Source organism: Micromonospora purpureochromogenes (genome assembly GCF_900091515.1).
In the GTDB taxonomy this organism is placed as follows: domain Bacteria; phylum Actinomycetota; class Actinomycetes; order Mycobacteriales; family Micromonosporaceae; genus Micromonospora; species Micromonospora purpureochromogenes.
Genome location: NZ_LT607410.1, coordinates 4234014 through 4291684, shown reverse-complemented (window position 1 = coordinate 4291684; position 57671 = coordinate 4234014). Strand labels below are relative to the sequence as shown.

General features: G+C 75.2%; 43 protein-coding genes and 1 pseudogene (1 of these 44 only partly in view). 31 read left to right on the top strand and 13 right to left on the bottom strand.

The annotated features are described in order from the left end of the window. The first annotated feature begins 168 nt into the window (after nucleotides 1-168). The 9 genes from GA0074696_RS19860 to GA0074696_RS19820 are packed head-to-tail and all read left to right on the top strand — an operon-like array spanning nucleotide 169 to nucleotide 27935. The gene (locus tag GA0074696_RS19860) at nucleotides 169-3654 is read left to right on the top strand and encodes an AMP-binding protein (protein WP_231925087.1); all 3486 of its coding nucleotides are present in this window, start codon (nucleotides 169-171) and stop codon (nucleotides 3652-3654) included. Beyond that, the gene (locus tag GA0074696_RS19855; protein WP_088962483.1) at nucleotides 3651-6803 is read left to right on the top strand and encodes a thioesterase domain-containing protein; all 3153 of its coding nucleotides are present in this window, start codon (nucleotides 3651-3653) and stop codon (nucleotides 6801-6803) included. The genes GA0074696_RS19860 and GA0074696_RS19855 overlap by 4 nt, the downstream gene beginning before the upstream one ends. Beyond that, a complete protein-coding gene (locus GA0074696_RS19850) occupies nucleotides 6800-9103 on the top strand; it encodes a lantibiotic dehydratase (protein ID WP_088962482.1) in 2304 nt (767 codons plus the stop codon). Before GA0074696_RS19855 ends, GA0074696_RS19850 begins: the two co-directional genes overlap by 4 nt. Then, complete coding sequence (locus GA0074696_RS19845; RefSeq protein WP_088962481.1) at nucleotides 9100-12615, top strand: non-ribosomal peptide synthetase; 3516 nt, start codon at nucleotides 9100-9102, stop codon at nucleotides 12613-12615. The genes GA0074696_RS19850 and GA0074696_RS19845 overlap by 4 nt, the downstream gene beginning before the upstream one ends. A gap of 11 nt (nucleotides 12616-12626) precedes the next feature. After that, nucleotides 12627-18101, top strand: coding sequence for a type I polyketide synthase (locus GA0074696_RS19840; RefSeq protein ID WP_231925086.1), 5475 nt, complete (start codon nucleotides 12627-12629; stop codon nucleotides 18099-18101). A 27-nt stretch (nucleotides 18102-18128) separates the two neighbouring features. Beyond that, on the top strand, nucleotides 18129-19082 hold the full coding sequence (locus tag GA0074696_RS19835; RefSeq protein WP_088962480.1) for a TauD/TfdA family dioxygenase: 954 nt from the start codon (nucleotides 18129-18131) through the stop codon (nucleotides 19080-19082). Beyond that, a complete protein-coding gene (locus tag GA0074696_RS19830; protein WP_088962479.1) occupies nucleotides 19082-19270 on the top strand; it encodes an MbtH family protein in 189 nt (62 codons plus the stop codon). The genes GA0074696_RS19835 and GA0074696_RS19830 overlap by 1 nt, the downstream gene beginning before the upstream one ends. Then, a complete protein-coding gene (locus GA0074696_RS19825; protein ID WP_088962478.1) occupies nucleotides 19267-22386 on the top strand; it encodes a non-ribosomal peptide synthetase in 3120 nt (1039 codons plus the stop codon). The genes GA0074696_RS19830 and GA0074696_RS19825 overlap by 4 nt, the downstream gene beginning before the upstream one ends. After that, a complete protein-coding gene (locus GA0074696_RS19820) occupies nucleotides 22383-27935 on the top strand; it encodes a non-ribosomal peptide synthetase/MFS transporter (protein ID WP_088962477.1) in 5553 nt (1850 codons plus the stop codon). Before GA0074696_RS19825 ends, GA0074696_RS19820 begins: the two co-directional genes overlap by 4 nt. A gap of 60 nt (nucleotides 27936-27995) precedes the next feature. Here GA0074696_RS19820 and GA0074696_RS19815 read toward each other — a convergent pair whose 3' ends face one another. The 3 genes and pseudogenes from GA0074696_RS19815 to GA0074696_RS19805 all read right to left on the bottom strand — a co-directional run bounded on the left by GA0074696_RS19815 (nucleotide 27996) and on the right by GA0074696_RS19805 (nucleotide 30432). Continuing rightward, complete coding sequence (locus GA0074696_RS19815; RefSeq protein ID WP_088962476.1) at nucleotides 27996-29231, bottom strand: hypothetical protein; 1236 nt, start codon at nucleotides 29229-29231, stop codon at nucleotides 27996-27998. Between the two features lie 41 nt (nucleotides 29232-29272). Beyond that, entirely contained in the window at nucleotides 29273-29788 is a 516-nt protein-coding gene (locus GA0074696_RS19810; protein WP_172894349.1) for an NUDIX hydrolase, read from the bottom strand. Between the two features lie 73 nt (nucleotides 29789-29861). Further along, nucleotides 29862-30432, bottom strand: a pseudogene (locus tag GA0074696_RS19805) (DUF4291 domain-containing protein). Between the two features lie 70 nt (nucleotides 30433-30502). Here GA0074696_RS19805 and GA0074696_RS19800 point away from each other — a divergent pair. From GA0074696_RS19800 to GA0074696_RS19790, 3 genes are all read left to right on the top strand, one after another. Further along, entirely contained in the window at nucleotides 30503-30997 is a 495-nt protein-coding gene (locus GA0074696_RS19800) for a type II toxin-antitoxin system PemK/MazF family toxin (RefSeq protein WP_088964686.1), read from the top strand. Nucleotides 30998-31099: 102 nt separating this feature from the next. Next, a complete protein-coding gene (locus GA0074696_RS19795; protein ID WP_172894347.1) occupies nucleotides 31100-31447 on the top strand; it encodes an ArsR/SmtB family transcription factor in 348 nt (115 codons plus the stop codon). Further along, nucleotides 31431-31904 carry an SRPBCC family protein gene (locus tag GA0074696_RS19790; RefSeq protein WP_088962474.1) on the top strand — a complete coding sequence of 158 codons (474 nt, stop codon included), beginning with the start codon at nucleotides 31431-31433 and terminating at the stop codon, nucleotides 31902-31904. The genes GA0074696_RS19795 and GA0074696_RS19790 overlap by 17 nt, the downstream gene beginning before the upstream one ends. A gap of 28 nt (nucleotides 31905-31932) precedes the next feature. On the opposite strand, the gene GA0074696_RS19785 is transcribed toward GA0074696_RS19790, so the two are convergent. Next, nucleotides 31933-32583 (bottom strand): GGDEF domain-containing protein, encoded by a 651-nt coding sequence (locus tag GA0074696_RS19785; RefSeq protein ID WP_088962473.1) that lies wholly within the window; start codon nucleotides 32581-32583, stop codon nucleotides 31933-31935. Between the two features lie 273 nt (nucleotides 32584-32856). Between GA0074696_RS19785 and GA0074696_RS19780 the strand changes: the two genes are divergently transcribed. The 6 genes from GA0074696_RS19780 to GA0074696_RS19755 all read left to right on the top strand — a co-directional run bounded on the left by GA0074696_RS19780 (nucleotide 32857) and on the right by GA0074696_RS19755 (nucleotide 38025). After that, nucleotides 32857-33099: a DUF397 domain-containing protein gene (locus GA0074696_RS19780; RefSeq protein ID WP_088962472.1), complete on the top strand. Its 243-nt coding sequence runs from the start codon at nucleotides 32857-32859 to the stop codon at nucleotides 33097-33099. Nucleotides 33100-33225: 126 nt separating this feature from the next. Continuing rightward, entirely contained in the window at nucleotides 33226-34113 is an 888-nt protein-coding gene (locus GA0074696_RS19775; protein ID WP_172894688.1) for a helix-turn-helix domain-containing protein, read from the top strand. Nucleotides 34114-34210: 97 nt separating this feature from the next. Then, the gene (locus GA0074696_RS19770; protein WP_172894345.1) at nucleotides 34211-35071 is read left to right on the top strand and encodes an SAM-dependent methyltransferase; all 861 of its coding nucleotides are present in this window, start codon (nucleotides 34211-34213) and stop codon (nucleotides 35069-35071) included. Nucleotides 35072-35208: 137 nt separating this feature from the next. Next, entirely contained in the window at nucleotides 35209-36246 is a 1038-nt protein-coding gene (locus GA0074696_RS19765; protein ID WP_088962470.1) for a LacI family DNA-binding transcriptional regulator, read from the top strand. 2 nt (nucleotides 36247-36248) lie between these two features. Next, the gene (locus GA0074696_RS19760; protein ID WP_088962469.1) at nucleotides 36249-36452 is read left to right on the top strand and encodes a hypothetical protein; all 204 of its coding nucleotides are present in this window, start codon (nucleotides 36249-36251) and stop codon (nucleotides 36450-36452) included. A gap of 121 nt (nucleotides 36453-36573) precedes the next feature. Continuing rightward, nucleotides 36574-38025, top strand: coding sequence for a serine/threonine-protein kinase (locus GA0074696_RS19755; protein ID WP_088962468.1), 1452 nt, complete (start codon nucleotides 36574-36576; stop codon nucleotides 38023-38025). A 6-nt stretch (nucleotides 38026-38031) separates the two neighbouring features. On the opposite strand, the gene GA0074696_RS19750 is transcribed toward GA0074696_RS19755, so the two are convergent. The 3 genes from GA0074696_RS19750 to GA0074696_RS19740 form a co-directional block, all read right to left on the bottom strand. Then, nucleotides 38032-38841: an MOSC domain-containing protein gene (locus GA0074696_RS19750; RefSeq protein WP_088962467.1), complete on the bottom strand. Its 810-nt coding sequence runs from the start codon at nucleotides 38839-38841 to the stop codon at nucleotides 38032-38034. Then, nucleotides 38838-39482, bottom strand: coding sequence for a phosphotransferase (locus tag GA0074696_RS19745; protein ID WP_088962466.1), 645 nt, complete (start codon nucleotides 39480-39482; stop codon nucleotides 38838-38840). The genes GA0074696_RS19750 and GA0074696_RS19745 overlap by 4 nt, the downstream gene beginning before the upstream one ends. 79 nt (nucleotides 39483-39561) lie before the next feature. Continuing rightward, nucleotides 39562-40266, bottom strand: coding sequence for a carbon-nitrogen hydrolase family protein (locus GA0074696_RS19740; RefSeq protein ID WP_088962465.1), 705 nt, complete (start codon nucleotides 40264-40266; stop codon nucleotides 39562-39564). 80 nt (nucleotides 40267-40346) lie between these two features. Between GA0074696_RS19740 and GA0074696_RS19735 the strand changes: the two genes are divergently transcribed. The 6 genes from GA0074696_RS19735 (at nucleotide 40347) to GA0074696_RS19700 (ending at nucleotide 46592) form a co-directional block, all read left to right on the top strand. After that, nucleotides 40347-41141 (top strand): DedA family protein, encoded by a 795-nt coding sequence (locus GA0074696_RS19735; protein WP_088962464.1) that lies wholly within the window; start codon nucleotides 40347-40349, stop codon nucleotides 41139-41141. Nucleotides 41142-41517: 376 nt separating this feature from the next. Beyond that, nucleotides 41518-42249, top strand: coding sequence for an alpha/beta hydrolase family protein (locus tag GA0074696_RS19725; protein ID WP_088962462.1), 732 nt, complete (start codon nucleotides 41518-41520; stop codon nucleotides 42247-42249). A gap of 683 nt (nucleotides 42250-42932) precedes the next feature. Then, nucleotides 42933-43523, top strand: coding sequence for a hypothetical protein (locus GA0074696_RS19720; protein WP_088962461.1), 591 nt, complete (start codon nucleotides 42933-42935; stop codon nucleotides 43521-43523). Nucleotides 43524-43750: 227 nt separating this feature from the next. After that, nucleotides 43751-44734 carry a hypothetical protein gene (locus GA0074696_RS31205; RefSeq protein WP_172894343.1) on the top strand — a complete coding sequence of 328 codons (984 nt, stop codon included), beginning with the start codon at nucleotides 43751-43753 and terminating at the stop codon, nucleotides 44732-44734. 185 nt (nucleotides 44735-44919) lie between these two features. Further along, complete coding sequence (locus tag GA0074696_RS19705) at nucleotides 44920-45891, top strand: pirin family protein (protein ID WP_088962459.1); 972 nt, start codon at nucleotides 44920-44922, stop codon at nucleotides 45889-45891. Between the two features lie 41 nt (nucleotides 45892-45932). Then, entirely contained in the window at nucleotides 45933-46592 is a 660-nt protein-coding gene (locus GA0074696_RS19700) for a hypothetical protein (RefSeq protein WP_231925085.1), read from the top strand. Between the two features lie 231 nt (nucleotides 46593-46823). Here GA0074696_RS19700 and GA0074696_RS19695 read toward each other — a convergent pair whose 3' ends face one another. Together GA0074696_RS19695 and GA0074696_RS19690 are read right to left on the bottom strand one after the other, a co-directional pair. After that, the gene (locus GA0074696_RS19695) at nucleotides 46824-47477 is read right to left on the bottom strand and encodes a DUF1345 domain-containing protein (RefSeq protein ID WP_197700758.1); all 654 of its coding nucleotides are present in this window, start codon (nucleotides 47475-47477) and stop codon (nucleotides 46824-46826) included. Nucleotides 47478-47526: 49 nt separating this feature from the next. Further along, nucleotides 47527-47796 (bottom strand): DUF2795 domain-containing protein, encoded by a 270-nt coding sequence (locus GA0074696_RS19690; protein WP_088962457.1) that lies wholly within the window; start codon nucleotides 47794-47796, stop codon nucleotides 47527-47529. 155 nt (nucleotides 47797-47951) lie between these two features. Here GA0074696_RS19690 and GA0074696_RS19685 point away from each other — a divergent pair, with 155 nt between their 5' ends. Further along, on the top strand, nucleotides 47952-48365 hold the full coding sequence (locus tag GA0074696_RS19685) for a DUF2267 domain-containing protein (protein ID WP_088962456.1): 414 nt from the start codon (nucleotides 47952-47954) through the stop codon (nucleotides 48363-48365). 18 nt (nucleotides 48366-48383) lie between these two features. Here GA0074696_RS19685 and GA0074696_RS19680 read toward each other — a convergent pair whose 3' ends face one another. After that, nucleotides 48384-49550 (bottom strand): CaiB/BaiF CoA transferase family protein, encoded by a 1167-nt coding sequence (locus GA0074696_RS19680; protein WP_088962455.1) that lies wholly within the window; start codon nucleotides 49548-49550, stop codon nucleotides 48384-48386. 258 nt (nucleotides 49551-49808) lie between these two features. On the opposite strand from GA0074696_RS19680, the gene GA0074696_RS19675 reads away from it, so the two are divergent. The 4 genes from GA0074696_RS19675 to GA0074696_RS19660 all read left to right on the top strand — a co-directional run bounded on the left by GA0074696_RS19675 (nucleotide 49809) and on the right by GA0074696_RS19660 (nucleotide 52529). Further along, complete coding sequence (locus GA0074696_RS19675; protein WP_088962454.1) at nucleotides 49809-50828, top strand: TerC/Alx family metal homeostasis membrane protein; 1020 nt, start codon at nucleotides 49809-49811, stop codon at nucleotides 50826-50828. A 69-nt stretch (nucleotides 50829-50897) separates the two neighbouring features. Next, nucleotides 50898-51488 carry a sulfite oxidase-like oxidoreductase gene (locus GA0074696_RS19670; protein ID WP_172894685.1) on the top strand — a complete coding sequence of 197 codons (591 nt, stop codon included), beginning with the start codon at nucleotides 50898-50900 and terminating at the stop codon, nucleotides 51486-51488. Continuing rightward, nucleotides 51485-52219, top strand: a complete 735-nt coding sequence (locus tag GA0074696_RS19665) for a ferredoxin reductase (protein WP_197700757.1) — start codon at nucleotides 51485-51487, stop codon at nucleotides 52217-52219. The genes GA0074696_RS19670 and GA0074696_RS19665 overlap by 4 nt, the downstream gene beginning before the upstream one ends. Nucleotides 52220-52235: 16 nt before the next feature. Continuing rightward, the gene (locus tag GA0074696_RS19660; protein ID WP_088962451.1) at nucleotides 52236-52529 is read left to right on the top strand and encodes a DUF6510 family protein; all 294 of its coding nucleotides are present in this window, start codon (nucleotides 52236-52238) and stop codon (nucleotides 52527-52529) included. A 70-nt stretch (nucleotides 52530-52599) separates the two neighbouring features. Here the strand turns inward: GA0074696_RS19660 and GA0074696_RS19655 are convergent, their stop codons facing one another. Further along, entirely contained in the window at nucleotides 52600-53820 is a 1221-nt protein-coding gene (locus GA0074696_RS19655; protein WP_088962450.1) for an MFS transporter, read from the bottom strand. Between the two features lie 371 nt (nucleotides 53821-54191). Between GA0074696_RS19655 and GA0074696_RS19650 the strand changes: the two genes are divergently transcribed. Beyond that, the gene (locus GA0074696_RS19650) at nucleotides 54192-54713 is read left to right on the top strand and encodes a GNAT family N-acetyltransferase (RefSeq protein ID WP_088962449.1); all 522 of its coding nucleotides are present in this window, start codon (nucleotides 54192-54194) and stop codon (nucleotides 54711-54713) included. Nucleotides 54714-54752: 39 nt separating this feature from the next. On the opposite strand, the gene GA0074696_RS19645 is transcribed toward GA0074696_RS19650, so the two are convergent. After that, on the bottom strand, nucleotides 54753-55838 hold the full coding sequence (locus GA0074696_RS19645) for a hypothetical protein (protein WP_088962448.1): 1086 nt from the start codon (nucleotides 55836-55838) through the stop codon (nucleotides 54753-54755). A 174-nt stretch (nucleotides 55839-56012) separates the two neighbouring features. Next, on the bottom strand, nucleotides 56013-57458 hold the full coding sequence (locus GA0074696_RS19640) for a M20/M25/M40 family metallo-hydrolase (RefSeq protein WP_088962447.1): 1446 nt from the start codon (nucleotides 57456-57458) through the stop codon (nucleotides 56013-56015). A gap of 114 nt (nucleotides 57459-57572) precedes the next feature. Between GA0074696_RS19640 and GA0074696_RS19635 the strand changes: the two genes are divergently transcribed. Continuing rightward, nucleotides 57573-57671, top strand: the beginning of a protein-coding gene (locus GA0074696_RS19635) for an amylo-alpha-1,6-glucosidase (RefSeq protein WP_088962446.1). 2049 nt of this gene lie beyond the right edge of the window; only the first 99 of its 2148 coding nucleotides appear in the window; the start codon lies at nucleotides 57573-57575; its stop codon lies off the right edge, out of view.

Below are 57671 nucleotides of genomic sequence, written 5' to 3'. Positions count from 1 at the left end.
GCGCCGTGGCCCCTTCGGGCTGACTCCGATCAATGGCCTGTTCCAGGAGGCATCGAGGCCTATTCTGGCTCCATTGTGAAGTCCTGGGGGGGATCATGATCACAATTGTCGATGCCTGCGCGCCTGTCCACAGTGGAGTCGAGCCGACTCGCTGAGATGGCGCAACCAATGATCATCCAGCGTTTCGTGGACGTCGCTGCCGCCCATCCCGACCGGCCGGCGATCCTGGGCGAGACCCACGAGGTCGACTACGCCGAGCTGGCCGGCAGCGCCGGTGGCCACGCCGCGGCGCTCACCGCCGCGGGCCTGCGCGCCGGCGACCGGGTCGCCCTGCTCACCGGGCACGGCGCGCCCACCGTCGCCGCCGTCCTCGGCGCCCTCGCCACCGGCTGCGCGTACGTGCCGTTGGACCCGGGGTTCCCGGACGCGCGGCTGTGCCACCTGCTCGCCGCCGCCGACGTGCGCGCCGTCGCCTGCGCCGCCGCGCACCGGGAACTGGCCGAGCGGCTGTGCGCCGACCGGCCCGGCACGCCCGTGATCGTGCTCGACGGGATCGGGCCCGCCCCGCTGCGTCCCGTGCCGGTCGACCCGGACGCGCCGGCGTACGTGCTGTTCACCTCGGGCTCCACCGGCACGCCCAAGGCCGTCGCGCAGACCCACCGAAACCTGGCGCACGTCGTGGACAACCAGATCCGCGACCTCGCCCTCGGCCCGGACGACCGGCTCAGCCTGCTCGCCTCGTTCAGCTTCGACGCCGCCATCCCCGACCTGTATCCGGCCCTGCTCACCGGCGCCGCCGTCGTCCCGGTGGACCTGCGCCGGCACGGGCTGGCCCACGCCGCCGACCAGCTGCTCCGGCGTCGGGTGACCGTCTACCACTCCACCCCGACGGTCTACCGGTTCCTGCTCGACACCCTCGGCGCGCGCCGGCTCGACTCCGTGCGGGTGGTGCTGCTCGGCGGCGAGCAGGCCACCCACGCCGACGCCGCGCGCGGTCGGGACCGGTTCGCGCCGGACTGCGTCCTGGTCAACGGTTACGGCGCCACCGAGATGACCTTCGCCGCCCGGCACCCGCTGCCGTTCGCCCAGGCCGACCCGAGCGCCACCGGGCCGCTGCCGATCGGCACCCCGCTGCCCGGGTACGAGCTGTCGCTGGACCGGGACACCGGCGAGATCGTGGTACGCAGCCGGTACCTCGCCCCGGGCTACCTGGGGCAGGACAGCGACCGGTTCAGCCTCGAGGACGACGGCGTCACCCGGGCGTACCGCACCGGGGACCTCGGCGCGCGGCTGCCCGGCGGCGAGCTGGTCTGCCTCGGCCGGCTCGACCGGCAGGTCAAGGTGCGCGGGTTCCGGGTCGAGCTGACCGAGATCGAGGCAATCCTCGCCGCCCAGCCCGGCGTCGCCGCCGTCCGGGCCATCGCCCGCGACGGCGAGCTGCTGGCGTACGCGACACCCGCCGGCGGGCCCCTCGACCCGGCGGCCCTGCGCGCCGCCCTCGCCCGACGGCTGCCGGAGTACGCCCTGCCCCGCGCGGTGGTCGCGCTCGACGCCTTCCCGCTCACCGTCACCGGCAAGGTCGACGAGCGGGCGCTGCCCGACCCGCCCCGGGACGTCCCGGCCGGGCAGGGCCCGCGGACCGAGACCGAGCGGGCGGTGCACGACATCTGGTGCGCGGTGCTCGGCCGCGAGGCGGTCGCCCGGCAGGAGAGCTTCTTCGACGCGGGCGGCCAGTCCCTCCTGCTCGGCCAGGTGCAGCAGCGCCTCGCCGAGCGGTTCGGGGTGGCGCTGCCGATGGTGCGGCTCTTCGCGCACCCCACCGTGGCGGCGCAGGCCCGGCTGCTCGACGCGGCGGCCACCGGTGACCGGCCGGCCGCACCCGCCCCCGCGCCGAGCCTGCCCACCCCGGCCGCGCCGACCGTCGCCGCCCGCGAGTACACCGGCGACGAGATCGCCGTGGTCGGGCTCGCCGGGCGGTTCCCGGGCGGCCCCGACCTGGCCACCTTCTGGTGGAACCTCTGCGCCGGGGTCGACTCGATCCACGACCACAGCGACGGCGAGCTGGCCGCCCTGGGCATCGGGCCCGGCCTGCGGGCCGACCCCCGGCACGTCCGGGCCGCCGGCCGGCTCGACGGCGTCGCGGACTTCGACGCCGAGTTCTTCGCCATGGGCGAGCAGGAGGCCGCCCGCACCGACCCGCAGCACCGGCTCTTCCTGGAGACCGCGTGGGAGGCGCTGGAGGACACCGGGCACGACCCGACCCGGTTCCCCGGGCTGGTCGGGGTCTACTCGGCCACCTCGGCCAACCGGTACTTCCTGTTCCACCTGCTGGACAACCCGGCGGTGGTGGGCGACGTGGACCCGGACGACTGGGAGGCCCGGCTGATCGGGCGGCAGTTCACCGACCACCTGCCCGGCCAGGTGGCGTACCGGCTGGGACTGACCGGGCCGGCGGTCGCCGTGCAGAGCGCCTGCTCCAGCTCGCTGGTCGCGGTCTGCCTCGCCGCGCAGAGCCTCGCCGACTACCAGTGCGACCTCGCCCTCGCCGGCGGCGTCAACGTCACCTGGCCCCGATACCGGCACACCCCGGGCGGCCTCGCCTCACCCGACGGCCGCTGCCGCGCCTTCGACGAGGCCGCCGACGGGGCCGGGTTCGGCTCCGGCGTCGGGGTCGTCGCGCTGCGCCGCCTCGCCGACGCCCAGGCCGACGGCGACCGGATCTACGCGGTGCTGCCCGGCTGGGCGGTCACCAACGACGGGCCCGACCGGGCCGGCTTCGCCGTCCCCGGCCCCGCCGGGCAGGCCGCCGCCGTCGCGAACGCCCTCGCCGCCGCCGAGGTCGCGCCCGGCGAGGTCCGCTTCATCGAGGCCCACGGCAGCGGTACGCCGCTCGGCGACGCCATCGAGGTCGCCGCGCTGCACGAGGTGTACGGCGGGGCCGCCCCCGCCGAGTCCTGCGCGCTCGGCTCGGTCAAGACCAACATCGGTCACCTCGACGCCGGAGCCGGCGTGGCCGGGCTGATCAAGACCGTGCTCGCCGTGCAGCACGGGGTGATCCCGCCGAACCTGCACTTCACCCGGCCGCACCCGGAGATCGACCTGGCCGGCGGCCCGTTCTACGTGCCGACCAAGGCGCGCGACTGGCCGCCGGGCCCGCGCCGGGTCGCCGGGGTCAGCTCGTTCGGCCTCGGCGGCACCAACGCGCACGTGGTGGTCGAGCAGCCCCCGCCGGTCGAGCCGGTCGAGGCGCCCGAGGGGGTCGCGTACCTGCTGCCGGTCTCGGCGCGTACCCCCGGGGCGTTGCGCGCGGCGCTCACCCGGCTGCGGGCCCACCTGGCCGGCGCGGCACCGGTGCTGTCCGAGGTGGCCGCCACCCTGGCGCTGGGCCGGCGGGCCTTCGACTGCCGGGCGGCGGTGGTCGCCACCGCCCCGGCCGGCGCGATCGCCGCGCTGGACGAGCTGCTGCACGCCGACACCCGGATCGCCGGCCCGGCCGGCCGGCTGCGAGACCTCGCCGCCGACTGGGTCGCCGGCCGCGACGTCGACTGGGCCGCGCTGCACCCCGACGAGGGCGTCCGCCGCACCGGACTGCCCGGCTACCCGTTCCAGCGCCGGCGGTACTGGATCGACCCCCCTCAGAAAGGCGCGCGGTGAACTGGTTCGTCTCGCCCGGAAGCCGACCCCAGGCGCCGGTGCAACTGTTCTGCCTGCCCTACGCCGGGGCCGGCGCGAGCGCCTTCCGGCGCTGGCAGGAGGGGATCGGACCGGACGTCGAGGTGCTCGCGGTGCAGCTGCCCGGCCGGGAGAACCGGATCAGCGAGGACCCCCGGTTCACCGTGCCCGACGTCGCCGCCGCCATCGCCGGTCGGGCCGATCGCCCGTACGCGATCTACGGCCACTCGATGGGCGGCCGGGTCGGCTTCGAGGTGGTCCGCGAGCTGCGCCGCACCGGCCGCCCGCTGCCGCTGCGGCTCTACGTCGGCGGCGCGCGGGCACCGCACGTCACCGCCCCCAGCCTCTTCGACGGGCTGTCCCGGGTGGACGACGACGAGCTGCTGCGCCGCCTCGGCGCCGGCGGCGGGCTCCCCGCCGAGCTGCTGGAACACCCCGAGCTGGTGCAGCTGCTGCTGCCGCTGCTGCGCGCCGACTTCGGCCGGGTGGACAGCTACCGGTACGTCCCCGGCGAGCCGCTGCCGGTGCCGCTCGTCGCGTTCAGCGGCCGGCACGACCGGGCGGTCAGCCGGGAGCAGAGCGCCGCGTGGGCCGCGCACACCGCCGCCGGGTTCACCCTGCACGAGATCGACGGCGGGCACTTCTTCCTCACCGACCGGCTGCCCGAGCTGCTCGCCGCGATCCGCGCCGACCTGGCCGGTGCTGTCGCCGCGCCGGCCGCCGCCGCTTCGGCCGCCGCCGGGTCCGGTACTGCCGCGTCCGGCGTTGCCGCAGGCGGCGCTGCCGGTGCGGAGGGTGCGGAGGGTGCCGGGTCGACCGGGGCGCACCGGGTGCCGCTGGGCGAGACCGGCTGGTCGGTGTGGCGGGACGCGGTCCTGCGCACCACCGGCTTCCCCGCCGACGGGCTGACCATGTTCGCCGCGCCGTCGGCCGCCGCGGCCGCCGACGAGCTGATCGCCACCGGCACCGGCGAGGAACGCTTCGACAAGGAGTTCGCGGAGGCCACCTCGGCCGCCGCCCGGCGGCTCGCCGAGCTGGCCGCCGACCCGCTGCTGCGCGAGGCGGTCACCTGGCAGAACCGGGGCGCCCTGGTCATCCTCGACGCGCTGGTCGCCGGCGGCCCCGAGCCGCGGCGCAACAACAAGCACCGGGACCGGGAACGGGCCCTGCTGAAGTACTGGCAGCGCTACTGCGGCAAGAACGAGACCGTGGGCTTCTTCGGCCCCGGCTGCTGGGTGACCGTGGACCCGACGCGAGCCGAGATGGCCGACGTCCGTCCCGGGCCCGACCTGACCCGCCGCCGCTGGGTGCCGTTCGAGTCCTGGGCGCTGGCCGCGTACGCCGACCGGCTCGCCGGGGACCTGGCCGTCCGCCGGTGGTGGCCGCCGCTGCTCGCCCCGCACCTGAGCCTGCGCGGCCGGACCGTGCTGCGCCCCGGCCGCCCACCGGTCACCCTCACCCCGGTGGAGGCGGCCCTGCTCGCCGCCGCCGACGGCCGCCCCGCCCACCAGCTGGTCCGCGACCCGGCCGCCGGGCTGCGCCGCCCCGAAGACGGCTACGCGCTGCTCGACCGGCTGGTCGAGCGGGAGCTGATCAGCTGGGACGCCGCCCTGCCGGTCAGCCCGGACGCCGAACGGGTGCTGGCCGAGCGGATCGACGCGATCGGCGACGAGGCCGTACGGGCCGGCGCCCGGGCCGGGCTGGACCGGCTCGTCGCCGCCCGGGACGCGGTCGCCGCGGCCGCCGGTGAGCCGGGGCGGCTACGGGCCGCCCTGGACGCGCTCGACGCCACCTTCACCGGGCTGACCGGGCAGGCCGCGCGGCGCCGCGACGGCCAGATGTACGCCGGCCGGACCCTCTGCTACGAGGACACCAGCCGGGACCTCGACGTGATCTTCGGCCGGCCGCTGCTGGACGGGATCGCCGCCCCGCTCGACGTGCTGCTGCGCGCCGCCCGCTGGCTGGTCGGCGCGCTGGAGCAGGCGTACGCGGCGGTGTTCCGCGAGCTCTACGACGACCTGCGCGGCGGGCCGGGCGACGCCCCGGTGTCCCTGGCCGACCTGTGGTTCCTGGCCCAGGGGCTGTTCTGGGGCGACGGGGAGCGGCCGGTGGACCGGGTCGCCGCCGACTTCGCCGCCCGCTGGGCCGGGCTGTTCGGGCTGGACGCCCTGTCCGCCGACACCACCGAGGTGAGGGTCGCGGTCGCCGACCTGGTCGACCGGGTCGACGCCGCCTTCCCGCCGCCCGGCCCCTCGGACTGGCCGCTGGCCCGGCTGCACAGCCCCGACCTGCAGATCTGCGCCACCGACAGCGCCGCGCTGGCCCGTGGCGACTACACCGTGGTGCTCGGCGAGCTGCACGCCGCCTGGGCGTCCTTCGACACCGCACCGCTGGTCACCGGCCATCCGGACGCCGAGCGGCTGCGCGCGGCGCTCGCCGCCGACGTCGGCGGGCGGCGGCTGCGACTGCTCTACCCGGCCGACTGGCCCCGCCGGACCAGCCGGGTCGCCGAGGCCCTCGCCGCGCCGACCGACCGGCAGTTGGCGTTCGGCGCGGCGCCCGGCGCCGACCGGGCGCGGGTGCTGCCCACGGTGGACCTCACCGTCACCGCCGACGGCGACCGGCTGGTGGCCACCGGCCCCGACGGGCAGCGCTGGTCGCTGACCGAGGTCTTCGCCGAGCTGCTCAGCGCGCACGCGGTGGACGGGTTCAAGCTGGTCGCCGCAGCCCCGTACACGCCCCGGATCACCATCGACCGGCTGGTGGTGGCCCGGCGCACCTGGCGCACCACCGTCGGGGAGAGCGGGCTGGGGCCGGCCACCGGGGAACGCGACCGGTTCCTCGCCGTCCGCCGCTGGCGCGCCCGCCTCGGCCTGCCCGAACAGGTCTACGTCAAGCTCGGCAGCGAGACGAAGCCCTGCTTCGTGGACCTGGCCAGTCCCGGGTACGCCAACATGCTCTGCGCAATGGTCCGCTCGGCGGCCATGACCCACGGCGACGGCGTACCGCTGGTGGTGGGCGAGATGCTGCCCGGCCCCGACGACGCCTGGGTGCCCGACGCCGCCGGCCGCCGGTACCTCAGCGAGCTGCGACTGCACATCGTCGACACCACCGGGGAGCCTCGCCGATGAGCCACCGCATCCCCCTCGGCGACACCGGCTGGTCGGTCTGGCGCGACCTGGTGCTGCGTACCGCCGGCTTCCCCGCCGCCGGCCTGGACCGCTTCGCGGCGCCCGACGCGGCCGCCGCCGCCGACGCGCTGCTCGCCGGGGAGGTCGCCCCGGAGGTCGTCGACAAGGCGCTGCGCGAGGCGTTCGCCGACTCCTCGGCGGTGGCCGGTGACCTGGCCGCCGACCCGCTGCTGCGCGAGGCGGTCACCTGGCAGAACCCGGACATGCTGATCGCGCTGGACGGGCTGCTGCGCACCGACCCGGCGGTACGCAACGTGCGTCGCCGCAAGCGTGAGCTGAGCATGCTGCGCTACTGGCAGCGCTACTGCGGCAAGGCCGAGACAATCGGCTTCTTCGGCCCGGTCTGCTGGGGCACCTTCGACCCGGACGAGCCGCGTACCCGGCTGACGCCCGGACCCGGGCTGGTCACCCGCCGGCACGTCGGGTTCGAGGCCTGGGCACTGATCGCGTACGCCGACCGGCTCGCCGACGACCTGGCGGTCCGCCGCTGGTGGGCCCCGGCGCTGCAACCGCACCTGAGTGTCCAGGGCCGGCAGCTGCGCTGGCCGCTGCACCCGCCGATCCCGCTGTCCGCGGTGGAGGCCCGGCTGCTGGCGTCCTGCGACGGGCGCACCGCCGCCGTCGAGCTGGCCGAGCGGGCCCGCGCCGACGGCGATGTCCGCACCGTCGACGACGGGTACCTGCTGCTGGACCGGTTCGTCGAACGCGGCCAGCTGACCTGGGACGCGAACCTGCCGAACAGCCCGGACGCGGAACGGGTGCTGGCCGAGCGGATCGCGGCGATCGGCGAGGAGGCCGTGCGGGCGGCGGTGGCCGCCGACTTCGACCGGCTCCGCGCCGCCCGGGACGCGGTCGCGGCCGCCGCCGGCGACCCGGACCGGCTGGGCGCCGCGCTGGCCGCGCTCAACAACGGGTTCACCGCGGTCACCGGCCGCCCCGCCACCCGGCAGAGCGGCCAGATGTACGCCGGGCGCACCGTCTGCTACGAGGAGACCGCCCGCGACCTCGACGTCACCGTCGGCGCCACCGTGCTGGACGCGCTGGCCGCCCCGCTCGCCGTGGTCCTCCAGGCGGCCCGCTGGCTCACCGCCGAGATCGGCGCCGGCTGCGAGGAGATCCTCGCCGACCTGCACGACGAGCTCGCCGCCGACGGTCCGGTACGGCTGGCCGACATCTGGTCGCTGGCCCAGGGGATGCTGATCGCCCCGGACGGCCCCGTCGCCCGCGCCGGGGCCGGCTTCACCGACCGGTGGGCCCAGCTGTTCGGGCTGCGGCACCTGCCGGCCCGCACCGTGGAGCTGCGGCTGCGCGCCGAGGACCTGGCCGGCCCGGTCCGCGCGCTCTTCCCCGCCGAGCGGCCCGGCTGGCCGTCCGCCCGGATCCACAACCCCGACCTCCAGGTCAGCGCCGTCTCCGCCGAGGCGATCGACCGGGGCGAGTTCCTGCTCGTCCTCGGCGAGCTGCACCCGGCCACCGTCGCCTACGACAGCGCGGTGCTCACCCCGTTCCACCCCGACCCGGCGGCGCTGCGGGCGGCGCTCGACGCCGACCTGGGACCGGCCCGGCTCCGGGTGCTCTACCCGGCGAGCTGGCCCCGGCTGACCACCCGCACCACGTACGCCCTCACCGGCCCCGCGGACCGCCAGCTCGGCATCGACACCGCCCGCGGCGGCGACGTCGACCGGCTGGTCCCGGCCACCGCCGTCACCGTGGTCCGCGACGGCGACGCGCTGACCGCGGTCTTCCCCGACGGGTCCCGCTGGCCGGTGATGGAGATCTTCGCCAACCTGCTCGGCTCGCTGCTGGTGGACACCTTCAAGCTGCTCGACCCGGCCCCGCACACGCCCCGGATCACCATCGACCGGCTGGTGGTGGCCCGGCGCACCTGGCGGACCACCGTGGCCGACAGCGGGCTGGCCGGGCACGGCGACGAGACCGCGCGCTACCTCGCGGCGCGCCGCTTCCGGACGGCCCTCGGCCTGCCCGAACGGGTGTTCGTCAAGGTCGGCACCGAGGTCAAGCCCTGCTACGTCGACCTGACCGGCCCGCTGTACGCCCAGTCGCTGTGCGCCATGGCCGACGCCGCCGCGAAGACCGGCTCCGACGTGGCGGTGGTGGTCACCGAGCTGCTGCCCACGCCGGCGGACGCCTGGGTGCCGGACGCCGCCGGGCGCGGACACGTCAGCGAGCTGCGCCTGCAGATCACCGATCCAGCCACCTACCGGGGAGAGCACGGGTGACCGACATCCTGTCCATCAGCGCCGTCGCCGGGCCGCAGCTGCCCTGGCCGGACGGGACGCTGGCCGACCTGATCGCCGCCCGGGCCGCGCGCTGCCCCGACGCGGTCGCGGTCCGCCAGTGGGACGACCGGCTCACCTACCGGGAACTCATCGGCCGGGCGGCCGGGGTGGCCGCCGCGCTGCGGGCCCACGGCGTGGGCCGGCAGACCCGGGTCGGGGTCTGCGGCCGGCGCCGGCCCCGGCTGGTCGTGGACGTGCTCGGGGTGCTCCTGGCCGGTGGCTGCTACGTGCCGCTGGAGCCGGACGGCCCCCGCGAGCGGCAACGCGAGATCGTCGCCGACGCCGGGGTGTCGCTGCTGGTGGGTGACGCGGCGGCCGAGCTGGCCGACCTGCCGGGCGTCGAGGTGGTCGAGTCGGCCGGCCCGGCCCCGCTGGCGCCCTGCCCGGCCCGGTCCGGCGACCCGGCGTACGTGCTGTTCACCTCCGGCTCCACCGGCCGCCCGAAGGGGGTGCTGACCACTCACCGCAACGTGGTCGAGTTCGTCACCGGGTGCGCCACGGTCAGCGGCGCCGACGCCGGGGTGCGCAGCCTCGGCATCGCCTCGCTCGGCTTCGACGCGGCCACCATGGACCTCTTCCTGCCGTTGCTGCTGGGCGGGGCGGTGCAACTGCTCGGCGCCGAGGACCGCGCCGACCCGGCCCGGCTCGCCCGGTTCATCGCCGCGCACGAGGTGAACTGGGGCTTCATCACCCCGACCGTGCTGTCCATGCTGGACCCGGCCGACGTGCCGGGCTGGCGTACCGTGCTCTGCGGCGGCGAGGCGGTCCCCGCCGAGCTGGCCGCCCGCTGGGCGCCGGGGCGGCGTTTCCTCAACGGCTACGGCCCCACCGAGACCACCGTGCTCGCGGTCACCGGCGAGCTGAGCGGCGCCGAGAGCGATCCGGTGCCGATCGGCCTGCCGCTGCCCAACCACCGGGCATACGTCGTCGACGCCGAGCTGCGGGCGGTGCCGCCGGGGGAGACCGGCGAGCTGCTGATCGGTGGCCCCGGACTGGCCGACGGCTACCTCGACCGGCCGGGGCTGACCGCCGACCGGTTCGTCCCCGACCCGTTCTCCGGGCTGCCCGGCGAGCGGCTGTACCGCACCGGTGACCTGGTCCGCCAGGCGGCCGACGGGCGGATCGTCTACCTCGGACGCACCGACCGGCAGGTGAAGATCCGGGGCCAGCGCATCGAGCTGGGCGAGGTCGAGGCGGTGCTGGCCGAGGCCCCCGGCGTCGACCGGGTCGCCGTCGAGGCGGTGCCCGGGCCGGCCGGTACCGAGCTGGTCGCGGTCCTCACCCCGGCCGGCGCACCCGGCGACGACACGGTCCGGGCGTACGCCCGGGCGCGGCTGACCGCCGCGATGCTGCCGGCCCGGCTGCTGCGCCGCGACGACCTGCCGGTCAGCCCCGTCACCGGCAAGCTGGACCGGCCGGCGTTGCGCGCCCTGGCCGTGGCCGCGCTGACCGCCGGACCCACCGCCGAGGAGCCGGCCGGTGCGGCCGACCCGGTGACGGGGACGGTGACCCGGATCTGGGCCCGGCTGCTCGGTGCGACTCCCGGCCCGGACACCGACTTCCTCGCCGCCGGCGGCAACTCGATCGCCGCGATGCGCCTGGTCGCCGCGCTCCGCGCCGAGCTGGGCCGGCACGTCGAGATCCGGGACGTGCTCGCCGGACGCACCCTCGGCGGCCTGGTCGCCCGGCTGCGTGCCGCCGACCCGGCCGACATCGAGCCGCTGACCACCGGCAACCCGCCCACCCTGTCCCCACCGCAGCGCCGGCTCTGGTTCGTCGACCAGCTCGCCCCCTCCAGCGCCCCGTACAACATCGCCGTCGCGCACCGGCTGCGCGGCCCGCTGGACATCGCCGCCCTCGGTGCGGCGCTGCGGGCCGTCGCCGAGCGGCACGACGTGCTGCGCTGGCGGATCCCGCAGACCGCCGGGGTGCCGTACGCGGTCTGCGCGGAACCCACCGACGTGGCCGTGCCGGTGGTCGACCTGACCGGCAGCGCCGACGCCGAGGGGGAGCTGGCCGGGATGCTCGCCGCCGGCGCCGCGCACGCCTTCGACCTGGCCACCGGGCCGCCCTGGCAGGTGACCGTCTACCGGCTCGGCACCGACGCGCACGTGCTGGCGATGACGATGCACCACGCGGTCTTCGACGGCTGGTCCGAGGCGGTCCTCTACGACGACCTCGCCGCCGCGTACACCCAGGCCGTCACCGGGGCGACCCCGACGTTGCCGCCGCCGGCCGCCACGTACGCCGACTACGCGGTCTGGCGGGCCGGGCGTGACGCCCGCCGGGGCGCGGCGGACCTCACCTGGTGGGCCGAGCACCTGCGCGGCGTGCCCACCGTGCTGGAGCTGCCCCGCGACCGGCCCCGCCCGGCGGTGCAGACCTACGCCGGCGCCGAGGCCGCGGTGCGCCTTCCGGAGCCCGCCGACCGCGCGGTCCGCGCCCTGGCCGCCCGGCGCGGCACCACGGTCGCCGCGGTGCTGCTCGCCGGCTTCGGCGAGCTGCTGCGCCGGCTCACCGGCGGCGACGACCACGTGGTCGGGGCGATCGTCGCCGACCGCCGGCTGGCCGCCTTCGACGACGTGGTGGGCTTCTTCATCGACACCGTGCCGGTGCGGCTGCGTACCGGCGGGGCCACCTTCGCCGAGCTGGTCGACCGGTGCGCCGCCGAGCTGCACGAGGTCACCGCCCACCCGGGCGCGCCGTTGGAACGCCTCGTCGAGGCCCTCGGCGTCGGCCGGGACACCTCCCGCGCGCCGCTGGTGCAGGTGCTGTTCAACGTGCTCAACTTCGACCCGCCCCGGCTGGCGCTGACCGGGCTGACCGCCGTGCCGGTACCGGTGCCCAAGCCCGGCTCGCCCTTCGACATCACCGTCTACGTGGTGGAGTCCGACGGCCGCTTCGGCGTCGAGGTGGTCCACAACCCGGACCTGTTCGACACCGACCGGATCGACGCGCTCCTGACCGACCTGGCCGAGCTGGTCGGCGCGCTCGCCGCCGACCCGCACGCGCCGGCCGACGCGGTCGCCGCCGCGCTGCCCCGGCCCACCGTGCGCACGCCGCAGCTCGGCGCGATGACCGTGGCGGCCGCCGAGGCGCCCCGCACCCCGATGCCGGCCGGCCCGGGCGGGCTGACCGACACCGAGGAGCTGATCGCCGGCATCTGGCGGGAGGTGCTCGACACCGACCGGGTCGGGGTCAGCGACAACTTCTTCGACATCGGCGGGCACTCCCTCGCCCTGGCCGCGGTGCACGCCCGGCTCACCGCCGCCACCGGCCGCTCGATCACCATGCTCGACCTGTTCCGCCACCCCACCGTCCGGGCGCTCGCCGCCAGCCTCGACGGCGCCGCCGACCGGCCGGAACTCGCCCGCGCCGCGCTGCGGGCCGCCGCCCGCCGCAGCCGCACCCGCCGCAACCCACCCCGCCGCCCCGGCGGCACCGCGCAATGAAGGACACGCAGATGGACAACCCGATGGCATCCGACCTCCCCGCCGACGACGGCATCGAGCCGATCGCGATCGTCGGGCTCGCCGCCCGGCTGCCCGGCGCGGCCGACGTCCGCCAGTTCTGGCGCAACCTGGTCGACGGCGTCGAGTCGGTCACCGAGCTGAGCCGGGAGGAGCAGCTGGCGCGGGGCGCCACGGTGGAGGAGGTCGACGACCCGGGGTGGGTCAACCGGGCGCCGCTGGTCGACGGGTACGACGAGTTCGACGCCGGGCTGTTCGGGATGACCGCCCGGGAGGCGGAGATCACCGACCCGCAGCACCGGCTGTTCCTGGAGAGCTGCTACACCGCGTTGCAGGACGCCGGCTACGACCCGGCCCGCTACGACGGCGCGGTCGGCGTGTACGCCGGCACCGGCGGCAACACCTACCTGCACCGGTACGTCATCCGCAACAAGCGCGTCGGCGGCAGCCCGCACGGGGCGGTCTCCATCGCCACCGGCAACTCGCCGAACTACGTGGCCACCAACGTGTCGTACCGGCTGGACCTGCGCGGGCCGAGCCTGACCGTGCACACCGCCTGCTCCACCTCGCTGGTCGCGTTCCACCTGGCCTGCGAGGCGTTGCGCAACGGCGAGTGCGACATGGCGCTCGCCGGCGGGGTCAACATCGAGCTGCCGCACGTCGGCTACCTGGGCATGGAGGGCTTCACCTCGCCGGACGGGCGGTGCCGGCCGTTCGACGCCGCCGCCAACGGCACGGTCTGGGGCAGCGGCGTCGGCGTCACCCTGCTCAAGCGCCTCTCCGACGCGATCGCCGACGGCGACGCCATCCGGGCCGTGGTGCTCGGCAACGCCGTCAACAACGACGGCGCCGGCAAGGTCGGCTTCACCGCTCCCAGCATCGACGGGCAGATGGAGGCGATCGCCCAGGCCGTCGGGATGGCCGGGATCGACCCGCGCAGCATCAGCTACGTCGAGGCGCACGGCACCGGCACCGCGATGGGCGACCCGATCGAGGTCGCCGCCCTCTCCGCCGTCTACACCCGGGACACCGACGACCGGGGCTGGTGCGGCATCGGCTCGGTGAAGTCCAACATCGGCCACCTCAGCCAGCCCTCCGGGATCGTCAGCGTGATCAAGACGGTGCTCGCGATGGAGCACGGACTGATCCCGCCGAGCATCAACTTCGAGCAGCCGAACCCGGCGATCGACTTCGCCGACACCCCGTTCTACGTGGCGAACACGTTGACCAAGTGGGACACCGACGGCGGGCCGCGCCGGGCCGGGGTCAGCTCCTTCGGCATCGGCGGCACGAACGCCCACGTGGTGCTCCAGGAGGCGCCGGCGGCGTACCGGGCCGACCGGGCGGTCCGCCCGGCGCAGCTGCTGCACGTGTCGGCGAAGACCGCCACCGCCCTGGACACCGCCGTGCTGCGCCTCGCCGAGCACCTGGAGGGCGGCACCGACGGCGGGCCGCAGCTGCTCGCCGACGTGGCGCACACCCTGCGGGTGGGCCGGCAGGAGTACCCGCACCGGGTCGCCGTGGTCGCCGCCGACCTGCCGGACGCGGTGACCGCGCTGCGCACCGCGCGCCGCCGCCAGTCCGGCGTCGTCGACGGCCCCGCGCCCCGCGTGGGCCTGCTGTTCTCCGGGCAGGGCTCCCAGTACGCCGGGATGGGCGCGCAGCTCTACGCCGAGGAGCCCGCCTTCGCCGCCATCGTGGACGAGTGCGCCGAGCTGCTCCGCCCCGAGCTGGGGCTGGACGTCCGCGACCTGATCCTCGGCCGCGACCCGGAGGCGGGGGAGAAGCTCACCGAGACCCGCTACACCCAGCCGGCCCTCTTCGTCGTCGAGTACGCCCTCGCCACCGTCTGGCTGCGGGCCGGGGCGCGCCCGGCCGCGATGATCGGTCACTCGATCGGCGAGTACGTCGCCGCCACCGTCGCCGGGGTGCTGAGCCTGCCGGACGCGCTGCGGGTGGTCGCCGCGCGGGGCCGGCTGATGCAGTCCCTGCCGGCCGGCTCGATGCTCGCCGTGGCGCTGGACGAGTCGGTGGTCGCGCAGCGCCTGCCCGAGGGGCTGGCCATCGCCACCGTCAACGGCCCGGGCACCTGCGTGGTGGCCGGCGAGAGCGACAAGGTCGCCGCGTTCGCCGAGACGATCAAGGGCAGGAGCAAGGCGCTGCGCACCTCCCACGCCTTCCACTCGCCGATGATGGAACCGATCCTGGCCGAGTTCACCGCCCTGATGGCGGGGTTGCCGCTGCGCCCGCCGGCGATCCCGTTCCTGTCCAACGTCACCGGCAGCTGGATCACCGCCGAGCAGGCCACCGACCCGGCGTACTGGGCCGCGCACCTGCGCCGGCCGGTGCGCTTCGGCGACTGCGTGGCCACGCTGCTCGCCGAGGGCACCTGGGCGTTGCTGGAGTGCGGCCCCGGCCGGCAGCTGGCCAACCTGGCCCGGATGCAGGTCGCGAAGGCCGGCCCGGCCCAGCGGGCGCTGACCCCGCTGGGCAGCCTGCCCGGCCCCGGTGAGCGCAGCGGCGATCTGGCCACCCTGCTCACCAGCGCCGGCGCGCTCTGGTGCGCCGGCGTCGGGGTGCGGCTCGACGCCGATCCGGCCGCCCGCCGGGTGCCGCTGCCCACGTATCCGTTCGAACGCCGCCGCTACTGGGTGGACCCGGACCCGGTGGACCAGGCGCCCGCCGCGCCGGAGCAGCGCGGGCCGCGCCCGCTGCCGGAGTGGTTCGCCGTGCCGGTCTGGCGGCAGGCCGCCGCCGAGCCGCGGACCGCGCCGCTGGGCCGCTGCCTGGTCCTGGCCGACGGTCCGCGCGGCGACGCGCTGGTCGCGGCGCTGCGAGCCGCGGGTGTCACGCCCACCGTGGTACGCGCCGGCGAGCGCTTCGCGGCGGTCGACGGCGGGTACCGGCTGCGGCCGGGCGCCCGCGAGGACCACGACGCCCTGGTGGCGGCGCTCGCCGCCGACCCGCCGGAGCGGCTGGTGCACGCCTTCGCCCTCGACGGCGCCCCGGCCGGCACCGACGTCGCCGCCGCCTGGGCCGCCCAGGACCGGGGCTTCTTCAGCGCGCTGCACCTGGTGCAGGCGCTCGCCGGGGCCGGGCTGACCACCGACGAGCGCGCCCGCACCCTCGACCTGGTCACCGCCGGCATCGGGGACGTGACCGGCACCGACCTCATCCGCCCCGAGCACGCCACCCTGGCCGGACTGGCCCGGGTGCTCCCGGCCGAGCTGCCCGGGCTGGCCGTCCGGCTGCTGGACGCCGACCCGGCCTCGTCCGACGTGGACGCGCTCGTCGCCGAGCTGCGCCGGCCGGTCGACCCGGCCCGCGCCGAGCTGGCGCTGCGCGGCCCGCGCCGCTGGGTGACCGGCTACGAGCAGGTCACCGTCGACGCCGAGGGCGAGCCGGGCGCGCTGCGCGAGGGCGGCCGGTACGTGATCACCGGCGGTCTGGGCGGCATCGGCGTCACCCTGGCCGAGGACTTCGCCCGGCGGGCCCGGGCGAAGCTGGTGCTGCTGGCCCGTTCCGGCCTGCCGCCGCGCGAGCGGTGGGACGACCACCTGGCCGTGCACGGCGGCGCAGACCGGGCGGGCCGGGCGATCGCGGCGATCCGCCGGATGGAGGCGGCCGGCGCGTCGGTGCTGGTGCTCGCCGCCGACGTCACCGACCCGGCCGACCTGCGCCGGGTCCGGGCGGCCGCCGAGGCCGAGTTCGGCGGGATCGACGGCATCGTGCACGCCGCCGGCCTGCCCGGCGGTGGCATGGCCGAGGTCAAGGAGCGCGCCGAGGCGGAGCGGGTGCTCGCGCCGAAGCTCGCCGGCACCCTCGCCCTGGCCGAGGTCTTCGGCGACCTGCCGCTGGACTTCGTGGTGCTCTGTTCCTCGATCACCGCGGTGGTCGGCGGCTTCGGCCAGGTCGACTACTGCGCGGCGAACAGCTTCCTCGACGCGTACGCCCGGGCCGGCGCGGGCTTCCGGGCGCCGGTGCTGTCGCAAGACTGGGGTGGCTGGGCCGAGGTGGGCATGGCCGTGGAGACCGACGCGCCGGCCGGCTTCCGGGCCGCCGGACGGGACACCGTCACCCACCCGGTGGACCACCCGGTGCTGACCACGGCGGTGACCGGCCCGGACGGCGTGGTCCTGCACGGCCTGGTCTCCGCCGACACGCACTGGCTGCTGGACGAGCACCGCATCGGTGGCGTGCCGGTGGTGCCCGGCACCGCCCACCTGGAGTCGGTCCGGGCGGCGGTGGCCGCCGGGCTGCCCACCCCGGTCGGGGACGCGGCGGTGGAGCTGCGCGACGTGGTCTTCCTGGAGCCGTTCTCGGTGCCCGACGGCACGGTCGCGCAGTACCGGGTCGAGCTGACCCCCACCGAGGACGGCGTGGACTTCGCGGTACGCAGCCTCGCCGCCGGGCAGCTGCGCACCCACGTCCGCGGCGCGGCCGGCTGGACCGACGAGCCGGCCCCGCCCGCGCGGGTGCCGGCGGTGACCGGCCGGCGGGTGGACGACGACGCCTCGTTCGGCCGGGGGCGCACCAGCATGCTGACCTTCGGGCCGCGCTGGGCCGCGCTGGCCGAGCACCACCTGGGCGAGGGGGAGGAGCTGGCCCGGATCACCGCGCCCGACGCGGCGGTCGGCGACCTGCCCTCGTGGGGGCTGCACCCGGCGCTGCTGGACGTGGCCACCGCGTTCGGCCGGGGCCAGGGCAGCGGCACCTACCTGCCGCTGTCGTACGGGCGGATCGTGGTGCGCGGCGCCCTGCCGGCGCAGTTCCACAGCCACCTGCGGCACCGCGACAGCGCCACCGACGAGGTCGTCGCCGCCGATCTGTCCCTGCGGGACGCCGACGGCCGGGAGCTGGTCGCGATCAGCGACTTCGTGCTGCGCCGGGTCGACCAGGGCGCGGTGACCGGCGGGCTGGCCACGGCGGGCGCACCGGTGCAGGCGCCCGCCCCGGAGCCGGGGGTGCCGACCGAGGACATCCGGCCGGTCGACGGGGCCGAGGCGTTCCGCCGCAGTCTCACCGCCGGTCTCGGCGCGCAGGTGGTGATCGCCACCCGGACCGTCGACGACATCCGCGGCCGCGCCTCCCGGGTCACCACCGGGAGCCTGGAGACCGCCGACGAGCCGGCCCCCGCCGTCCCGGCCGGCGGCGGCGCCGGCTCCGCCGCGCCGCGTACCGAGCTGGAGATCACCGTCGCCCAGGTCTGGCGGGACGGGCTGGGGGTGGCCGAGGTGGGCGTGGACGACGACTTCTTCGCCCTCGGCGGCAACTCCCTGGTCGCGGTCCAGCTGATCGCCGCGATGCGCAAGGCGACGGGGGTACGGCTGCCGATGCGCAGTCTCTTCGAGACCCCGACCGTCGCCGGCCTGGCGGCCCGGATCGAGGAGCTGCGCGCCACCGTCGCGCCCACCGACGACACCGCCCCGGCCACCATCCCCGCCATCCCGCGGCTGCCCCGCGACTGAGCGTCGAGAAACAGGAGTGACAGAGCAATGAGCGACACGATCGCCACGCTGCCGGTGGTCGTCGAGAACGACGGCACACCACTGACCGAGCTCGTCGACCGGCGGCGGACGGAGCTGCGCGCCGCCCTCGCCGTACACGGCGGGCTGCTGTTCCGCGGCTTCGACGTCGGCGGGGTGGACGGCTTCGACCGGGTGGTCCGGGCGTTCTCCGGCGAGCCGCTGACCTACACCGAGCGGTCCTCACCCCGGCACGCCATCAAGGGCCGGGTCTACACCTCGACCGACTACCCGCCGGACGAGGAAATCTTCCTGCACAACGAGAACTCGTACCAGGCGCGCTGGCCGTTGACGCTGTTCTTCTACTGCATCAGCCCGCCGGACACCCTCGGCGCCACCCCGCTCGCCGACGTCCGCCGGGTGTACGCCGAGATCGACCCGGCGGTGCGCGAGGAGTTCGTCCGGCGGCGCTGGATGCTGGTGCGCAACTTCCACGCCGACTTCGGCACCCGCTGGCAGGACGTGTTCGGCACCGACGACCGGGCCGAGGTCGAGGCGTACGGGGCGGCGAACCGGATCCGGCTGGAGTGGGTCGGCGTGGACGGGCTGCGCACCCGGGCGGTGCGCGACGCGGTGCACCACCGGCCCGGCTCGGACACCCCGCGCTGGTTCAACCACGCCACCTTCTTCCACGTGAGCACCCTCCCGAAGGACTACCAGGAGGGGCTGCTGGACATGTTCGGCGCCGACGGGCTGCCGGCGAACACCTACTACGGCGACGGCGGCGAGATCCCCGCCGACGTCATGGACCACCTGCGGGCCGCGTACCGGGCCGCCAGCGTCCGCTTCGACTACCGGCGCGACGACGTGCTGGTGGTCGACAACATGACCGCCGCGCACGGGCGGGAGCCCTTCACCGGGGCCCGCCGGATCGCCGTGGCGATGGCCGAACCGCACACCCCCGAGAGCGCTGGAGAGCACTGATGGCCGAATCCCGATTCCTGGTCGTCCGCAACGACGAGGAGCAGTACTCGATCTGGCCGGCCGACCGTGAGCTGCCCGCCGGGTGGCACGACGCCGGCTTCGCCGGCACCCGCGAGGAGTGCCTGTCCCACGTGGACGCCGTCTGGACCGACATGCGTCCCCGCTCCGTGCGGGAGGTGCCGTCATGACGCGGGAGTGGACCTTCCCGGCCTCCTTCGCCCAGGAGCGGGTGTGGATGGCCAACCAGTTGGACACCGCCTCGCCGGTCTACAACATCTCCACCCCGTGGCGGTTCCCGGCCGGCATCGACGCCGACACCGCCGGCGAGGTCGTCGGCCGGGTCGTCGCCCGGCACGAGGCGCTCCGCACCCACCTGCGGATGGACGACGGCGCCCTGGTGCAGGTGGTACGGGAGCACGAGCCGGTCCGGCTGCCCGCCGACGACCTGCGCGACCTGCCCGAGGCCGAGCGGGCCGCCCGGTACGCCGCCCTGCGGACCGAGCTGGCCCGCACCCCGATCCCGCTGGACGCCCCGCCGCTGTGGCGGGCCCGGCTGGTCCGCCTCGACGACGCCTGGACGCTGCTGTTCGTGGTGCACCACGCCGTCTTCGACAGCCACTCGGCGGTGCTGCTGGTGGCCGAACTGGCCGCGTTCAGCGAGGCCGCGCTGACCGGCGCGCCCGCCGCCGTGCCCGAGCTGCCCATCCAGTACGCCGACTTCGCGGTCTGGCAGCGCGACCAGCTCACCGGCGCGGAGCTGGACCGCCAGCTCGCCTTCTGGACCGGCCAGCTCGCCGGGGCGCCGCCGGTCACCGGCCTGCCGCTGGACCGCCCCCGCCCGGCCCAGCTCGGCTTCGCCGGCGACGAGGTGCGTTTCGCCCTGCCCGACGGGCTGCTCGACCGGGTCGGCCGGCTCGCCGCCGGGTCGGCGGCCACCCCGTACATGGTGCTGCTGGCCGGGTTCGCCGCCCTGCTGTCGCGGATCTCCGGCGACACCGACGTGGTGGTCGGCGTCTCCACCGCCGGCCGGGACACCGCCGAGCTGACCCCGCTGATCGGCATGTTCGTCAACCCGGTGGCGCTGCGCTGCGACGTCGGCGGCGATCCCAGCTTCACCGAGCTGCTCGGCCGGGTCCGCGCCGGCCTGGTGGACGCGATGGAGCACGGCCAGACCCCGTTCCAGCGGATCGTCGAGGCGGTCGCCCCGCAGCGCGACCCGTCCGTGCAGCCGATCTTCCAGACGGCGCTGAACTTCATCCCCGATTCCGGGCTGGACCCGGTGGAGCTGGGCACCACCAAGGACGACCTCGCCTTCGACGTCACCACCGGCGAGAGCCGCCTGGTCTACCGCACCGACCTGTTCGACCGGGCCACCGCCGAGGCGGTGGTCGCGCGGTACGTGCGGCTGCTCACCGCCGCCGTCGCCGACCCGGGGCAGCCGGTCTCCGCGCTGCCGCTGTTCGTCGACGCCGAGCGGGACCTCGTCCTGCGGGCCTGGAACGGCGACGACGCCACCCCGGCGTTCCGCTCGGTCATCGAGCGGGTGCAGCGGCAGGCCGCTGCCACTCCGGACGCCGTCGCCCTGGTCTGCGAGGGCGTCTCGCTCACGTACGCCGAGCTGAACACCGCCGCCAACCGGCTCGCCCGGGTGCTGGTGGCCCGGGGCGCCGCCCCGGAGGCCCGGGTGGCGCTCGCCCTGCCCCGCTCGCCCGAGCTGCTGGTCGCCGTCCTCGCCGTGCTCAAGTCCGGCGCCGCGTACGTCCCGGTGGACACCGGCTACCCGGCCGGCCGGATCGCGTACCTGCTCGCCGACGCGGAGCCGACGCTGGTGCTGGCCCTGCCGGAGACCGCCGCGCTGGTGCCCGCCGGCGCGGTGGTGCTGGACGGGGAGGTCGGCGCCGACCAGGCCGACGGCGACCTGACCGACGCCGACCGGGCCGCCCCGCTGCGCCCCGAGCACCCGGCGTACGTGCTCTACACCTCCGGCTCCACCGGCCGTCCGAAGGGCGTGGTGGTGGAGCACCGAGCCGTGGCCGCGTACCTGGCCTGGGCCCGGGACGCCTACCCGGGGCTGGCCGGCACCGCGCTGCTGCCCTCGCCGGTCTCGTTCGACCTCACCGTGACCGGCCTGCTCGGCCCGCTCACCGCCGGCGGCACCGTCCGGCTGGCCGGGATCGACTCGCCGCACGCCCGGGTCGGCGGCCGGCCGAGCTTCCTCAAGGTCACCCCGAGCCACCTGCCGCTGCTCGACGCCGCGCTGTCGCCGACCACCGACCTGGTGATCGGCGGTGAGGCGCTCACCGGCGAGCAGCTGGCGGGCTGGCGGGCCGCGCACCCGGACGTGGCGGTCGTCAACGAGTACGGCCCGACCGAGGCGACCGTCGGCTGCGTCGCCGCCCGGGTCGCGCCCGGTCGACCGCTGGCTGCCGGACCGGTCCCGATCGGTCGGCCCACCGCCGGGGCGCGGGTCTACCTGCTCGACGCCGCGCTCCAGCCGGTGCCGCCGGGCGTGGTCGGCGAGCTGTACGTCGCCGGGGACCAGCTGGCCCGGGGCTACCTGCACCGGCCCGGCCTGACCGCCGAACGCTTCCTGCCCTGCCCGTACGGCCGGCCCGGCCAGCGGATGTACCGCACCGGCGACCTGGCCCGCTGGCGCACCGACGGCACGCTGGACTACCTGGGCCGCCGCGACGACCAGGTCAAGGTGCGCGGCATGCGGATCGAGCTGGGCGAGATCGAGTCGGCCATGCTGGCCCACCCGCAGGTCCGCGAGGCCGCGGTGGCGGTGCGCACCGACTCGGGGGAGCCGGCCCTGGTCGGCTACCTGGTCGGCGCGGCCGACGAGGCCGCCCTCGCCGCCGAGCTGGCCCGCGACCTACCGGCCCACCTGGTGCCGGCCGCGTTCGTCCGGCTCGACGCGCTGCCGCTGACCCCGAACGGCAAGCTGGACCGGGCCGCGCTGCCCGCGCCGCCGGCCACCGTGGCGGCCGACGGCTACGTCCCGCCGCGCACCGACGCCGAGACCCTGGTGGCCGAGGTGTACGCCGAGATCCTCCAGGTGGAGAAGGTCGGCGCGCTGGACGACTTCTTCGTCCTCGGCGGCAACTCGCTGCGCGGCATGCGGGCGATGGCCCGGATCCGCGCCGAGGTGGACGTCGACCTGCCGATGCGGGCGCTGTTCAGCAGCCCCGTGGTCGCCGACCTGGCCGCCCAGATCGAGCAGCGGATCGCCGCCGAGCTGGACGAGCTCTCCGAGACCGAGGTCGCCGCGTTGCTGGCGGCGGAGAAGGACACCCCCGCATGACGGACCTGAAGGATCCCGCCCGGGAGGCCGCCCGGGCGGCGCTGATCGCCCAGCGGCTGCGCCGGCGGCAGGCCTCGCCGACCGCCCGGATCACGCCCCGCCCGGAGGGCGCCGAGGTGCCGCTGTCGTACGCCCAGGAGCGGGTCTGGTTCATGGACCAGCTCGCTCCGGGCGAGGCGGCCTACCACATCGCGGTGCCGCTGCGGGTGCGCGGCCCGCTGGACGTCACGGCGCTGCGCGCCGCCCTGGCCGGGCTGACCGCCCGGCACGAGTCGCTGCGTACCCGCTTCCCGGCCGACGCCGACGGTCGCCCCACCGTCGTCGTCGCCGACTCCGTCGAGGTGCCGCTGACCATCGTGGACGCCCCCGACGAGCGGGCCGCGCAGGCGCTGGTGGACGCGGCCGCGGCCGAGCCGTTCGACCTGGCGGCCGGGCCGCTGCTGCGCGCCCTGCTGATCCGGCTCGCTGCCAACGATAATCCGGCCTCCGCGTCGCAAGACGGCACTCCGGACCGGATGAACGCCGCCGACGACCACGTGCTCTTCCTCGGCCAGCACCACATCGTCGGCGACGGCTGGTCGGTGGACGTGCTGCTGCGCGATCTGATCACCCGCTACCGGGGCGGCGAGCCGCCCGCCCTGCCGGTGCAGTACGGCGACTTCGCCCACTGGGAGGCCCGGGAGCTGGACGGGCCGCGGGCCCGTGGGCACCTGGACTGGTGGAAGCGCCGGCTGGCCGGCATCACCCCGCTGGAACTGCCGCTGGACCGGCCCCGCCCGGCCACCCAGACCTACCGGGGCGACTTCGTCGAGTTCCAGGTCGACCGGGCGGTCACCGACGGGCTCGCCGCGCTCACCCGCGGATCGGGCGGGACCCTGTTCATGACCCTGCTCGCGGCGTACCAGGTGCTGTTGTCCCGGCACGCCGGGCAGGACGACTTCGCCGTCGGCGCCTCGGTCGCCGGCCGGTCCGCCCCGGAACTGGAGGACGTCGTCGGCATGTTCATCAACATGCTGCCGATGCGCGCCGAGCTGGCCGGCGATCCGACCTTCAGCGAGCTGCTGGAGCGCACCCGGCGGGCCGTGCTCGACGGCTTCGAGCACGCCGAGGTGCCGTTCGCGAAGGTGGTGCACGAGTTGGGGCTGCCCCGCGACGTCAGCCGGTCGCCGGTGTTCCAGGCCATGTTCGTCCTGCAGAACTACGAGATGGGCCGCTTCTCCGGCGTCTCCGACGCCGACCAGGTGAGCTTCCGCTGGACCCCGATGGAGCTGCGGGCCACCCGGTTCGACTTCGAGCTGCACGCCGTCGAGGTGCCCGACGGCATCTGGGGCAAGCTGGTCTTCAACACCGACCTGTTCACCCGCGACACCGTCGAGCGGATGGCGCGGCGCTGGACCACCCTGCTGGCCGCGATCGTCGCCGCCCCGGACACCCCGGTCGCCGCCCTGGACCTGCTCCCGCCCGCCGAGCGGGCGCTGCTGGCGGGCTGGAACGACACCGCCGCCGACTTCCCGGCCAGCCAGACGCTGCACGGGCCGATCGAGGAACGCGCCGCCCGCACCCCGGACGCCGTCGCGGTCACCATCGAGGGCAGGTCGACCACGTACGCCGAGCTGAACGCCGCGGCCAACCGGGTCGCGCACCGGCTGCGCGCCGCCGGCGTCGGCCCGGAGACCCTGGTCGGCGTCTGCGCGGAGCGGTCGGTGGAGCTGGTCACCGGCCTGCTCGGGGTGCTCAAGGCCGGCGGCGCGTACCTGCCGCTGGACCCGGAGTACCCGGCGGACCGGCTGGCCTTCATGGTCGACGACGCCGCCGCGCCGGTGGTGCTCGTGCAGGAGCACCTGCGCGACGCGCTGCCGAGCACCGGCGCCACCGTGCTGGCCCTGGACGACCCCGGGATCTGGGCCGACCAGCCCGCCGACGACCCGGCGCCGGCGGCGGGCCCGGCGCACCTGGCGTACGTCATCTACACCTCCGGCTCGACCGGCCGGCCCAAGGGCGTGCCGAACACCCACCGGGGCATCGTCAACCGGTTGGACTGGATGCAGCGGACCTACCGGCTCGGTCCCGACGACGCGGTGCTGCAGAAGACCCCGGCCAGCTTCGACGTCTCGGTCTGGGAGTTCTTCTGGCCGCTTCGTGAGGGGGCCCGGTTGGTGCTGGCGAAGCCCGGCGGGCACAAGGACGCCGGCTACCTGCGCGACCTGCTGGTCGCCGAGCGGGTCACCACCGCCCACTTCGTCCCGTCGATGCTCACCGTCTTCCTCGCCGAGTCCGGCGTCGAGGCGGCGACGGCGCTGCGCCGGGTGATCTGCTCGGGCGAGGAGTTGCCGCCGGCCACGGCGGTCGACTTCAGCGTCCGGCTGCCCGGGTGCGAGCTGCACAACCTGTACGGCCCGACCGAGGCGGCCATCGACGTCAGCGCCTGGCACTGCGACCCGGCGCTGCTGCCGGGCCTGACCACCGTCCCGATCGGCGCCCCGATCGCCAACCTGCGGCTGCACGTGCTGGATCCGCACGGCAACCCCTGCCCGGTCGGGGTGGCCGGCGAGTTGCACATCGGCGGCGTGGGGCTGGCCCGCGGCTACCACCGCCGGCCCGCGCTCACCGCCGAGCGGTTCGTGCCGGACTCGTTCTCCGGTGAGCCCGGCGCCCGGCTCTACCGCACCGGCGACCTGGCCCGTTGGGTGAGCGTCCCGGCCGGCGGGGTGATCGAGTTCCTGGGCCGGATCGACCACCAGGTGAAGCTGCGCGGCCTGCGGATCGAGCTGGGCGAGATTGAGAGCGCGCTGCGCGAGCAGCCGGCGGTGACCGAGGCGGCGGTGATCGTCCGCGAGGACACCCCCGGCGACAAGCGGCTCACCGCCTACCTGGTCGGCGCGGCCGAGCACGCCGCGCTGAAGGCGGCGCTGAAACAGACCCTGCCGGAGTACATGGTGCCGGCCGCGTTCGTCACCCTGGACGGCCTGCCGCTGACGCCCAACGGCAAGCTGGATCGGAGGGCGCTGCCCGCGCCGGTGCTCACCCGCGAGGCGTCGGTCGCCCTGGTGGAGCCGCGCGACGACACCGAGCGGCTGCTCGCCGGCATCTGGTCGGAGGTGCTCGGCGTGGCCACGCTCGGCATCGACGACGACTTCTTCGACCTGGGCGGGCACTCCATGCTCGCCACCCAGGTGGTGGCGAGGATCCGCAAGGCAGAGCACGGCGGGCGCGCCGTCGGGGTGATGGACCTGTTCCAGCAGCGGACGATCCGTGAGCTGGCCGCGTTCATGTCCGGCGGCGGGGACGGCGCGGACGGGCCGCGCCGGCTGCTCTACGAGCTGACCGGGCCGATCCCGGCGGCGCAGCGGGTGCTCAGCTACGTCTGCGTCCCGTACGGCGGCGGCAGCGCGATCGTCTACCAGCCGCTGGCGGACGCGCTGCCCGCCGGCCATGCCCTGTGGTCGCTGGCCATCCCCGGCCACGACGTCGGGCTCAGCGAGGACGGCCTGCCGTTCGAGGAGCTGACCAGCCGGGTCGCCGACGAGATCCTGGACCGCGTCGAAGGGCCGATCGCCCTCTACGGTCACTGCGGCGTGGGCAGCGCGATCGTCGCCGAGGTGGCCCGCAAGGTGGAGGCCGCCGGCCGGGACCTGGAAGCGGTCTACATCGGCGCGATGTTCCCGTTCGCCCGCCCCCGGGGCGCCTTCGCCGCCCTGCGCAACCGGCTCGAACAGTTGCGCAGCAACCGGCACTACGCCAGCTGGCTCAAGTCGATGGGGGTGGACACCGACGAGCTGGACCCGGAGCAGGCCGACCGGATCATCAGCAACATGCGGGCCGACTCGCGGGCCTCCGAGGAGTACTTCACCGGCCTGCTCGACCGGGGCGCGACGAAGCTGCGCGCGCCGATCATCTCGGTGGTCGGCTCGGAGGACCCGGTGACCGACTACCACGCCGAGCGGTACGCCGAGTGGCAGTTCCTCAGCGACACCCTGGGCCTGGTGGTGCTCGACCAGGCCGGGCACTTCTTCCTCAAGTACCGCGCCGAGGAGCTGGCGGAGATCGTCACCCGGGTCCACCCGGCGGCGGCCGCCGGGGACGTCGCCGCCCTCACCCCGCAGGCGCGGGGTGCCGACGCCGGCTGGGCGGTCGCCGCCCACCAGCGCGCGGGCCGGTCGGGCCGGCCCGAGCAGACCGCGGTGAAGCCCTCCATGGCCCGGTTCGTCGCGGTCACCGCCGGGCAGCTGGTCTCCACCACCGGCTCCGCGCTGACCGCGTTCGCGCTGCCGATCTGGCTGTTCACCCGGACCGGATCGGTGGCCGACCTGGGTCTGCTCTGGGCGCTGGCGCTGATCTGCGGCGTGCTGATGCTGCCGGTGGCCGGCGCCGTCACCGACCGGGTCAGCCGCCGCCGGATCATGATGGTCGCCAGCTGCACCGCCGGGTCGATCCAGCTGGTGCTCGCCGCGCTGCTCTGGACCGACAACCTGGTCCTCTGGCACATCTACGCCCTGGTCGCGTTGAGCCAGGTCGCGGGTTCGTTCCAGCGGATCGCGTTCCAGTCGGCGGTGCCGCAGCTGGTGCCGAAGCGCTACCTCGGGCACGCGATGGGCATCACCCAGCTCTCCAGCGGCTTCGCGATGCTGCTGATGCCCGTCTTCGCCGCCGGCCTGCTCGCCGCCATCGAACTCAAGGGCATCCTGCTCATCGACGTGGCGAGCTACCTGGTGGCGGTGCTGACCCTGGCCGTGGTGCGCTTCCCCGACCTGCTCGGCTGGCGGCCCCGGGAGCGGCTGCTGGTGGCGATCGCCAACGGGCTGCGCTACTCCTGGCAGCACCGTGGCTTCCGGCTGATGCTGGGCTACTTCGCCCTGGGCAACATCTTCCTGGCCCCGGCGCTGGTGCTCACCACGCCGCTGGTGCTCTCGTTCGGCACCGCCACGCAGGTGGCGCAGGTGGCCCTGGCCGAGGCCTGCGGCGCGGTGGCCGGCGGCGTGCTGATGTCGCTGTGGGGCGGGCCCCGGCGCCGGCGGATGGTCGGCGTGCTGGTCGGCAACCTCGGCACCGCCGTCGGCTGCGTGCTGGTCGGCCTGGACGCCTCGGTGACGATGGTCTGCGTCGGCATCTTCTGGCTGGCCATGGCGATGACCACCGCGCAGTCGATCTACGCGACCATCGTGCAGGTCAAGGTGCCGCAGCGCTTCCACGGCCGGGTGTTCAGCCTCAACCAGACCATCTCCTGGTCGACCCTGCCGATCGGCTTCGCGCTGCTCGCCCCGGCGGCGACCGGCCTCTTCGAGCCGATGCTCGCCCCGGGCGGGTCGCTGGCCGGGTCGGTGGGCGCGGTGATCGGCACCGGGCCGGGCCGGGGCATCGGCTTCGCGTACGTCTGCTTCGGGCTGGCCCTGGTCCTGATCACCCTGGGCGGGTTCGCGATCCGGATGCTGCGCCGCTTCGACGTCGAGGTGCCGGACTCGCTGCCGGACGACCTGATCGGCGCGCAGGAGCGGCAGCGGCGGCTCGCGGAGCGGGCGGCGGCGCAGGAACGGGAGCCCGTCGCGGCGTGACCCGGCGTGGGGCCCTCCCCCGAGGAGGCCGCCACGCCGGGCGGGCCCGTCCCGGCCGGGTCAGGACTCCTCGGGCGGGTCCGCCAGGTCCGTCGCCGCCGGCTCCTGCGGCTCGGCCACCCAGGCGGAGAAGACCGGCACCCCGTGCCACGGCCCACCATCGCGGTCGGTGGCCACCGCGACGACCGCGTACGGGTGGCCGAAGCGCAGCTCCGCGGTGCGGGCGACGCCCTCCGGGGCGAGGCTGGCCAGCGCGAAGGCGGCGGTCACGGCAGCCGCCTCGAAGCCGTACCGACCGTAGCGGGCCATCGCCGCCTGCCGCGCCTCCAGCCGCGGGGCGGGCTCGCCGAGCAGCCCGCCCAGCGTGCGGACCACCGCGGGGAAGCCCAGCGCCGGGGCGGTCAGGTCGTGCTCGTCCCGCGCCGACCAGCAGGGCAGCACCGCCGTGTGCCGCTCCTCCCGACCGTCCGGGGCGCGGGTGTGCACCCGCTTCTCCCGCACCGTCCACGCCGGACCGTCGCCGAGCGGCAGGGTGAACAGCGAGCGGCGGCCGGCCGGGGCCGCCTCGTCGACCGCCGTGGCGGCCACCTCGTACGCGGCGGCGAGCACGTCGGCCGCGGGGGTCGAGGGGTCGGCGGCGACCGACACCACCACCAGGCCTGCCCCGTCGCGCTCGACGGCGGGCGCGGCGTGCACGGCGACGTCTCCGGCCGGTCCGGTCGCGGCGATCCAGGCCCGGTGGCCGCGCGCGGGAGTGCGGAGCACCCGGTCGAGCCGTCCCGCCCAGGCGCTGGCGCGGCCGAGCTGCCCGGCCGGGGCGAGGTCGAACGGGTCGGCCCAGGAGATCCGGGTGGCCAGGGCGCTGGCCAGCGCCAGCAGCACCTCCGGCGACCGGGTCAGCGGGAACCGGTCGATCAGCCCGAGGGTGTGCTCGCGGGCCCAGGCGTCCAGCCCCGGCTGGTCGGGCAGTGGCCCGGTCGCGGTGGTACGCGGCAGCGCGGCCCGCCACTCGGCCAGCCGTTCGGTGTCGTGGCCGCCCTGCTGCCAGACGGCGGTGGCCGACGGCACCAGCGGGTGTGGCCGGTCCACCAGGGCCCCGGCCAGCTCCGCCGCGGTGGGCGCGCTCACGCCCAGGACGTCCTCCAGCTCGTCCCGGTCCGCACCGGTCGCGGCCGGCGCGGACAGCGCCAGCAGCAGCCAGGCGCCGAGCGGTGAGGCGACGTGGTGCCGGTCGCCGGCGCCGGCGTGCAGCCGGGCGGCGTAGCGGGCCAGCGGGGTGTGCAGGGTCGTCGTCATGCCCCTACTGTGCCCATCCCTGGCCCGATCGGCACCCCGGCTCAGGACCAGAGCTCGAACGGCTCGTCGATCTCCTCACCGGCGAGGAACCGGGGGAGCAGCGCGGGCAGCCGCCCCGGGTAGAAGCGTTCCGCGCTGCCGACCACCTCGTCGACCGTCCACCAGCGGAACCCGAAGTAGTCCTCCACCTCGTAGTCCAGCCGCTCGGCGCCGTCGACGTCCGGCCCGGCGGCGTCGAGCCGTACCGTCATCACCACCTCGTCCTGCAGGTGCCGGCGCTGCCGGTGGATGAAGCTGGCCCGCCGCCGCCAGGTCGGCGGGCCGAGTCGGGCGGCGGTGACCACGAAGCCGGTCTCCTCGCGCAGCTCCCGCACCGCGGTCTCGGCGTACGTCTCGCCGGGGTCCATCCCGCCGCCCGGCAGCTCCCACCAGGTGCCGAGGCGGGGATGGTCCGGGTCGCGGGTGTGGAAGAGCAGGACCCGGTCCTGCGCGTCGCGCACCACCAGCCGCACGGCGGTGCGTTCGACGACCGGCAGGTCTTGCGGCAGTTCGATCATGTCTCTCCTTCGGGCGGGCGACCGGTGACAGGATGGCGGCCGCCGAGGGCATCCTCGCCCAGGACCCGGCTGTTCAGCTCGGCGTCGCGCCGATCGTGGCGGCCGGTCCGGCCGGCAGGGGATAGGGGCGCTCGTCGGGCAGCAGCCCCGCCGCGGCCCGGTCGTCGCCGGCGTCGAGCAGCGCCCGGATCTCCCGGGCCGTCGCGGTGACGTCGGTCAGCGCGACCACCCACTCGTCGACGTACCGGTCAGCGGCGGCGCGGGCGAGCCCGAGCTGAAGCGACCGGTACGCCAGCGGGGCCAGCCCCCAGGCGGCCCGGTCGGCGTGCCGGGCGGGGTCGGGAGAGCTGGGGCAGGCCCGGCCGAGCGCCCACTCGAAGCCGGCGCGGGGTCAGCTCGACCGCCAGCACCCGTTCCTGGCCCGGCTTGGTGGCCCAGCCGCAGCGGTACATCATCCACCGGAACGAGGGCTTGATCCAGGTCATCCGGCCGCGCCGGAACGGCGGGCAGAACCGGCCGGCGGCCAGCGCCGCCGCCGCGATCTCCGGCGGGTACGCCTGGTAGACGGTGAGCGTCGTCTCGGTGAAGCGGGCCCGGATCTGCCGCTGGGAACCTGCACGCTCCGATCCTCGCCACCCGCCCAGGCTCCGGTCGAGTGGATTACCCCGCCCGCCGGCCGGGCGCTGTGGCGGCGGTGCGGTTAGGCTGCCGCCCGTGGCAGGTCTGTTGAGGAACGTCGTCGCCCGGCTCGGTCGGGTGACCGGAGGCGCGGCCGCGCCGCCCCGCGCCGCCGGCCGGATCCCGGCCCAGGTGGCCCGTCGCCGCCAGGTCGGCGCGTTGCAGCGCCGGGAGCTGACGTACGCCCCGGAGCTGGACGGCCGGGCCGACCCTGGTGAGATCGTCTGGACCTGGGTGCCGTACGAGGACGACCCCCGGCAGGGCAAGGACCGCCCGGTGCTGGTGGTCGGCCGGCACAGCCGCACACTGTTCGGATTGATGCTCTCCAGCCAGAGCGAGCGCGACGGTCAGCGGCACTGGCTGGCGCTAGGCCCGGGGGAATGGGACCGTGACCAGCGCCCGAGCTGGGTCCGCCTGGACCGGGTGCTGACCATGCGTGAGGACAGCATCCGGCGCGAGGGCGCGGTGCTGGACCGGGGTCGCTTCGACCGGATCGGCCAGGCCCTGCGCGCCCGCTACGGCTGGCGCTGACGAGGTCGCACGGCCGAGCCGATTTTGCGCGTTGGTCCTTGACAGGGCACCCCCGACGAGTACATTCAACTTATCGGTTTATCAAACAGGTGGTTGATTACAGTGACCTCACCAGATCAGGTCGGCGCCGTCTTCGCCGCCCTCGCGGATCCGACCCGCCGGGCCATCCTGGCCCGCCTGGCCGCCGGCGAGGCGACGGTCAACGAGGTGGCCGCGCCGTTCCCGATCTCGATGCAGGCGATCTCCAAGCACCTGAACGTGCTGGAGGCGGCGGGGCTGATCGTGCGCACCCGCGAGGCGCAGTGGCGGCGGTGCCGGATCGAGCCGGCGGCGTTGCGCGTCCTCGCCGAGTGGGTCGACCAGTACCGCCGGCTCTGGGACGACCGGTACGACACGTTGGACGGTTACCTGCGAGAGCTGAAGGAGAACGACCATGAACCCGACCGGTGACCTGACCGTCGCGCTGCCCACCGACCGCGAGGTGGTGCTCACCCGGGTCCTCGACGCGCCCCGCGACATGGTCTGGGCGGCGCACACCGACCCCGCGCACCTGGCGCGGTGGTGGGGCCGGGGCAACCCGCTCGACGTCGAGATCGACTTCCGGGTGGGCGGCCGGTACCGGTTCGTCGAGCACGCCCCGGACGGCAACTCCTACGCCTTCCGCGGCGAGTTCCTCGAGATCGCGGCACCCGAGCGGATCGTGCAGACCTTCGAGTTCGAGGGCGCGGCCGGTCACGTGGCGGTGGAGACGCTCGTCTTCACCGAGCAGGACGGCCGCACGCTGGTCACCGGCACCACCCGCTTCGACACCGCCGCCGAGCGGGACGCGATGGTCGGCTCGGGCATGGAGGAGGGCGCGCGGCAGTCGTACCGGGCGCTGGAGGAGTACCTCGCCACCCTGGTCTGAGCGGCCCCGACGACGCCGGGCCGGGTGCTCAGCACTCGGCCAGGCGCGGGGTGTCCAGGAGCTGCCGGGGGGACCGGCGGGCCGTCACGCCCTTCGCCCGGTACATCGCGGCGTCGGCGGCGCAGAGGGCCTCGGCGAGCTGGGTCGGGCCGCTGACCGGCGCCAGGCCGACCGAGGCGGTGACCCGTACGCTGCGCCCGCCCACCGGGATCGGCGCGGCCATCGCCGCACAGAGCCGGCGGGTGGCGTGGTCGATCCAGCGCCGGTCGACCGACGGGGTGCTGAGCAGGCCGGCGAACTCGTCACCGCCGAGCCGGGCGACCAGGTTGTCGCCGGCGAAGGCGGTGAGCCGCTGCGCGACGCTGACCAGCACCTGGTCCCCGGCCGCATGCCCGTAGCGGTCGTTGACCTGCTTGAAGTCGTTGAGGTCGAGCACCACGGCGATCAGCGGCCGCCCGCCGGCGTCGGTGAGCAGCGCGGCGGCGATCCGGTAGAAGGCGCGCCGGTTGGGCAGGCCGGTCAGCGGGTCGTGGCTGGCGGCGTGCCGCTCGGCGGCCAGCTCTGCCTGCAGGTACTCGATCTCCGCCTCCGCCCGCAGCGCCCGGCGGCGCAGCTGCCACACCGAGACGAGCGCACCCGCCGCGGAGATGCCGGACGCGACGCTCAGCGGATCCGGCACGAGACCTCCCTCGCGGCGTCGGCGGACGGCCCGGGACGCCGGCCGGCGTGCGGTGCCCAGCCGTCGTTCTCCCCAGGAGCCTGCCCGGGTTTGGGGGTAACCGAAAGTGAACGGTCGGGTACCGAACACGTGGGTTATCATGCTCGCTGTCCAATGCAGATGCAATAGCAGATGCACGTGCAGCACGGCATGATCCGGCGTCGCCGTCCTCCCCGCCGCGACACCCTCCACCTGCGACAGCGGACGGCTCATCACCGCACAGAAAGACCCCTCATGCAGCAGCCCGAGAACGGCGTACCCGTCACCCAGCTCCCCGAGCTGCGGTGGCAGAAGAGTCGGCGGAGCAACCCCAGCGGCAACTGCGTCGAGCTGGCCGAACTCCCCGGCAGGACGGGCATCGCGGTCCGCAACTCCCGGCATCCCGAGGGTCCGGCGCTGATCTACACAGTGGACGAGATCGCCGCGTTCGTCCTCGGCGCCCGCGACGGGGACTTCGACAACCTGATCGATCGATAGTCGGTCCCGCCGGCGGGACCATCTCGGCCGCGCGGAGGAGTTCATCACCCACCGTCCATGGCATGCTTACACGTCGGCCGGGGGTGGGGCGCCCGGCCGGCGCAAGGCGAGCAGGTGGAGGGCGATGTGGCGATGGCGACCGCGGAAGGGGGTCCGGCGAGCGGGCCCACCGTGCTGCGCATGCTGCTCGGCGCCCAGCTGCGCCGCCTGCGCGAGGCCAGCGGCGTCACCCGCGAGGGCGCCGGCTGGGAGATCAGGGCCTCCGAATCCAAGATCAGCCGGATGGAGCTGGGTCGGGTCGGCTTCAAGGAACGCGACGTCGCCGACCTGCTCACCCTCTACGGGGTCAGCGCCGCCGACGAGCGGGAGGCGCTGCTCAGGCTCGCTCGCGACGCCAACAGCCCGGGCTGGTGGCACCGGTACGGCGACGTGCTGCCCGGCTGGTTCCAGGCGTACCTCGGCCTGGAGGCCGCCGCCTCGCTGATCCGCACCTACGAGGTGCAGTTCGTCCCCGGCCTGTTGCAGACCGCCGCGTACGCCCGCGCCGTCGTCCTGCTCGGCCACCGGCACGCCCCGGCCGAGGAGGTCGACCGGCGGGTGGAGCTGCGGCTGCGTCGGCAGGAGCTGTTGCGCCGCGCCGCCCCGCCACAGGTGTGGGCGGTGGTCGACGAGGCCGCCCTGCGCCGCCCGATCGGCGGGCAGGCGGTGATGCGCGGCCAACTGGACGCCCTGATCGAGGCCACCCGGTCGCCGCACGTGCGGCTGCAGGTGATCCCGTTCGCCGCGGGCGGGCACGCCGCCGCCGGCGGGGCGTTCACCATCCTGCGGTTCGGCGACGACGACCTGCCCGACATCGTCTACATCGAGCAGCTCACCAGCGCCATCTACCTCGACAAGCGCGACGACCTGGACTACTACGCGGTGGCCATGGAGCGGCTCTGCGTCGAGGCGGCGCCGCCCGAGCGAACGCCGGAGATCCTGGCCCGGCTCCGCGACGAGCTCTACCCGGAGTGACCGTCGCCCGGGGCGACGCGGCCTCCGGGGATGCCTCTACCATGGTCCGCGACCGGCGACAGTGGACGGACGCCATCGCGCGCGATGGCGCAGAGTCATGGAGGCGACTGTGACCACCGAGGCCCCGGGAACCACCACGGGCTCCGCCCACCCGAGCGACCGGATCGACACCTCGGTGGCGCACCCCGCCCGGCGCTACAACTACTGGCTCGGCGGCAAGGACAACTTCCAGGCCGACCGGGAATCCGGTGACGCCATTTCGGCCCGCTTCCCGACCATCCGCACCAGCGCCCTGGAGAACCGACGCTTCCTCCAGCGGGCGGTGCGCCACCTCACCCGCGAGGCCGGGATCCGGCAGTTCCTCGACATCGGCACGGGCATCCCGACCGTCGACAACACCCACGAGGTCGCCCAGCGGCTCGCGCCGGAGTCCCGGGTGATCTACGTCGACAACGACCCGATCGTGCTGGCCCACGCCCGGGCGCTGCTGAGCAGCTCGCCCGAGGGCGCCACCGCCTACATCGACGCCGACCTGCGCGACCCGGAGCAGATCCTGGACCACCCGGACCTGCTGCGCACCATCGACCTGTCCCAGCCGGTGGGGTTGATGCTGGTGGCGATCCTGCACTTCGTCCCGGACGCCGACGACCCGTACACGGTGGTGCGCCGCCTGCTGGCGGCGCTGCCGCCCGGCAGCTACCTCGCCGCGTCGCACGCCACCCACGAATACCTCCCCCCGGACGTCGCCGGGGAGGCCAGGGCGGCGGCCCGGGGCGGCGGCCCGCACGGGGTGATCAACCTGCGCACCCTCGACGAGTTCACCGGCTTCTTCGAGCGGCTGGAGCTCGTCGAGCCCGGCCTCTGCTCGGTGGCCGAGTGGCGGGCCGAGGGCGAGCCGCAGCCGCGCCCCACGGTCGCGGAGGTCAGCATGTACGGCGGGCTCGCCCGCAAGCCCTGAGCCCGGTTCCCCGAGGAACGGCGTCGGCTGCGGCCGCCGCCGTTCGTCGTGTGGTGTCCGTTCTCCTTGACGGTCCCGAGCCGGTCCGGCTAGTCTCTGAATCGATCCAGACTGAATCGATCCAGAAGGGGGCTCGGGTGCGACCGACACTCCAGGACGTGGCCACGGCGGTCGGTGTGTCCCGCAGCACCGTCTCCAACGCGTACTGCCGCCCCGACCAGCTCTCGGCGGCCCTGCGTACCCGGATCCTCGACACCGCCCGGCAGCTCGGCTACCCAGGCCCGAACCCGACGGCCCGCTCGCTGCGGCGGGGCTTCGCCGGCGCGATCGGCGTCCTGTTCACCTCGCAGCTGTCGTACGCCTTCACCGACCCGTTCGCCGTCCGGTTCCTGGCCGGTGTCGCCGAGGCGGCCGAACGGCACGGCACCAGCCTGCTGCTGGTGCCGCTGCCCACCGGGGCGACGCAGGCCAGGGCGGCCGTGGAGAACGCGGCGGTCGACGGGTTCTGCGTCTACTGCGCCGCCGACGAGGACTGGGCCCTGGACGTGATCCGCGGTCGCGGGCTGCCCTTCGTCACCACCGCGCCCCCCGCCGACCGGTACGTCGGCATCGACGAGCGGGCCGCCGCCCGGTCCGTCGCCGACCACCTCGTCGGCCTGGGGCACCGCCGGGTGGCGCTGCTCGCCGACACCGTGCTGCCCGAGGCGCCACCGGGGCCGCTACGGCTCGCCGGTGCCGACGCCGCACCGCACCCGACCACCCGGGGTCGGCTGGCCGGGTTCGCCGACGCCCTCGCCGCGGTCGGCGTCGACTGGCCCGACATCACGCTGCTCAACGCCACCGGCAACAGCCGCGCCGCCGGGGCCGAGGCGGTGGCCGTCCTCTTCGCCGGCGACGATCCGCCGACGGCCGTGCTGGCCGCCTCCGACGTGCTCGCGCTCGGCGCGCTGGACGCGCTCGGGGAGCGGGCCGCCACGGTCTCGGTCACCGGCTTCGACGACGTCGCCGAAGCGGCCGCGGCCGGCCTCACCACCGTCCGGCAACCGGCCGAGGAGAAGGGCCGGATCGCCGCCGAACTGCTGCTCGACCCACCGGCGGACGACGCCGCCGGGCAGCTCCTGCTCCCCACCGAGCTGGTCGTCCGCACCTCCACCCGTCCCGCACCGAGGAGTTGACCATGGAACAGCCGACCGGCTTCACCCTCGCCATCGACGCGGTCACCCGCCACGTCAACTCGGCCCGCCCGGACGCGCCGGTACGCCCCGAGCGGGCCCGCCGCCACCGCCTCGCGCCCGTCCGGCTCGCCGCCGCGCACGCACTGCGTCGGCTCGCCGACCTCACGGAGCCGGCGCCCGCGCCCGCCCCGACCTGCCGCGCCTGACCGCCGGGGTGGCCGAGGCCACCCGGTAAGCACCCGGTAGGGTGCTTTTTCGGCCCAGACGGCGCCCAACCGGGCACCACGGTTGGTGCCCGACCGGGCGGGCCGGGCAGACTGGAGCATCATGTCGTCGCTCACGCCCGCCACGCGCCTGCACGATCGGTACGTCCTGCGCGCGCCCATCGGCCTCGGCGGAATGTCCGAGGTGTGGCGCGCCGACGACGAGGTGCTGCACCGCCCCGTCGCGGTGAAGGCCCTCGCCGCGCAGCTCGCCGCCGACCCGCAGCTGCGGGCCGTCATCCAGCGCGAGGCGCGGGCCGCCGCCCGCCTCACCCACCCGCACGTCACCCAGGTCTACGACTACGGCGAGGCGACCCTGCCCGGCGGCGTGGTCGTGCCGTACCTGGTGATGGAGCTGGTCGAGGGGCGCAGCCTCGCCGACCGGCTCGCCGCCGGCCCGCTGGCCTGGCCGGACGCGGTCCGGGTCGCCGGTCAGGTGGCGGCCGCGCTCGCCGCCGCGCACCGGATCGGCGTGGTGCACCGCGACGTCAAGCCGGCCAACGTCATGCTCACCGAGACCGGCGCCAAGGTCCTCGACTTCGGCATCGCCGCCCTCGCCGGGCCCCGGCACCCGCTCGCCGGTCAGACCGGCGAGCTGATGATGGGCACCCCCGCCTACTTCGCGCCGGAACGGCTGACGCCCGGCCCGCCGGATCCGGCCAGCGACGTGTACGCCCTCGGCGCGCTGCTCTACCGCACCCTCACCGGCCGGGCCCCGCTGCCGGTGCAGACCTGGGAGGACGCCCTGGAGGCGCACGCGCGGCACACCCCGGTGCCGCCGCTGCGAATCCCGGGGCTGCCCGCCGACATCGCCGAGCTCACCATGGCCTGCCTGGCCGTCGACCCGGCCCGCCGGCCCACCGCCGCGCAGCTGGCCGCCCGGCTGAGCGCGGGCCGACCGGCCGAGCCGCCCACCGCGTTGCTGCCGACGGTGCCGACGGCCCCGCCCGCGCAACCCACCCTCGTCGACCGGGCCGCGGCGGCGCCCCGGCCGCCCGTCACCCGTCCCGCGCCCCCGGTCGCCGTTCCGCCACGCCGCCCGAACCGGGCGCTGGGCGTCCTGGTCGCGGCCGGCGTCGCGCTGCTGCTCGGCCTGGTCGGCGTGCTCGTCCTCGACGACGGGCCGGACCGGCGTACCCCGGCCGCGCCGATCACCGCCGCGCCGGTGGATGAGGAGCCCAGCATCGAGCCGACCCCGTCGGCGGAGCCGTCCACCGCCCCGCCGTCGCGGGACGAACGACCCGCGCCACGCACGGCGGGGCAGCTCGCCGACGAGTTCGCGGCCCTGCTCGACCGGGCGGAGGCGGCCGGCGACATCGACCCGAGGACCGCCGACGAGCTGCGCGACAAGCTCACGGAGCTGGAGGAGGGCAAGCCCAAGGACCGGCTCAAGCGGCTGCGGGAGCTGGCCGGCCGGCTCGCCGAGGCGGTCCAGAGGGACCGCATCGACGACGGCACCGCGTCCGAGCTGCGCGACCTGCTGGCCGCCTGGCCGCGCTCGCGGAGCAACGGCTGACCCGGCTCAGACCACCTCGACCGGGTCGCCGACCTCGACCCGACCCGCCCGCACCACCACCGCATACGCCCCGACGCACGGCTGCGACCCGAGCGCCGGCAGCGGCACCACCCGGTTGAGTCGGGCGGCCGCCCGCAACGCGTCCGGGTCGGGCGGCAGCGGTCCGTGCGCCAGGGTGGGCACGGCGCAGCGCGGGGTGGGCGCCACCACCCGCAGCACCAGCTCGGCGCCGACGCGCAGCTCCCGACCCACCCAGCCGTTCTCCACGAAGGCCGGGCCCGCGTCGACGACCAGGTTCGGCCGGTACCGCACCGGGTCGACCGGCCCGAGCGCGGCCAGGGTGGCCGTGGCGACCAGGTGCACCGGCGCGAAGTCGACCAGGCTGCCCGGTGGCGCCGCCCCACCCAGCCGGCTCTGCGTCGTCGGCGTCACCGCCGTCACCCCGGCCGACAGCACCGCGTCCGGGTCGGCCCGTTCCAGCACGGCGTCCTCCGGCACCGCCGCGGTCAGCCGTACCGCCCGGCCGAGCAGCCCGGAGAGGACGCCGGCCGCTCGCTCGTCCGCCGTGCTCAGCACCGTGCCGTCGGGGAGGGTGAGGCGTACCGGATCGGGGGTGCCGCCGGCCGCGCGGACGGTGAGCAGGCCCCGCCACAGCCGTGGCTGCTTGGCGCTGGCCACCCGCCCGGTGGCCCGGTCCACGAGGGCGAGCCGGCGGTCCCCGGCCACGCCCCGCTCGTCGACCGTCGCGGCGGTCAGTAGCTCACCGAGCATCGACTTCACCGGGTAGCGCCAGAGCTGCCCGAGGCCGCCGGTCACCCGTGGGCCGTCCGTACCCGGGCCGCGGCCTGCGCGACCCGCCGCGGGTCGAGCGGCCCGGTCCGCGTGCGCAGGCTGGCCGCCGAATCCAGCAGCCGGATCGGCCCGGTCTCCGCCAGGAACGCCGTCAGCAGGTCGCCGGCAGGCGCGGCGACCGGCGAGGTGGGGTCGGTGGCCACCTCCGCGACGATCAGCGCGGTCATCGCCAGGTCCAGCTCCGGCCGGCCCTCGCGGGCACTGCCCCAGTCGATGACCACCGGCCCGTCGGCGGTGACCATGACATTCTGCGGATGCAGATCCAGGTGCAGGACCCGGGCGGCCGGGTCGGGAGAGAGCCGCGCGCGCAGGGCGTGCAGCCGGTGGTGCAGGGTGGCCAGGATCCGGGCGCCGGACCGGATGTCGGTGGCGCCGGTGACGAGCGCCTCGGCCAGCGTCGGCCCGGCCAGCCGGGTCATCTCCAGGTCGGGTCCGTCGGCCCGGAACACCTCCGGCACCGGGTAGCCCTGCCCGCGCAGGTACGTCATCAGCTCCGCCTCCGCGCGGACGTCGCCACCGTCGCGATTGCGGCGGATCACCCGGTCCGCGCCGAGGGCGTACACGTCGGCGCACCGGCCGGAGGCGAGCGGCGTGGCGGCGAACACCGGCCCACGGTAACCCGCGGCCCCGCCCGCGGCCCCCGCCGGTCCGGCCGCCGCCGGCGCCGTCGAGAGTCGATCGTGGTCAGTGGAGGGTGGCGCGGGCGACCTCGCCGGGCGCGGTGCCGGCGCGGACCACCGGCGCACCGTCGGGCCGCCACACCCCGGAGCCGCCGGCCGTGCGCGGGTAGTGGCTCCCGGACGGTCCGGCGAAGCTGGCGGTGGCCACCCACACGCCGTGCTCGGCGGCGACCCGGCGGGCCCGGGTGTCCGGCACCGACGCGTCCGCGGGCGCCTCCAGCACCCCGGCCAGGTACGCGTCGACGCCGAGCGCCACGGTCCGCGCCGCGTGCTCCACCACCCCGGTGTCCTTGCAGACGGCCAGGCCCAGCCGCCAGCCGTCCACCTCGACCACCGCCGGCTCCCGGCCCGCGACGAACCGCGCGGCCTCCGCCCCACCCAGGAACATCTTCCGGTACGCCACCCGCGCGCCGCCCCCGGCCACGGCCAGCACCCCGATGTACGCCGCACCGGCATCGTCGGCGACCGGTGCCCCGGCCAGCGCCAGCGTGCCCGTCGCCAGGCACGCCGCGACCAGCGGTGCCAGCCGGGGGTCGGCCGGGTCGAGCGGGGCAGCGTCCAGCTCGTACCCGGTCAGGGAAAGCTCCGGGAAGAGCACCACCCGGGCGTCGGCGGCGCGGACCAGCGCGGCGTGCGCCGCCACGTTGGCGGCGACGTCGTACGGGACGCAGTGGGGCTGGGCCACCGCGAGGGTGAGCGGCGTACGCACGGGTCGGCTCCCTTGCTGGATCTCCCTCGACGCGGGCACCGGACGTGGTCGATGCGCGCCCCGGCTCGTAACTTTGGTCCATGATCCCTGGCTCCCTGGCGCTCCACCCCCGCGCGGTCGTGTCCACCTCCGAACCGTCCAATGAAGGGCCGGTCGGCTACGTCACCGGACTGGTGGAGCGGCTCGGCGGCCCGGGCGCCGGGCTGGCCGTGGCGCTGGAGAACCTCTTCCCGCCGATCCCGAGCGAGGTCATCCTTCCACTGGCCGGCTTCGCCGCCGCGCAGGGCAAAATGAGCCTCGTCGGGGCGATCCTGTGGACCACGCTCGGCTCGGTGGTCGGCGCGTGGGTGCTGTACCTGATCGGTGCCGCCCTGGGCCGCGACCGGATGCGCGCCATCGCGGCCCGGCTGCCGCTGGTCAAGCTCAGTGACGTCGACCGGACCGAGGCGTGGTTCCTCAAGCACGGCGTCAAGGCGGTGTTCTTCGGGCGGATGATCCCCATCTTCCGCAGCCTCATCTCCGTGCCGGCCGGGGTGGAACGGATGCCGGTCCGCACCTTCCTGCTGTACACCACGCTGGGCAGTCTGATCTGGAACACCATCTTCGTGCTGGCCGGCTACCTACTGGGCGAGAACTGGCACGTGGTCGAGTCGTACGTCGGGTCGTTCCAGAAGCTGGTCATCGCCGCCTGCGTGGCCGCCGCGGCCTGGTTCGTCGGCACCCGCGTACGCCGTGCCCGCCGGGCCCGCGCCTCCGCCGTCGCGTCCCCCGACCCGTTCGACCCGGCGCCGCCCGCCGGGCCGGTGCAGGTCGGTGAGGTGGGCGGTCACCCGGGCACCGTCTACCGCGCCTCCTCCTGGCGGCGCGACGCCTGACCCTGGTTGTCCTGCGTTTCGGACCCCAAGGTCCGCCCTAGCACTGCAACGGCACTTCGGCGTGTCGTGAGAGGCTGAGCCCGGAGAGGCCGGGGCACTGTCCCGGTGCCAGCCGCTGACCGAGGTGTGGCTTCGCCATGCTGCGATCACGCCACAGGCCGAAGCCCTTGACTGCACGGCCTTGGCCTTGAGGCGCCTGCGCGAAACCCGTTGGCGGACCACGGCGACCACTGCTACTTTGCTGGCGGCCGTGCGAGAGATCGAGGAGGTGGTAGCCGTGAACGCAGTATCGACATGGGTGCTTCCCTCCGGAGCCACGGTCGGGCGATAGGTCGTCCGGGAGCGCCGTTCACGAGCACTCCCGAAAGGCACGACCATGCGATTCACTTCCGAACAGCGCCTCGACGACGGCGTCCTCGAACGCGAATTCACCCTCGGCGAGATCCCCGGCATCCTGTGGACGCCCGGATCCGCATCCGCACCGGCCCCGCTGATCCTGCTCGGCCACCCCGGCGGACTGCACAAGATGTACCCCCGACTGGTTGCCCGGGCCCGGCACTCCGCGGCGGAGGGCTTCGCCGCGGCCACCATCGAGCTCCCCTGGAGCGGTGACCGGCCCCGTTCCGCCGCCGCCGAGGAGGCCCGCGCCGACCTGCGCCGGGCGCTGGAGGCCGGCGAGCCGGTCGACGACGAGATCGTCGACCGGCTCGTCCTCCCGCTGGTCGAAAAGGCGGTCCCGGAATGGCGGGCCGCCCTGGACGCCCTCCTTTCGCTGCCCGAGATCGGCGGCCCGGTCGGGTACGCGGGAGGGGTGATCGCCATCGGCATCCGGCTGGCGGTGGTCGAGCCGCGCATCTCGGCCGCTCTTCTGTTCGCCGGGAGTTTCGTGCCCCGCACCCTGTTCGAGGAGGCCCGGCAGGTCACCATTCCGTTGCAGGTCCTGTTGCAGTGGGACGACGAAGGAAACGACCGGCAGATGGCCCTGGATCTGTTCGACGCCTTCGGCACCAAGGAGAAGACGCTGCACGCCAATATGGGCGGGCACACCGGCGTCCCGCAGTTCGAGGGGGACGACGGGAACCGGTTCTTCGCCCGGCACCTGAAGTGAGGCCGGGCCGTCAGGCCGGCAGCAGACGATAGGAGCTGTCGGCGAGGATGCCGCTCATCGAGGACAGGTCTTGGCCTTCCTCGATGGCGGTGCGGGCTGTGTTGCCGATTCCGCCATCTTGGTCCGAACAACCCACCTGCTCAGGGACCGGACTTGGTACTGCAGTTGACAATACTGGCGGCCCTCACGGCGGAGCCGGCGAAGGCCGGGAGGGGACGACAGGCGGCCTGCATGATCCAGGGGCCCATGCGTGGATTGTCCGATCCAGTCCGGCCGCGCCCGACCTGGCTGGCCGGCCAGGCGCACAGGCACCGACTGTCCGATTTCCGGGCCGGCTGGGTGCCGTCCGATGCCCGGGTCTGGGCCGGTCAGTGGCGGGTCGTCCCGTGGCCGGCGGCACGCTGGCGGTGGAATGGTGGCCGGGCCGGGGTCGTTACATCACCTGGACGATCGCAGCAGCACCCGCTGGCCTGGCCCCGATACATGAGCCGCCTGGGATGCGGGCCCCCGGAATGATGGTGGGCCGCCGGTCGTTACACATGGACCCGGCGCCGTGAGCCCCCGCTCGCGAAGCCTGCCGGGGCGAAGACTTTCCCCTTTGATCTTTTGAGCGCCGTCGTGGTGCTTGCGCCCGCCCGACCCCCATCGAGCCTGGGCGCCAACCCCCGAATGGAGCCACTCTGATGAACACCACCATTCTGCGTAAGAGCGTGCTCGGTATCGCTGGTCTGGCCTTCGCCGGTGGCGTCTTCGCCGGCCCGGCCACCGAGGCCCACGCCGCCCCGGCCATGGACGCCAAGGCCGTCGCCGTGGTGCAGGCCGACAAGGTCGACAAGGGCACGCTGATCCCGCACGGTGTGCAGGGCAAGCAGTCGCGCATCGACGTGGGCGCCGAGCAGACCGCCAACGTGAAGGCGATCATCGCCGCGACGAAGAAGTCGGGCATGGACGAGCGGGCCGCCGTCGTCGCCATCGCGACCAGCCTGCAGGAGTCGAAGCTGGAGAACCTGGGTCACCTGGGTGAGCGCAACGACTACGACTCGCAGGGCCTGTTCCAGCAGCGCCCGTCCAGCGGTTGGGGCACGGTCGAGCAGATCACCGACCCCGAATACAGCACCATGGCGTTCCTGAAGGGCCTCAAGCAGGTCGACGGGTGGCAGGACATGCCGCTGACCAAGGCAGCCCAGACCGTGCAGGTCTCGGCCTACCCGGACCACTACGCCCAGTGGGAGCAGCAGGCCGCCGACCTGGTCGCCAAGCACTGGAACAACTGACCCACCTGAACACACGATCGCTGGCCGGCACCCCCGAGCGGGGTGACGGCCAGCGGCATATCCAGACGGCGCGGTCGGCGACGGCGGTCGGTGCGCACCCGCAGCCCACCCGAAGAACGAACGCCAAGCACCCGGCCCCCAGAAAGAGCAAGCTCCCATCCCCGACCGGTGATCCGTTCCGACCCGGGTTACGTACTGCCCGGCGGGGACCGTGAAAGGGGAGCACCATGGCGGAGCCGGACCGGGACGACCGTCCGACGACAGAGGTCACGGGCGAGGGCCAGGAGCCGGTCGTCGCGGTGACCGGCGAGCCGCCGCCGGACCGTCCGTCCTGGCCGCGCGGCGCCCGCCTGCTGACCGCCGCCGCCATCGTGGTGCTGGCGCTCGGCTCGCTCGCGGTGACCGTCACCCTGGCCAACCCGGACCGGCTCGGCGTGGCGTTCTCCGCTGGACGGGGTGCCGCGCCGTCGGTCACCGTCGCCGCCGAGCCCGGCGGCGCGGGGGCGGCCGAGGCCGCACAGGCGGCGGAGGCGGCGCAGGCGGCGGAGGCGGCGCAGGCGGCGGAGGCGGCGCAGGCGGCGGAGGCGGCGCAGGCGGCCGCCGAGGAGAGCCTGACCGCGCCGGTGGCCGGCCGCCGCCGGGCGACGTTCGAACTGGCCGACGGGGTGAGCGCGTTCCGGCTGCGGACCGCGGAACTGGGCGACGAGTTCTACCGGATCAGCAGCCCCGGTGACTCCGGGGTGGTGCCGCGGCCCGAGGTGCTGGGGGACCGCGTGCGGTTGCGCCTGGCCGCCAGCGGTCGATCCGGGGCGGGCTCGGTCGACGTGGTGCTCAACTCGCGGCTGGTGTGGCGGCTCCGCCTGGTGGGCGGGGTCAGCGCCCACCAGCTCGATCTGGGGGAGGCCCGGCTGGCCGGGGTGGACCTGGTCGGCGGGGCGGCGCGCATCGACCTGAGCCTGCCGCCCACCGTCGGCACCCTGACGGTGCGGATGACCGGCGGCGTCAGCCAGTTCACGATCCGGGCGCCGGGCGCACCGCCGGTCCGGGTCCGCGCCGCCTCCGGCGCCGGCGGCGTCACCGTGTACGACGATCGGCACGACAGCCTCGCCGTCGGCGAGTTGATCAGCTCGCCGAACTGGCCCCGCTCGGTCGACCGGATCTACGTCGACCTGGTGGGTGGCGCCAACCGGGTCACCATCGCCGCCGAGTAGGGGGCGCGGCACACCTGAAGCGGCAGTGCTGCCCGGCCGAGAGCGCCGAAGCCCCCGCGATGCCGGGCCACCGCGCGGCCGGGCGAGCCGGGACCATGGCAAGGCGGCAGCCACAGCGGTGCAGTGGACCACTGGAACCGGGCCACCGTCGGTGCGCGAGTCCACCGTCGGCATAGAGTCGGGCGGTGGACCGTACCGAATCGTTGCCGGCACAGACCCGACCGCCCGGCGTGGCCCCGGTCGATCCGGGCAGCGTGCTGCTGCCCGGCCACGACGTGCCGCTGGGGCGGTACACGACCGTGCGGCGGCTGCTGCCGCAGCGCCAGCGCCGGCTGGTCGGCGCGTGGTGCTTCGTCGACCACTTCGGCCCGGACGACGTCGCCGAGCGGCCCGGGATGGAGGTGCCGCCGCACCCGCACACCGGCCTGCAGACGGTCACCTGGCTGCTGGAGGGCGAGATCGTGCACCGGGACAGCCTCGGCAGCGTCCAGCCGATCCGTCCCGGCCAGCTCAACGTGATGACCTCGGGGCACGGCATCGCCCACTCCGAGCGGTCGCCCGCCACGCACCCGCCGGTGATGCACGGCGTGCAGCTGTGGGTGGCGCTGCCGGACCCGGCGCGGGCCGGCGCCGCCGACTTCGCCCACCACGCCGAGCTGCCCCGCTGGCGCGACGGCGAGCTCGACCTCACCCTGCTCGTCGGCGAGCTGCGCGGCGAACGTTCGCCGGCCGTGGTGCACACCCCGCTGATCGGCGTCGAGATCGAGGCCCGCGACGCGGCGACGGCGACGCTGCCACTGCGACCCGATTTCGAGTACGGACTGTTGGCGATGTCCGGCGCGGCGCAGGTCGACGGCCTGGACCTCGCTCCCGGCGCGCTGCTCTATCTGGGTGCCGGCCGGGACCGGCTGGACCTGCGGGCCGCCGCGGGTAGCCGGCTGATGCTGCTCGGCGGTGAGCCCTTCGACGAGCCCCTGGTCATGTGGTGGAACTTTGTCGGCCGGTCGCACGAGGAGGTGGCCGTCGCCCGGGAGGACTGGATGGCCGGCCGGCGGTTCGGGGTCGTCGCCGACGACGCCGCCCCGCCGCTGCCCGCCCCCGAGATGCCGACCACCCGCCTCAAGGCGCGCGACCGGCGCGGCGACGTACGGGGCTGACCGGCAGGCGTGTCCCCCGTCGTGGCGGGTAGTCGCGGGGCATGACCCGCAGTGTGATGACCGAGGACAGGAAGCGGCTGGTACGTCGGCTCGCCGGCGCCGGCCGGGGCTTCGCCGAGCAGTACGGCTTCCGGGTGACCAACAACCCGTCGAGCCTGTTCCAGCTGCTCTGCCTGGCGGTGCTGCTGGCCCGCCGGGGTGACTTCCGGCGCGCCCTGGACAGCGCCCACGCCCTGCCCGCCAACGGCTGGGACAGCGCCGCCCGGCTGGCCCGCTCGCTGCACGCCGACCGGACCCGCGTGTTGCGCGAGGCCGGCCAGCGCGGTGACGTCGACGAGTTGGCCAATCTCCTGGGCGATCTGGCCCGTACCGTCGTCGAGCGGTACCGGGGCGACCTGCGCCGGCTGCGCGCGTCGGCCGGGCACGACCCGGGCCGGGAGCGGGCGCTGCTCACCGAACTGCCCGGAGTGGACGACCCGGTCGCCGACCTGTTCCTGCGCGAGACCCAGGCATTGTGGCGGGAGGTCGCGCCGGTGGCGGACAAGCGGGCGTTGACGGCTGCCCGCCGGCTGGGGCTGGGGCGCTCCGCCGACGACCTGGCCGAGCTGGCCGGCAGCGGCGAGTCGGAGCGGTTGGCCTGGCTGGTCGGCGCGCTGGCCCGGGTCGACCTGGAGCAGCGGTACGCCGAGGTGACCCGCTGAGCCCCGGGTGCCGTGGCCCACAGTCTTGCCAAAATCAGCCGTACGGGTGATGTCGTATCGTATGATGATCGTGGCAGCGATGCCCGCCCGGTTCGGGCGAACATCCACCGCTTGGCGGTACGCGACCCGGTTCGGGCGTGGACCCGCCAGGGACAGGTACGCGTGGCGCCCCAGGTCGCGGTTCGTGACCCGGGGCGCCCGCCTGTTCCCCTCGCCCGGCCCCTGCTGAAGTCATCGGGCCAACGCGGCCAGCAGGTTCACCGTCGCGGCGATGATGATCGCGCCGAACAGATACGACAGCAGCGCGTGCCCCAGCACCGTCCGGCGCATCTCGTGGCTGGTCAGACTGGTGTCGGAGACCTGGAACGTGGCCCCGATGGTGAACGCCAGGTACGCGAAGTCGAGGTAGCAGGGCTTGCCGGGCTGGTTGAAGTCCACCCCGCCGTCCGGGCCGGTGTAGTAGATCCGCGCGTACCGGGCGGTGTAGACGGTGTGCACCACGCACCAGGACAGCAGCACGCTCGCCATGGCCAGCGCGCCCGAGGCGTCCCGGTGCACGCCCGGGTGCGCGGTCCGCGCGCTGGTCAGCACCAGCGCGACCGCCAGCAGACTGGCCAGGCAGGCGATCAGCAGCAGGACGTCCCGGACGGCCCGGTTGGGATCCTCGTACACGGCCAGCGCCGCGGTGCGCCCAGCGTCCAGCGGCCAGAGCGTCCGCCAGACGAGCAGCAGCCAGCACAACGCCGCGGCGTCCCAGCCGACCAGCGGAGACAGGGTGGGGGAGACCAGCGCGGCGAACAGCCCGCCGGCGCACAACCCGACCACGCCCATCACGGTGAGCTGGAGGGCCGCCGGGGTGTGCCCGTGCGGCATCCGACGGATCACGGGTGGGACCTCGGCGGCCCGGTGGCTGCCCGCACCGCGCGCCGGCGGTTCAGATCCGGCGCAGGTGCTGCGAGACGCGCGTGTGTGGCTCCCGGGCCTGTGCGGCCCGCTGCGACGGGCTCAGCTCCGGTGCGGCGTCGATGGCGGCGGAACGGGCCACCTCGTTGCCGTTGGCGTAGTCCACCGGCGGCAGCGCGCGCAACGCCTTGAGCACCTCGGGCGGGGCGCCCTCCCGTTCCGCCTCGCGCACCACGTCGTCCTTCTCCGCCGGGTAGTCCAGGCTGGACAGGTACTGCAGGACGTCGGTGTAACTCGCCATGGCGTGAGCTCCCTCGCCGCCTCGATCCGGTCACGACCGGCGGCGGTTACCCGTCCGACCCCGGGTCACGCGCCGACCCGCCAGGAAATCGAGGCCGTTTCCGACGCCGCGGGCCGGGTACGCGACCCGTCCGACGCCGAAGGGAGCGCGCCCCGATGAACTACGACACCTTCGTCGACCAGGTCGCCCGGCGGACCCGGACCGGGTCCGAGCGGGCCGTGCGGCTGACCCACGCGACGCTGGAGACCCTCGCCGAGCGGCTGACCGGCGGGGAGGTGCTCGACCTGGCCAGCCAGTTGCCCGCGCCGTTGCAGCTGGTCATCAAGCCCAGCCCGAGCATCGAGGCGGCCCAGCGGTTCGGCGCCGCCGAGTTCGTCGCCCGGGTCGCGCACCGGGCCGAGATCGACGAGACCGCCGCCCGGGAGGCCGTCCGGGCGGTCTTCACCACCCTGCGGGAGGCGCTCAGCGGCGGCGAGTTCGACGACGTGGTGACCCAGCTGCCGCGCGACTACCGGCAGATGGTGGAGCCGGCGCTCACCCCCGGCGCGAGCGTGCTGCGCCGCGCCTGAGCCGGGAAACGGGACGGCTCAGGCCACCGCCCCGGCGGCCCGCAGGGCGGCGATCCGCTCGGCGTCGAAGCCGACCTCGGCCAGCAGCTCGTCGGTGTGCTCACCCGGTCGGGGCGGGGGCCGGCGGACGGAGGTCGGGGTCGCGGAGAACCGGGGCGCCGGTGCCGGCTGGGTGACCCCGGCGTGTTCCACGAACGTGCCCCGCGCCCGCAGGTGCGGGTGCTCCGGCGCCTCGCGCCAGTCCAGCACCGGCGCCGCGCAGGCGTCCGAGCCGGCCAGCAGCTCGGACCACTCGTCGCGGGTACGGGTGCGGAACAGCCGCGCCCACGCCTCGCGCAGCGCCGGCCAGTTGGCCGGGTCGTGCCGGTCGAGGGCCTCGTCGCCGGCAAGCGGGAAGCCGGTGAGCCGGACCAGCTCGTCGTAGAAGCGGGGCTCCAGCGCCCCGACGGCGAGGTGCCGCCCGTCGGCGCACTCGTACGTGTCGTAGAACGGCGCGCCGCCGTCGAGCAGGTTGACCCCGCGCGGGTCCTGCCACATGCCGAGCTGGCGCAGCGCGTGGACCTGGGTGCTGAGCACCGACACGCCGTCCACGATGGCGGCGTCGACCACCTGGCCGGGGGCGCCGGCCCGGACGGCGTAGAGGGCGGCGACGACGCCGAGGGCCAGCATCATCCCGCCGCCACCGAAGTCGCCGAGCAGGTTCATCGGCGGCACCGGGCGCTCCCCGGCCCGGCCGATGCCGTGCAACGCCCCGGTCAGCGCCAGGTAGTCGATGTCGTGGCCGGCGGTGTGCGCGTACGGGCCGTCCTGGCCCCAGCCGGTCATCCGGCCGTACACCAGGCGGGGGTTGACCGCCAGGCACTCCCGCGGGCCGAGGCCCAGGCGTTCGGTCACCCCCGGCCGGTACCCCTCGATCAGGGCGTCCGCGCCGCGCACCAGGGCCAGCACCACCTCGCGCCCGGCGTCGGACTTCAGGTCCACCGCGACCGAGCGGCGGTTGCGGTTGAGCAGGTCCTCCGGGGGGCTGAGCAGGTCGGCCGGGGTGGTGCGGTCGACCCGGACCACGTCGGCGCCGAGGTCGGCGAGCATCATCGCGGTGAACGGGCCGGGGCCGATGCCGGCCAGCTCGACCACGCGTACGCCGGTGAGGGGGCCGACCGGGGCGATGCGGGCGTCGTCGGTCATCGCGTCACCATAGGCCCACCGCGGTCGGCGTCCCACCCCGGAACCCGCCGACCGGGCGGTATCCAGCGGTTGACCAGGGCAACCAGGGCCGGACGGACTTGGCGTACCCAGTGCGCCCGGCCTAACCTTGACCCACGAGGGGAGTACTTCCCACGAACCATTCCGGTCAGTACGGCGGCCCGGGCCGCCTCGGGTGGTTGCCCGGGAAAGCGCGGGTGAAGGAGACCTCGAACATGGCACCGTGTTCGAGGAGGCCCCATGACCGGATCGTCGTACCTGTCCGCCGCCGAGTTGTCGTCGGTGGGCTCGCCCACCCTCTGGGCGGTCACCATCGTCGGCGTGCTGGTCCTGCTGGTGCTGGACTTCCTGGTCACCCGGCGCCCGCACGAGGTGTCCATGCGAGAGGCGCTGGGCTGGTCGGCGTTCTACATCGCGCTGCCGCTGGCGTTCGGCGCCTGGATCTGGTCGCGGTTCGGCTCCCAGCAGGGCGTGGAGTACCTCACCGGTTACCTGGTCGAGAAGTCGCTCTCGGTCGACAACCTCTTCGTCTTCATGCTGCTGCTGGCCGCCTTCGCCGTGCCAGCGGTGCTCGCCCAGCGGGTGCTGCTCTACGGCATCGCCGGCGCGCTGGTGCTGCGGGCGGTCTTCATCGCCCTCGGCGCCGCCGCCCTGCAGACCCTCGACTTCGCCTTCCTGCTCTTCGGCCTCATCCTGATCGTCACCGCGATCAAGCTGCTGCGCGACGCCCTCTCCGGGCACGAGCAGGAGGTCGACATCAACAAGATGCGGTCGGTCCGGCTGCTGCGCAAGGTGATGCCGGTGGTCGACGACTACCACGGCACCCGGATGACCATCCGCCAGCAGGGCCGCCGGGCGCTCACCCCGTTCGCCCTGGTCGTGGTCGCGGTGCTGGCCACCGACATCGTCTTCGCCGTCGACTCGGTGCCGGCCGTCTACGGCATCACCGAGGACCCGTACCTGGTCTTCGCCACCAACGCCTTCGCCCTGCTCGGCCTGCGCGCGCTCTACTTCGTCCTGCACGCCGCGCTGAGCCGGCTGGTGCACCTCAGCTACGGCCTGGCGATCATCCTCGCCTTCATCGGCGTCAAGCTCGGCCTGCACTGGGCGCACGGCATCTGGTCCGGCGTACCGGAGATCCCGACGCTGGCCTCCCTCGGCGTGATCATCGGCGTGCTGATCGTCGTCACCGTCACCAGCCTGCGCGCCACCCGCGACCAGGTCTCCGGCGAGCCGGAGGTCGTCCCCGAACGGCGCTGACGCGGCGGGGGTACGGCCGAACGCCCCCGCCGGGGGCGCCGCCGGTGGTACGACTGACGGGTGGGAATCGTGACACCGGGCTTTCAGGGCCGGCGCCGCTCGAGCGGGCCGGCCCTGCCGCCCGGGCAGTACCTGACGGAGGACTTCCCGGTGCTGTCGGCGGGCCCGACGCCGCGGGTGCCGTTGGACACCTGGGAGTTCGTGCTCACCACCGAGACCGGCGCCGAGTTCCGCTGGACCTGGGACGAGATGGCCGGGCTGCCGCAGGACACGCCGACCGTCGACATCCACTGCGTCACCCACTGGTCCAAGCTCGGCACCAGCTGGCAGGGCGTCTCGCTGGACACCCTGCTCGACGGCGTCGACACCACCGCCCGGTACGCGCTGGCCCACTCCTACGGCGGCTACACCACCAACCTGCCCCTGGACGACCTGCGCGGCGGGCGGGCCTGGGTGGTGCACACGTACGAGGGCGGGCCGCTGCCGGCCGAGCACGGCGGCCCGGCCCGGCTGCTCGTGCCGCACCTGTATCTCTGGAAGTCGGCGAAGTGGGTGCGCGGCATCCGCCTGCTGGTCGACGACCAACCCGGCTTCTGGGAGACCGCCGGGTACCACGACTACGGCGACCCGTGGCGCGAGCAGCGCTACGCCGGCGATTGAGCGCGCCGCTGACCTGGCGGGTGGCCCGCCTGGTGGAGCGCCGGGTCGAGACGCCGTCCGCGCACACCCTGGTACTTGAGGCGCCGGGCTGGCCCGCGCACGTGGCCGGGCAGCACGTCGACATCCGGCTGACCGCCGAGGACGGCTACCAGGCGGCCCGGTCGTACTCGCTGGCGGCGCCGGCCGACGGCGACCGGATCGCGCTGACCGTGCAGCGGGTGGACGACGGCGAGGTGTCGCCGTATCTGCTCGACACCTACGCAGAGGGCGACCCGATCGAGGTGCGCGGCCCGCTCGGCGGCTACTTCGTCTGGCGCCCCGACGAGACCGCGCCGGTGCTGCTGGTCGGCGGGGGCTCCGGGGTGGTGCCGCTGATGGCCATGGTCCGGGCCCGGCGCGCCGCCGGCAGCCGGACGCCGTTCCGGCTGATCTACTCCGTCCGCACCCCGGCCGACGTCATCTACGCCGACGAGCTGCGCACCCGGGCCCGCGACGACCAGGGCCTGGACGTGGCGTACGTCTACACCCGGGAGGCGCCCGACGGGTGGCGGGGCGCGCCGCACCGGATCGGCCTGGTCGACGTGAACACCCACGGTTGGCCGCCCGACCTCGAACCGCTCTGCTACGTCTGCGGGCCCACCGGCTTCGTGGAGACCGTGGCGGACCTGCTGGTCGGGCTGGGTCACCAGAGCCGACGGGTACGCACCGAACGGTTCGGCCCCACCGCGTGAAGCCCGAGGAGGCCCGATGACCGACATGTCCTATGTGGACGGGAACATGCTCGACGGTCCGCTGCGCGAGTTGTTCGCCGTCGACCTGAGCCCGGCGACCTCACGCTGCCAGTCGTGCGGGTCGCTCGGCCCGCTGGCCGGGCTGCACGTCTTCTCCCACGCTCCCGGGCTGGTCGGCCGCTGCCCGGTCTGCTCCGAGGTGATCCTACGGCTGGTCCGGGCACCCGACCGGGCCTGGCTGGACCTGCGCGGCGCCACCTTCCTGGAGGTGCCGTTGCCGGCCGAGCCCACCTACCACCGCCCGGGCTGAGTTCGAGGGGGGCACGGTCGGTCGAGACCGGGACCGGGCCGCCGTGCATCGGCAGCCGGGCCCCGATCGGTCAGCCGGCGGCGGCCAGCCGGCGCCAGACGGCGACGGTGAGCACGGTCAGCGCCCCGGCCGCCATCCAGAAGGGTGCGGTGATCGCCCCGGTGGCCTGGGCGAGCAGCCCACCGAGCGCCGTGCCGACGGCCGCCCCGCCCAGGTCGGCCAGCGCGTAGCCGCTGTTGACCCGGCCGCGCAGCCGGTCCGGGACCAGCCGCTGGCGCAGCGACACCACCAGCACGCCCCAGATCATGGCGTGTCCGCCCCAGACCGCGAGTGCCGCGCCGGCGATCCAGGGTTGCCGGGTGGTGGCGAGCACGAGCTGGAGCCCGACCTCGACCAGCAGCCCCACCCGCAGCAGGGCGGGGGCGCCGAACCGGGTCTTCAGTCGGCCGGCCAGGGCGGTGCCGGCCAGCCCGCCGACGGCGGACGCGGTCAGCAGGACGCCGTAACCGACGTCGCCCAGCCCGAGCCGCTGCCGGGCGTAGAGCACGAACGCGGCGAACGCGGCGCAGAACGCCACGTTCATCACGGCGATGCAGACCGCGAGGGACCGCAGCACCGGCACCGACCAGAGCGCGCGCAGCCCGGCGGCGACGTCGGCGCGCAGCGAGTGCCGCGCCCCGCCGTCGGGCGTCGGCCCGGCCGGTGGTGTCGGCCGCCAGCGCAGCAGGGCCACCAGCAGCGCGGCCAGGCCGAAGCTCGCGGCGTCGACCGCGAACGGCAGCGCCGCACCGAGGCCGAACAGGTACGCCCCGAGCGGCTTCGCGGCGAACTGGTTGCCCAGCACGAAGGTGGCGAAGAGCCGGCCGTTGGCGCGTTCCAGTTGTTCCGCCGGCACCAGCGCCGGCAGCAGCGCCCCGGAGGCGGTGTCGGCCAGGGTCTCGCCGACCCCGGTCAGGAAGAAGGCCAGGCAGATCAGCGGGACGGTGGCCGCCCCGGCGAGGACCGCGACGGCCAGCGCGGCGAGTACCGCGCCCCGGGCCAGATTGACCGCGACGACCAGCCGGCGCCGGTCGAAGCGGTCCACCAGCGCCCCGCTGACCAGGGCGAAGAGCAACCAGGGCAGCTGCGGGGCGACCGCCGCCGCGGCGACCGCCGCCGGGTCGTCGCTGATCGAGGCGACCAGGAGGGGACCGGCGATCATGGTCACCCCGTCGCCGAGGTTGGCGACGGCGCTGGCGGTCCAGAGTCGGGCGAAGTCCGGGCCGAGCCGGGGTGAGCTGACGGCGGTCATCGGGACCGCCCGGGCAGGTGGCGACGTGCGGGCACGCGGAGGCGCCCGCACGGGAACTGCGGAAACACGAGGACTCCCTCGGAAGCGATGTGGTGGCGTGGTCACGCCAGGACGAAGGACCCGCGCGAACGGCGGGTCACTCATCGCTTCGCGACGGGCGAGGCGGGGTGCCGGACCCCGGGACGGACCGGAGGTCAGGCGAGCCGGGTCGCCCGCGACGAAGCGGAGGCCAGCATCGTGCCGAGGGCAGCCGTACCCATGATCAGCCTCCGATCGTCGGTGGTCCGGCCCACCCTACGGCCGGTACGTCCCGCTCGCGACCCCGGATTCCGGTTGGACACGGCCCGCCGTCGGAACCAGAGTGGTCGTCCGTGAGATACCTGCGCAGCGCCGGTCCGGTCGGCATCCGACGCCCGCGTCCCGCCGACGAGGCCGAGTTCGTCGCCGCCGCCCGCCGCAGCCGCGAGCTGCACCACCCCTGGCTGACCGCCCCCGACACCGCGGAGAAGTTCGCCGCGTACCTGGCCAAGGCGCGCCGCCGTGACCAGCAGAGCTTCCTCATCTGCGACCAGCCCGGCGGCGCGATCGCCGGCTACGTCAACATCAGCGGCATCATCATGGGGCCGCTGCGCGGCGGCTTCATGGGCTACGCCGCGTTTCTGCCGTACAGCGGCACCGGGCACGCCTCGGCCGGCATCGGGCTGGTGCTGGCGCACGCCTTCGACACGTTGGGCCTGCACCGGGTCGAGGCGAACATCCAGCCGGGCAACGAGCCGTCCCGGCGGGTGGCCCGCAAGCTGGGCTTCCGGCTGGAGGGCTTCTCGCCGGACTACCTCTTCATCGACGGGGCGTGGCGCGACCACGAGCGCTGGGCGGTCACCGCCCCGGCCTGACCGGTGCCCGCCCTGGTGACGGGCACCGGTGAGCCGCGCTCAGATCCGCGAGGTGAAGGCGACCAGCACGGCGTGCGGGGTCGGCACCCCGGCGTTGTCGAAGCAGATCACGTCCACCGGCGCGTCCGGCACGTACGACCAGGGCTGGGTCAGGTGGCAGTAGTGCGAGCCGACGCCCTGCGCGGTCACCTGCGCGTGCGTCTCCTTCTGCCCGAGCTGCTTGAAGGTGACCAGGTAGCGGCCTGCCGGCGCGAGCGGGACGATGGTGTTGGCGCCGACGCCGAGGACGGAGTTGTCGTTGGTCGGGCCACCGGCGGCGCCGGCCAGGTGCCCGAAGTACTTCGGCGGGGCGAGCGACCCGAGCACCGACCGGCCCCGGTGGTACGACAGCGCGAAGTCGGTGTTCACCGGCGCGCCCGCCTGGTCGAAGCAGAACACGTACACCACCACGTCGGTGCCGGCGGGCGCCCACCGGTAGACCTTGCACCGGCGTGGCCCGGCGTTCGGCTGGATCGCGGTGACCTGCACGTTGCCGGCGAGCACCCCAGCCAGCCCGACGCCCGGCAGCTTCACCGACCACTGCCCGACCCCGAACGGGGCCAGCGAGACCCCCGCGCCGGTGGAGTTGTACGACTGCACCACGCCGCTCACCCCGCCCTGCAGGTACGCGTGCGCGGTGCCGGCCGGCAGTACCCCGGAGCTGGTCGTCCAGAGGACGGTGAACGGGCTGTCGTCACGCGTGCCGCCCGGCTTGTGGCACTGCACGTCGACGATCTCGTCGGTGCCGGACTGGTACCAGCGCACCACCTCGCAGTAGTGCCCGGTCCGGTTCACCGGCGTCACGTGCGGCACGCCCCGGGACCCGGTGCCGACCTGCGGGAAACGCACCAGGAAGCGGCCGGGCGCGAGTTTGGCGCCCTGCGCCCACGAGGCGGGGAAGGCGCTCTTCCAGCTGCCCCACTGGCGGGTGGTGTCCAGGGTGGTCCAGGCGGGCACGGTCGGGTCCCCGACGTACGCGAAGCCCCACCGGTCCGCGGTCGCCGCGGCGGCGGGCGCGGGTGCTGCGAGCCCCACGGCCGCCGACAGGGCGGCCAGCGCGACGGCGACGGCACGGCGAAATCTCATCTGCTCCTCCGATCGATGGTGGTCGAACGAGGACCAGGGTGGGCGGCGCGGTCGCGCGGCGCAGTCGGATCGTGAACGCAGCGTCACCGGTGTCGGGAGGTTGCCACCGCGGCGACGCGACGCACAACGGGGCCGGCGCGCCCAACGCCGGCCCCGCGCGGTGCGACGGAGCGGTCAGCTCCCCGGCCGGGGGAACGCCACCGGGCTGCGGTGGCCGTCCCGGTCGACGGCCCGTACGCCGAAGAAGACGTTGTCCTTGGACAGGTCCACGGTCACCTCGGTGACGTCGCCGACCGGGATCACCCGCTGCCACTCGGCGGCGGTGGTCTCCCGCCACACCACCTCGTACCCGGCCAGGTCCGGCTCGTCGCCGCGCTGCCAGCGCAGGGTGGTGTCGTTGGTGAGGTTGGTCGTCACGACGGTGGCGCCCTTCGGGGTGCCGGGCGCCTGGGCGAGCGACCAGAGCACCGCGCCGTTGACCAGGGCGACCCGGGTGATGTAGTCGAAGTCGCAGAACTCCGGCAGGTCGCCGTACTGCACCCCGTCGACCAGCCGGACGTCCTGGTGCTGGTGGGCGAAGTCCTCGTTGGGCTCGGTGAACCGGCCGGCCGGCCAGCCCTCGCGCAGGAACGAGATGTGGTCGCTGCCGCGCAGGTAGCGGTCCCGTCGGTAGATCACCCGCACCCGCATCCCGGTGGCGCCGTTCTCGGCGACGTCGCTGACGAACCGGGCGAGCTGGCGCGACGGGGAGTCGTTCTCCCCGCCGACCGACTGCCGGGTGCTCGCCTCCGCCGGAGTCTCCGCGGTCGGTACCCCTTCGGCGAAGAGCCGGACGGCGCGCGGGTCGCGGGTGCCGTCGTCGGCCGTGCTGGACCCGATGATGTCGTTGCTGAACATCCCCTGCACGTCGACGCCGGCGGCCTTGAGCTGCTTCGCCAGGTACGCCGAGCCGTACAGGCCCTGCTCCTCGCCGGCGACGGCGGCCAGGATGATGGTCGCCTCGCTGCGCCGGGTGGCCAGCACCCGGGCCAGCTCCATCAGCACCGCCACGCCGGAGGCGTCGTCGTCCGCGCCCGGGGCGTCGCTGACCGCGTCCATCACGTCGGTCGCGCGGGAGTCGTAGTGACCGGTGATCACGTAGACCCGGTTGGGGCTGAGGTCGCCGCGCAGGGTGGCCACCACGTTGGTGATCCGGGTGGCGACCGGGATGCGCGACGCCGGCTCCTGCACGTAGGACTGCAGTTCCACGGTCATCCGGCCACCGGAGGCGGCCGCGTACCCGGAGAGCTGCTCGAAGATCCAGTCCCGGGCGGCCCCGATGCCCCGGACCGGGTCGTCCTGACGGGAGAGGGTGTGCCGGGTGCCGAAGGCGGCGAGCCGGCGGACGGTGGCCTCGATCCGGTCGCGGTCCACCTCCCGCAGCAGGGCGCGCAGCTCACGGTCCGGGGTCTGGGGTCGGGCCGGGTGGCCGGGCCCGGCGGGCCCGGCGGCCTGCGCCGCGGTCGGCCCGGTGGTCAGCGGTACGGCGACGGTGGCGGCGGTCGCGACGGCGGAGGCGGACAGGAAGGTGCGGCGGGTGGACCTCGTGGGTCCCTCGCCGGTGCTCTCGTTTGCTCCCATTACGGCATCCTCGCCACCGGTGGGGGAGCTGTCCATATCTATCGTCGTGGATCATTCGGATTCACCCGGTGCGGGTGATGCCGGCCGACCGCCGGCGTTCCTACCGTGGGTGCCATGGCTGCCGCGCGACCCACCCCGGCCGACCCCACCCCCGGTGTGCGCACCGCGGCCCGGGAGGCCGGCAACCAGCGGGCCATGCCGCCCGAGCTCGGC

Coding starts and splice junctions, on each gene's coding strand:
- GA0074696_RS19675 (WP_088962454.1), top strand. CDS start 49,809: ATGACCGGATCGTCGTACCTGTCCGCCGCCGAGTTGTCGTCGGTGGGC.
- GA0074696_RS31205 (WP_172894343.1), top strand. CDS start 43,751: ATGGCGGAGCCGGACCGGGACGACCGTCCGACGACAGAGGTCACGGGC.
- GA0074696_RS19780 (WP_088962472.1), top strand. CDS start 32,857: ATGCAGCAGCCCGAGAACGGCGTACCCGTCACCCAGCTCCCCGAGCTG.
- GA0074696_RS19830 (WP_088962479.1), top strand. CDS start 19,082: ATGGCCGAATCCCGATTCCTGGTCGTCCGCAACGACGAGGAGCAGTAC.
- GA0074696_RS19735 (WP_088962464.1), top strand. CDS start 40,347: ATGATCCCTGGCTCCCTGGCGCTCCACCCCCGCGCGGTCGTGTCCACC.
- GA0074696_RS19690 (WP_088962457.1), bottom strand. CDS start 47,796: ATGGCGAGTTACACCGACGTCCTGCAGTACCTGTCCAGCCTGGACTAC.
- GA0074696_RS19815 (WP_088962476.1), bottom strand. CDS start 29,231: ATGACGACGACCCTGCACACCCCGCTGGCCCGCTACGCCGCCCGGCTG.
- GA0074696_RS19660 (WP_088962451.1), top strand. CDS start 52,236: ATGACCGACATGTCCTATGTGGACGGGAACATGCTCGACGGTCCGCTG.
- GA0074696_RS19720 (WP_088962461.1), top strand. CDS start 42,933: ATGAACACCACCATTCTGCGTAAGAGCGTGCTCGGTATCGCTGGTCTG.
- GA0074696_RS19790 (WP_088962474.1), top strand. CDS start 31,431: ATGAACCCGACCGGTGACCTGACCGTCGCGCTGCCCACCGACCGCGAG.
- GA0074696_RS19680 (WP_088962455.1), bottom strand. CDS start 49,550: ATGACCGACGACGCCCGCATCGCCCCGGTCGGCCCCCTCACCGGCGTA.
- GA0074696_RS19645 (WP_088962448.1), bottom strand. CDS start 55,838: ATGAGATTTCGCCGTGCCGTCGCCGTCGCGCTGGCCGCCCTGTCGGCG.
- GA0074696_RS19850 (WP_088962482.1), top strand. CDS start 6,800: ATGAGCCACCGCATCCCCCTCGGCGACACCGGCTGGTCGGTCTGGCGC.
- GA0074696_RS19700 (WP_231925085.1), top strand. CDS start 45,933: ATGACCCGCAGTGTGATGACCGAGGACAGGAAGCGGCTGGTACGTCGG.
- GA0074696_RS19820 (WP_088962477.1), top strand. CDS start 22,383: ATGACGGACCTGAAGGATCCCGCCCGGGAGGCCGCCCGGGCGGCGCTG.
- GA0074696_RS19640 (WP_088962447.1), bottom strand. CDS start 57,458: ATGGGAGCAAACGAGAGCACCGGCGAGGGACCCACGAGGTCCACCCGC.
- GA0074696_RS19760 (WP_088962469.1), top strand. CDS start 36,249: ATGGAACAGCCGACCGGCTTCACCCTCGCCATCGACGCGGTCACCCGC.
- GA0074696_RS19835 (WP_088962480.1), top strand. CDS start 18,129: ATGAGCGACACGATCGCCACGCTGCCGGTGGTCGTCGAGAACGACGGC.
- GA0074696_RS19755 (WP_088962468.1), top strand. CDS start 36,574: ATGTCGTCGCTCACGCCCGCCACGCGCCTGCACGATCGGTACGTCCTG.
- GA0074696_RS19825 (WP_088962478.1), top strand. CDS start 19,267: ATGACGCGGGAGTGGACCTTCCCGGCCTCCTTCGCCCAGGAGCGGGTG.
- GA0074696_RS19770 (WP_172894345.1), top strand. CDS start 34,211: ATGGAGGCGACTGTGACCACCGAGGCCCCGGGAACCACCACGGGCTCC.
- GA0074696_RS19860 (WP_231925087.1), top strand. CDS start 169: ATGATCATCCAGCGTTTCGTGGACGTCGCTGCCGCCCATCCCGACCGG.
- GA0074696_RS19655 (WP_088962450.1), bottom strand. CDS start 53,820: ATGACCGCCGTCAGCTCACCCCGGCTCGGCCCGGACTTCGCCCGACTC.
- GA0074696_RS19725 (WP_088962462.1), top strand. CDS start 41,518: ATGCGATTCACTTCCGAACAGCGCCTCGACGACGGCGTCCTCGAACGC.
- GA0074696_RS19810 (WP_172894349.1), bottom strand. CDS start 29,788: ATGATCGAACTGCCGCAAGACCTGCCGGTCGTCGAACGCACCGCCGTG.
- GA0074696_RS19840 (WP_231925086.1), top strand. CDS start 12,627: ATGGACAACCCGATGGCATCCGACCTCCCCGCCGACGACGGCATCGAG.
- GA0074696_RS19685 (WP_088962456.1), top strand. CDS start 47,952: ATGAACTACGACACCTTCGTCGACCAGGTCGCCCGGCGGACCCGGACC.